At 60.8% G+C, this 57,671-nt stretch carries 52 protein-coding genes (2 of these 52 running past the window's edge); 32 read left to right on the top strand and 20 right to left on the bottom strand.

The features are described 5' to 3' along the window. Both FX982_RS00830 and FX982_RS24625 read left to right on the top strand, forming a co-directional pair. Positions 1-197, top strand: partial view of an NCS1 family nucleobase:cation symporter-1 gene (locus FX982_RS00830; protein WP_172609281.1) — the end only. It extends 1,255 nt beyond the left edge of the window; 197 of the gene's 1,452 nt are visible here — the last part of the coding sequence; its start codon lies beyond the left edge, outside the window; the stop codon is at positions 195-197. 182 nt (positions 198-379) lie between these two features. Beyond that, positions 380-505, top strand: coding sequence for a PA1414 family protein (locus tag FX982_RS24625; protein WP_122535674.1), 126 nt, complete (start codon positions 380-382; stop codon positions 503-505). Positions 506-633: 128 nt separating this feature from the next. On the opposite strand, the gene FX982_RS00825 is transcribed toward FX982_RS24625, so the two are convergent. Continuing rightward, positions 634-924, bottom strand: a complete 291-nt coding sequence (locus FX982_RS00825; protein ID WP_172609280.1) for a hypothetical protein — start codon at positions 922-924, stop codon at positions 634-636. Positions 925-1,301: 377 nt separating this feature from the next. Then, complete coding sequence (gene speB / locus FX982_RS00820) at positions 1,302-2,252, bottom strand: agmatinase (protein WP_172609279.1); 951 nt, start codon at positions 2,250-2,252, stop codon at positions 1,302-1,304. Between the two features lie 167 nt (positions 2,253-2,419). Between speB and FX982_RS00815 the strand changes: the two genes are divergently transcribed. Then, positions 2,420-3,313 carry a LysR family transcriptional regulator gene (locus FX982_RS00815; protein WP_172609278.1) on the top strand — a complete coding sequence of 298 codons (894 nt, stop codon included), beginning with the start codon at positions 2,420-2,422 and terminating at the stop codon, positions 3,311-3,313. A gap of 10 nt (positions 3,314-3,323) precedes the next feature. Next, the gene (locus tag FX982_RS00810; RefSeq protein ID WP_172609277.1) at positions 3,324-3,914 is read left to right on the top strand and encodes a tRNA-uridine aminocarboxypropyltransferase; all 591 of its coding nucleotides are present in this window, start codon (positions 3,324-3,326) and stop codon (positions 3,912-3,914) included. A gap of 12 nt (positions 3,915-3,926) precedes the next feature. Here FX982_RS00810 and FX982_RS00805 read toward each other — a convergent pair whose 3' ends face one another. The 3 genes from FX982_RS00805 to FX982_RS00795 form a co-directional block, all read right to left on the bottom strand. After that, complete coding sequence (locus FX982_RS00805; RefSeq protein ID WP_122535669.1) at positions 3,927-4,148, bottom strand: DUF6316 family protein; 222 nt, start codon at positions 4,146-4,148, stop codon at positions 3,927-3,929. 150 nt (positions 4,149-4,298) lie between these two features. Continuing rightward, the gene (locus FX982_RS00800) at positions 4,299-4,913 is read right to left on the bottom strand and encodes an NAD(P)H-dependent oxidoreductase (RefSeq protein WP_122535668.1); all 615 of its coding nucleotides are present in this window, start codon (positions 4,911-4,913) and stop codon (positions 4,299-4,301) included. Then, positions 4,906-6,300 (bottom strand): class II fumarate hydratase, encoded by a 1,395-nt coding sequence (locus tag FX982_RS00795; RefSeq protein ID WP_172609276.1) that lies wholly within the window; start codon positions 6,298-6,300, stop codon positions 4,906-4,908. Before FX982_RS00795 ends, FX982_RS00800 begins: the two co-directional genes overlap by 8 nt. A 262-nt stretch (positions 6,301-6,562) precedes the next feature. On the opposite strand from FX982_RS00795, the gene FX982_RS00790 reads away from it, so the two are divergent. Together FX982_RS00790 and FX982_RS00785 are read left to right on the top strand one after the other, a co-directional pair. Further along, complete coding sequence (locus tag FX982_RS00790) at positions 6,563-7,099, top strand: DUF2059 domain-containing protein (RefSeq protein WP_122535666.1); 537 nt, start codon at positions 6,563-6,565, stop codon at positions 7,097-7,099. A 12-nt stretch (positions 7,100-7,111) separates the two neighbouring features. Further along, a complete protein-coding gene (locus tag FX982_RS00785) occupies positions 7,112-7,408 on the top strand; it encodes a BolA family protein (protein WP_122535665.1) in 297 nt (98 codons plus the stop codon). A gap of 47 nt (positions 7,409-7,455) precedes the next feature. Here the strand turns inward: FX982_RS00785 and FX982_RS00780 are convergent, their stop codons facing one another. Further along, positions 7,456-8,019 (bottom strand): TetR/AcrR family transcriptional regulator, encoded by a 564-nt coding sequence (locus FX982_RS00780; RefSeq protein WP_172609275.1) that lies wholly within the window; start codon positions 8,017-8,019, stop codon positions 7,456-7,458. 105 nt (positions 8,020-8,124) lie between these two features. Further along, complete coding sequence (locus tag FX982_RS00775; protein WP_172609274.1) at positions 8,125-8,826, bottom strand: glutathione S-transferase family protein; 702 nt, start codon at positions 8,824-8,826, stop codon at positions 8,125-8,127. A 290-nt stretch (positions 8,827-9,116) separates the two neighbouring features. Here FX982_RS00775 and trhO point away from each other — a divergent pair, with 290 nt between their 5' ends. The 5 genes from trhO (at position 9,117) to FX982_RS00750 (ending at position 16,128) form a co-directional block, all read left to right on the top strand. Next, positions 9,117-10,088 (top strand): oxygen-dependent tRNA uridine(34) hydroxylase TrhO, encoded by a 972-nt coding sequence (trhO, locus tag FX982_RS00770; protein WP_172609273.1) that lies wholly within the window; start codon positions 9,117-9,119, stop codon positions 10,086-10,088. A gap of 3 nt (positions 10,089-10,091) precedes the next feature. Beyond that, positions 10,092-10,727, top strand: coding sequence for a DsbA family protein (locus FX982_RS00765; RefSeq protein WP_172609272.1), 636 nt, complete (start codon positions 10,092-10,094; stop codon positions 10,725-10,727). Continuing rightward, positions 10,714-12,561 (top strand): ABC transporter ATP-binding protein, encoded by a 1,848-nt coding sequence (locus tag FX982_RS00760; RefSeq protein WP_172609271.1) that lies wholly within the window; start codon positions 10,714-10,716, stop codon positions 12,559-12,561. The genes FX982_RS00765 and FX982_RS00760 overlap by 14 nt, the downstream gene beginning before the upstream one ends. A 268-nt stretch (positions 12,562-12,829) precedes the next feature. Then, entirely contained in the window at positions 12,830-15,295 is a 2,466-nt protein-coding gene (locus tag FX982_RS00755) for an EAL domain-containing protein (RefSeq protein WP_172609270.1), read from the top strand. A 35-nt stretch (positions 15,296-15,330) separates the two neighbouring features. Further along, a complete protein-coding gene (locus FX982_RS00750) occupies positions 15,331-16,128 on the top strand; it encodes a TenA family transcriptional regulator (protein WP_172609269.1) in 798 nt (265 codons plus the stop codon). Positions 16,129-16,132: 4 nt separating this feature from the next. Here FX982_RS00750 and FX982_RS00745 read toward each other — a convergent pair whose 3' ends face one another. The 5 genes from FX982_RS00745 to FX982_RS00725 all read right to left on the bottom strand — a co-directional run bounded on the left by FX982_RS00745 (position 16,133) and on the right by FX982_RS00725 (position 21,060). Beyond that, entirely contained in the window at positions 16,133-17,059 is a 927-nt protein-coding gene (locus FX982_RS00745) for a GGDEF domain-containing protein (protein ID WP_172609268.1), read from the bottom strand. A 291-nt stretch (positions 17,060-17,350) separates the two neighbouring features. Next, positions 17,351-18,097: a YciK family oxidoreductase gene (locus FX982_RS00740; protein ID WP_172609267.1), complete on the bottom strand. Its 747-nt coding sequence runs from the start codon at positions 18,095-18,097 to the stop codon at positions 17,351-17,353. 190 nt (positions 18,098-18,287) lie between these two features. After that, a complete protein-coding gene (gene mupP, locus FX982_RS00735; protein WP_172609266.1) occupies positions 18,288-18,959 on the bottom strand; it encodes an N-acetylmuramic acid 6-phosphate phosphatase MupP in 672 nt (223 codons plus the stop codon). A gap of 3 nt (positions 18,960-18,962) precedes the next feature. Beyond that, on the bottom strand, positions 18,963-19,661 hold the full coding sequence (ubiG, locus tag FX982_RS00730; RefSeq protein WP_122535654.1) for a bifunctional 2-polyprenyl-6-hydroxyphenol methylase/3-demethylubiquinol 3-O-methyltransferase UbiG: 699 nt from the start codon (positions 19,659-19,661) through the stop codon (positions 18,963-18,965). Positions 19,662-19,728: 67 nt separating this feature from the next. Further along, a complete protein-coding gene (locus tag FX982_RS00725) occupies positions 19,729-21,060 on the bottom strand; it encodes a TRZ/ATZ family hydrolase (protein ID WP_172609265.1) in 1,332 nt (443 codons plus the stop codon). A 163-nt stretch (positions 21,061-21,223) separates the two neighbouring features. On the opposite strand from FX982_RS00725, the gene mtnA reads away from it, so the two are divergent. From mtnA to fabF, 17 genes are all read left to right on the top strand, one after another. Next, positions 21,224-22,300: an S-methyl-5-thioribose-1-phosphate isomerase gene (gene mtnA, locus FX982_RS00720; RefSeq protein WP_172609264.1), complete on the top strand. Its 1,077-nt coding sequence runs from the start codon at positions 21,224-21,226 to the stop codon at positions 22,298-22,300. A gap of 305 nt (positions 22,301-22,605) precedes the next feature. Next, the gene (gene gyrA / locus FX982_RS00715) at positions 22,606-25,401 is read left to right on the top strand and encodes a DNA gyrase subunit A (protein WP_172609263.1); all 2,796 of its coding nucleotides are present in this window, start codon (positions 22,606-22,608) and stop codon (positions 25,399-25,401) included. 262 nt (positions 25,402-25,663) lie between these two features. Then, positions 25,664-26,749 carry a 3-phosphoserine/phosphohydroxythreonine transaminase gene (gene serC, locus FX982_RS00710; RefSeq protein WP_172609262.1) on the top strand — a complete coding sequence of 362 codons (1,086 nt, stop codon included), beginning with the start codon at positions 25,664-25,666 and terminating at the stop codon, positions 26,747-26,749. Continuing rightward, a complete protein-coding gene (gene pheA, locus FX982_RS00705; protein ID WP_122535649.1) occupies positions 26,749-27,843 on the top strand; it encodes a prephenate dehydratase in 1,095 nt (364 codons plus the stop codon). Before serC ends, pheA begins: the two co-directional genes overlap by 1 nt. A gap of 53 nt (positions 27,844-27,896) precedes the next feature. After that, positions 27,897-29,009 carry a histidinol-phosphate transaminase gene (gene hisC / locus FX982_RS00700; RefSeq protein ID WP_172609261.1) on the top strand — a complete coding sequence of 371 codons (1,113 nt, stop codon included), beginning with the start codon at positions 27,897-27,899 and terminating at the stop codon, positions 29,007-29,009. A 28-nt stretch (positions 29,010-29,037) separates the two neighbouring features. Beyond that, complete coding sequence (locus tag FX982_RS00695) at positions 29,038-31,245, top strand: bifunctional prephenate dehydrogenase/3-phosphoshikimate 1-carboxyvinyltransferase (protein WP_254074957.1); 2,208 nt, start codon at positions 29,038-29,040, stop codon at positions 31,243-31,245. After that, positions 31,242-31,931, top strand: coding sequence for a (d)CMP kinase (gene cmk, locus FX982_RS00690; RefSeq protein ID WP_065992981.1), 690 nt, complete (start codon positions 31,242-31,244; stop codon positions 31,929-31,931). Before FX982_RS00695 ends, cmk begins: the two co-directional genes overlap by 4 nt. Positions 31,932-32,052: 121 nt before the next feature. Beyond that, positions 32,053-33,744 (top strand): 30S ribosomal protein S1, encoded by a 1,692-nt coding sequence (gene rpsA, locus FX982_RS00685; protein ID WP_065992985.1) that lies wholly within the window; start codon positions 32,053-32,055, stop codon positions 33,742-33,744. 201 nt (positions 33,745-33,945) lie between these two features. Next, positions 33,946-34,245, top strand: coding sequence for an integration host factor subunit beta (gene ihfB / locus FX982_RS00680; RefSeq protein WP_037011901.1), 300 nt, complete (start codon positions 33,946-33,948; stop codon positions 34,243-34,245). Between the two features lie 17 nt (positions 34,246-34,262). Beyond that, a complete protein-coding gene (locus FX982_RS00675) occupies positions 34,263-34,502 on the top strand; it encodes a lipopolysaccharide assembly protein LapA domain-containing protein (RefSeq protein WP_122535647.1) in 240 nt (79 codons plus the stop codon). Positions 34,503-34,697: 195 nt separating this feature from the next. Beyond that, complete coding sequence (locus FX982_RS00670) at positions 34,698-36,071, top strand: phosphomannomutase (RefSeq protein ID WP_122535646.1); 1,374 nt, start codon at positions 34,698-34,700, stop codon at positions 36,069-36,071. Positions 36,072-36,194: 123 nt separating this feature from the next. Beyond that, the gene (locus FX982_RS00665) at positions 36,195-37,163 is read left to right on the top strand and encodes a UDP-glucose 4-epimerase family protein (protein ID WP_172609259.1); all 969 of its coding nucleotides are present in this window, start codon (positions 36,195-36,197) and stop codon (positions 37,161-37,163) included. Continuing rightward, positions 37,160-38,176: an MraY family glycosyltransferase gene (locus FX982_RS00660; RefSeq protein WP_172609258.1), complete on the top strand. Its 1,017-nt coding sequence runs from the start codon at positions 37,160-37,162 to the stop codon at positions 38,174-38,176. Before FX982_RS00665 ends, FX982_RS00660 begins: the two co-directional genes overlap by 4 nt. Before the next feature lie 110 nt (positions 38,177-38,286). Then, complete coding sequence (locus FX982_RS00655; protein ID WP_172609257.1) at positions 38,287-40,281, top strand: polysaccharide biosynthesis protein; 1,995 nt, start codon at positions 38,287-38,289, stop codon at positions 40,279-40,281. Between the two features lie 197 nt (positions 40,282-40,478). Continuing rightward, entirely contained in the window at positions 40,479-40,823 is a 345-nt protein-coding gene (locus tag FX982_RS00650; RefSeq protein WP_122535643.1) for a ComEA family DNA-binding protein, read from the top strand. 169 nt (positions 40,824-40,992) lie between these two features. Further along, positions 40,993-41,796, top strand: coding sequence for an SDR family NAD(P)-dependent oxidoreductase (locus FX982_RS00645; RefSeq protein ID WP_172609256.1), 804 nt, complete (start codon positions 40,993-40,995; stop codon positions 41,794-41,796). A 40-nt stretch (positions 41,797-41,836) separates the two neighbouring features. After that, positions 41,837-43,111, top strand: a complete 1,275-nt coding sequence (fabF, locus tag FX982_RS00640) for a beta-ketoacyl-ACP synthase II (protein WP_172609255.1) — start codon at positions 41,837-41,839, stop codon at positions 43,109-43,111. Positions 43,112-43,171: 60 nt separating this feature from the next. Here the strand turns inward: fabF and FX982_RS00635 are convergent, their stop codons facing one another. From FX982_RS00635 to dsbD, 4 genes are all read right to left on the bottom strand, one after another. After that, positions 43,172-43,735 carry a TetR/AcrR family transcriptional regulator gene (locus FX982_RS00635; RefSeq protein WP_172609254.1) on the bottom strand — a complete coding sequence of 188 codons (564 nt, stop codon included), beginning with the start codon at positions 43,733-43,735 and terminating at the stop codon, positions 43,172-43,174. Between the two features lie 151 nt (positions 43,736-43,886). Then, positions 43,887-44,654, bottom strand: a complete 768-nt coding sequence (dsbG, locus tag FX982_RS00630) for a thiol:disulfide interchange protein DsbG (RefSeq protein ID WP_172609253.1) — start codon at positions 44,652-44,654, stop codon at positions 43,887-43,889. Next, on the bottom strand, positions 44,651-45,499 hold the full coding sequence (locus tag FX982_RS00625) for a TlpA disulfide reductase family protein (protein ID WP_172609252.1): 849 nt from the start codon (positions 45,497-45,499) through the stop codon (positions 44,651-44,653). Before FX982_RS00625 ends, dsbG begins: the two co-directional genes overlap by 4 nt. Continuing rightward, positions 45,499-47,274: a protein-disulfide reductase DsbD gene (gene dsbD / locus FX982_RS00620; RefSeq protein ID WP_172609251.1), complete on the bottom strand. Its 1,776-nt coding sequence runs from the start codon at positions 47,272-47,274 to the stop codon at positions 45,499-45,501. The genes FX982_RS00625 and dsbD overlap by 1 nt, the downstream gene beginning before the upstream one ends. A gap of 153 nt (positions 47,275-47,427) precedes the next feature. On the opposite strand from dsbD, the gene FX982_RS00615 reads away from it, so the two are divergent. Beyond that, positions 47,428-48,111 (top strand): response regulator, encoded by a 684-nt coding sequence (locus FX982_RS00615; protein ID WP_065993005.1) that lies wholly within the window; start codon positions 47,428-47,430, stop codon positions 48,109-48,111. After that, entirely contained in the window at positions 48,108-49,442 is a 1,335-nt protein-coding gene (locus FX982_RS00610; RefSeq protein WP_172609250.1) for an ATP-binding protein, read from the top strand. Before FX982_RS00615 ends, FX982_RS00610 begins: the two co-directional genes overlap by 4 nt. 71 nt (positions 49,443-49,513) lie before the next feature. Here FX982_RS00610 and FX982_RS00605 read toward each other — a convergent pair whose 3' ends face one another. Then, positions 49,514-49,963, bottom strand: coding sequence for a DUF4440 domain-containing protein (locus tag FX982_RS00605; RefSeq protein ID WP_172609249.1), 450 nt, complete (start codon positions 49,961-49,963; stop codon positions 49,514-49,516). Positions 49,964-50,321: 358 nt separating this feature from the next. Here FX982_RS00605 and FX982_RS00600 point away from each other — a divergent pair, with 358 nt between their 5' ends. Both FX982_RS00600 and FX982_RS00595 read left to right on the top strand, forming a co-directional pair. Beyond that, positions 50,322-51,599 (top strand): serine/threonine transporter, encoded by a 1,278-nt coding sequence (locus FX982_RS00600; protein WP_172609248.1) that lies wholly within the window; start codon positions 50,322-50,324, stop codon positions 51,597-51,599. 436 nt (positions 51,600-52,035) lie between these two features. Continuing rightward, the gene (locus FX982_RS00595) at positions 52,036-52,818 is read left to right on the top strand and encodes a DeoR/GlpR family DNA-binding transcription regulator (RefSeq protein ID WP_172609247.1); all 783 of its coding nucleotides are present in this window, start codon (positions 52,036-52,038) and stop codon (positions 52,816-52,818) included. On the opposite strand, the gene FX982_RS00590 is transcribed toward FX982_RS00595, so the two are convergent. The 3 genes from FX982_RS00590 to FX982_RS00580 form a co-directional block, all read right to left on the bottom strand. After that, positions 52,796-54,307 (bottom strand): sensor domain-containing diguanylate cyclase, encoded by a 1,512-nt coding sequence (locus FX982_RS00590; protein ID WP_172609246.1) that lies wholly within the window; start codon positions 54,305-54,307, stop codon positions 52,796-52,798. The genes FX982_RS00595 and FX982_RS00590 overlap by 23 nt on opposite strands. 449 nt (positions 54,308-54,756) lie before the next feature. Next, positions 54,757-56,082 carry an MFS transporter gene (locus FX982_RS00585; protein WP_172609245.1) on the bottom strand — a complete coding sequence of 442 codons (1,326 nt, stop codon included), beginning with the start codon at positions 56,080-56,082 and terminating at the stop codon, positions 54,757-54,759. Positions 56,083-56,312: 230 nt separating this feature from the next. Then, positions 56,313-57,671, bottom strand: the 3' portion of a protein-coding gene (locus tag FX982_RS00580; RefSeq protein WP_172609244.1) for a UxaA family hydrolase. Its footprint extends 195 nt past the window's final position; only the last 1,359 of its 1,554 coding nucleotides appear in the window; its start codon lies off the right edge, out of view; the stop codon is at positions 56,313-56,315.

Genomic DNA, 57,671 nt, shown 5'->3' with positions numbered 1-57,671 from the left:
TGAACTACACGGCGTTCAAGGCGCTTATCCTGGCGACAGTGGCAGGCATCGCAATCACCTTCGTCCCGGCATTGCAGCCGATGGCCAACTTCGCATGGTTTACAGGATGTTTCCTGGGCGGTGGGCTGTTCTATCTGTTTGCCAGACGCCGGCAGGCCCATGAATGCGCGGCGTTGACCTCCGCGGTCGCTGGCTGACGGCCCTGCCGTCTGTCGCGTGAAGTCTTCGAATCGGCGATTTGCAGTGTCACTACGTCATGCAAGGCAAAAAATTCCTGCCGCGACACTCGGTAGCAGGCGTAAAGTGCGCCTTAGCACTATGATCTGCTTTAGGCAGGTCGGACATTGGCTGCCGAGTATTTCCCTGAAGGGGGCGTTATATGAACAGCAAGTTGCAAGAATGGCTTCACGATGTAGGCGTCGCGCTCGGGTTGATTGAAAAGCCAAAGCTGCAACCCATACCCGTGCGCAGCAATGATGATGAGCGTCGTCGTCCACGGCGCTAAGCGCTTTCTCAAGACGCGTCTGAAAGCGGCGCTATCGCCCGATAGCCCGCTCCCGATTTGTCTCCCGACCCTTCGATCAGCCCTCTGATTCTCCTCTGGATCTTTTCTGAGCCATTCACGTCTGCGGCTCAGTGATGAGTCCTGCGTTTGCTTTCGACGAGAATCTGGTCGACAAGACCCTGCAGCGTCAGTTGTCCATAAGGTGATTGCGGTGACATACCCGCAATATCGGCTTTGATCTGGTTGGGGAGGACGATGCCAAAGTCACTTTGCAGAATTGAAAAAAACTCCCTGAAGTCTTCCTCATCCAGTTCAAGCGCACTCAGCATCACATCGTCTTCTTCCTGAATCAGCGTCTTGTCGACCAGAATCTTCCCGATCGTGTCGATGACATGTTGTCTGACTTCACTCTGCTTCATGGCCGGCCTCTGCTTTGATCTAAGTGGTAATCACCCCAACATCAAAATACAGAGGGTTGTGGCAGGAATGCCTAATGAGCAACCACCCTGAAAAACCTGCGGTGCGTTGCGCAACGCCGGCGGTCTCGAATTAAGGCTAGCCTAAGTTTGCGGGAGAGGAATGACAGGTGTGTGGAGATTTTTTGTAACGGCGCGCAATGGAAGAACAGCGCGCCCGATGCAGCGCACACGTTGTGGGACCGGCTTCAGCCCGAAAAGGCCCAGGCGCCACACCGCAAGAGTGAGGGGTGCTCATACGGGCCTCTTCCCGGCTGAAGCCGGTCCCGCTAAAAAAGCAGCGCGCCCGGTCCCGCTATGCAAACCGTCCAGTCCCGCTGTCAGCGGTGCGCGACGCCTGGCAGCACGCACAGCATTTCATAGAGCAGGTTCGCCCCCAGCAGCGAGGTATTGCCGGTGGTGTCATACGGCGGCGAAACCTCGACAAGGTCACAGCCAATCAGGTCCATCCCCTGGCACCCACGAATGATCTCGATTGCCTGAATCGTCGTCAGCCCGCCGATTTCCGGTGTGCCAGTGCCCGGCGCCCAGGCCGGGTCGATGCCGTCGATGTCGAAACTCAGGTACACCGGACCGCCGCCTACCTTCTCGCGCACTTCGGCCATCAGCGGCGCCAGCGACTTGTGCCAGCATTCCTCGGCCTGAACCACTCGGAACCCTTGCTTGCGACTCCAGTTGAAGTCTTCAGCGGTATAGCCCTGGGCACGCAAACCGATCTGCACCACGCGATCGCAATCCAGCAGACCTTCCTCCACCGCCCGACGGAACGTGGTGCCATGGGCAATCTTTTCGCCAAACATATGATCGTTAACGTCCGCATGGGCGTCGATGTGCACCAGCCCGACCTTGCCATGTTTCTTCTTCATGGCGCGCAGGATCGGCAGGGTGATGGTGTGATCGCCGCCGAGGGTCAGTGGAATGATGTCGTGTTCGAGAAAGCCGTCGTAGGCTTCTTCGATGATGCGCACGGCATCCAGCAGGTTAAACGTGTTGATCGCCACGTCGCCGATGTCCGCCACGGACAGCGAATCAAACGGCGCGGCGCCGGTGGCCATGTTGTAGGGGCGAATCATCACCGATTCGGCACGGATTTCCCGCGGGCCGAATCGAGTGCCGGCGCGCAGCGACGTGCCGATGTCCAGGGGCACGCCGACGAAGGCCGCGTCCAGCCCGGCCGCCGTTTGCAGGTGCGGCAAGCGCATCATGGTGGCGATGCCCGCGAAGCGCGGCATTTCGTTGCCGCCCAGTGGTTGGTGAAAAATCTTGTCCACGGGAATGCCTCGTCAGTGGTAATCAAAAAGGGGCGGAAGCGGGCTTCCAGCATGGCCCCGATTCTGTTGACCGGGCCCACCGCAAACAATCGGCCAGGCAAAATACTTAGTTCAGATAATCCTGAAGTATCGGGTAAGCTGCGCGCAAAACTCTCCCTGGAACAACCATGCCCAGCGCGCTCCCCGACCTCAAATTGCTGCGCATCTTCGCCTGCGTGGTGCGCCATCAGGGCTTTGCCAGCGCCCAGCAAGAACTCAATCTGTCGACCTCGGCAATCAGCACCTACATGAGCCAGCTCGAAGCGGCGTTGGGCATCGTGCTGTGTCATCGCGGACGCGGCGGTTTCAGCCTGACCAGCAAGGGCGAGCTGTTTCATCAGGAAACCCTGCGGCTGTTGGGCGAGCTGGAAGGCTTCGAGCGCTACGCCGCTGCGCTCAAGGGCGAGCTGCGCGGCACGCTGAACCTGGGGGTGCTGGACTCGACGGTCAGCGACCGCGCGCTGCCCTTTGCGGAAGTCATCGGCGCCTACAGTGCAGAGCATCCGGCCGTGCATTTGCACCTCGCCGTGATGAGTCCGTATGAACTGCAGCTGGGCGTGCTGGACAACCGGCTGGACCTGGCAATCGGCTCGTTTTCCACCCGCATGAACGGCTTGCTCTATCAGCCGCTGTACCGCGAGCAGCACTGGCTGTACTGCAGCAATCGCCACACGCTGTATGCCGAACGGCGGATTCCGGAACCTGTCATCACTCAACAACGCATGGTCGGGCGCGGGTACTGGAGTCAGGCCGAACTGGCTCGCCACGGCTTCAAGCACAGCGCCGCGACCGTGGAGAGTATGGAAGCGCAGTTGATCCTGGTGCTGTCCGGCGCCTACATCGGTTACTTGCCCGAGCATTACGCGCAGTCGTGGGTGGACTCCGGGCACCTGCGCGTCTTACTGCCGGCCACTTTCGGCTATCAGGCGCCGTTTTCAATGATCCTGCGTCGTGGCCGCAGCCGTGAGCCGCTGATTCAGACCTTTCGCGATCTGCTGAAAGCGCAGCTCAATCCACTGTAGGAAACCGACGATGTCCCGTGCCCGTTGTGAACGCTGCCTGCGTCCGTCCGATCACTGCCTGTGTGCGTTGATTCCCGCGTTGGGCAGCCGGACGCGCGTGTTGATCCTGCAGCATCCCAGTGAAGTCAATCACGCGCTCAACACGGCGCGCCTTGCAGCCCTTGGCCTGACGAATGCGGAATTGCAGGTGGGAGAGGTGTTCGAGGATCTGGCGCTGTGGCTGAGCCGGCCCGGTTACCGGGCCTGTTTGCTGTTTCCAGGGGAAGAGGCTGTTGCGTTGAAGGCTTACAGTGCCGACGATGTGTCCGTGCTGCTCGTGGTGCCCGATGGCACTTGGCGCAAGGCGCGCAAGCTGCTGCACCTCAATCCTCTGCTGGCGGCGTTGCCGAGAGTGGTGCTGACCAACGCGCCAGCGTCACGCTATCGATTACGCAAAGCACCGGGGCCCGAGGCATTGTCGACACTGGAGGCCATCGTCCATGCGCTGCATACGCTGGAGCCGGAAGCCTCATTCAATGGCTTGTTGCGTCCGTTCGATGCGCTGATCGACGGACAGATCGCAGCGATGGGCGAAGAGACCTTTCGCCGCAATCATTCATGAAAACGGACTGAATCAGCCGTTGAGCGAGGAGGGCATGCCTGGCTGATACGCACTGACCGCCTGCATGCGACGGATATAGACTTCGGTTTCCCGAGCAGCGTCTTCCTTGCTCATGAATGGACCTTCGAGTGTGTTTTCCCGGGTGCTGAAGAAATACTGGCCATTGACGCGGGAAACGCGGTCGCTGCGAAAACGTACGGTGGGGGCTGGATCTTGTTCACGCTTGCTTAACATGGCCTTCTCCGGGCATTGGGTTGGTACGCGAGTGATCTGAATGGGCGACAGCCGCTACAGCGTAAGTCAGAGCATTTGAATAGTAGCGTTGTTAACGGTTCCATCAACTTGCGAGCCCACGCGCCACTCCTGACCGTGCGGGCATCACATTCAGCGCTTGCCCAGTGCTTCGGCGTCACGAATCCACTGCTGACGCTGCTCTTCGGTAGAGGTGCGTACCGGCGAGAACTCCGTCAGCCGCGTGGTCTTGATGCCGCAGAATTCGAGGATCGTCCTGACCATCTGCCGATGGGCCGGGGCCTTGAAAACCCAGCGGAAGTAGCGTGACGGCGTGTCCATCGTCACCAGCAATTCCGCCGTCCGGCCCTTCAGCAACTCATTGGAGGGGTGATGCCTGCCGTGGGCTTTGAAAGCAAAGCCGGGCATGAACACCCGGTCAAAGAATCCACCAAGCAGGCTCGGCAGCCCGCCCCACCAGACGGGATACACGAACACCAGATGCTGCGCCCAGTGCACCTCGCGCTGGGCTTCAAGCAGATCGTGTTCCAGCGTCTGTGCTGATTCATAACCACCCCGCAGCACCGGGTCGAAATCCATTTCATCAAGCTTGAGCACCCGCACGACATGACCTTTGCTCCGCGCGCCCTGAGCATAAGCCTCGCCCAGCGCGTGGCCGAGGCTGATGCTTTTCGGCGTGCCGATGATCATCAGAATGCGTTTGCCATAGCCTTCCAGTGGCGTGGCGCCGCTGATGGGTTCAGCCATTACTGCCAGCCTCGAGCATGTGTTCCGGGCGCACCCAGGCATCGAACTCGGCGTCGGTGAGGAAGCCCAGTTGCAGCGCCGCTTCGCGCAGGGTCAGCCCTTCGCTATAGGCTTTCTTGGCAATCTGCGCCGACTTGTCGTAGCCGATGTGCGGGTTCAGCGCGGTCACCAGCATCAGGCCGCGTTCCAGATGCTCGGCCATCTTGGCGGCATCCGGTTCCATGCCGGCAATGCAGTGTTCGTAGAAGTTGCGGCAGCCATCGCCCAGCAAGCGGATCGATTGCAGCAGGTTGTGGATGATCACCGGCTTGAACACGTTCAGTTGCAGGTGGCCCTGACTGGCAGCGAAGGTGATCGTGGTGTCGTTGCCCATGACCTGACACGCTAGCATCGACAGCGCCTCGCACTGGGTCGGGTTGACCTTGCCCGGCATGATCGAGCTGCCCGGTTCGTTGGCCGGCAGCTTGACTTCGGCCAGGCCGGCTCGAGGGCCGGAACCGAGCAGACGCAGGTCGTTGGCGATTTTCATCAGCGTCACGGCGAGGGTTTTCAACGCGCCGGACAGCGCGGTCAGCGGCTCATGCCCGGCCAGCGCGGCAAACTTGTTAGGCGCGGTGACGAAGGGCAGGCCAGACAGCGCAGCCAGTTCAGCGGCGACTGCTTCGGCGAATCCATGGGGCGAGTTCAAACCCGTACCAACGGCGGTGCCGCCCTGGGCCAGTTCACATACGGCCGGCAACGCAGCGCGAATGCTCTTTTCGGCGTAGTCGAGCTGGGCGACATAGGCCGACAGCTCCTGGCCGAAAGTGATCGGCGTAGCGTCCATCATGTGCGTGCGGCCGGTTTTCACCAGCTTCATGTGCCGCGAAGACTGCTCGGCGAGGCCGCTGGACAATTCAGCGATCGCCGGCAGCAGGTGTTCTTTCACTGCCTGCACAGCGGCGATGTGCATCGCGGTGGGGAAGCAGTCGTTGGAGCTCTGCGAGCGATTGACGTGATCGTTGGGGTGAACCGGGGACTTGCCGCCGCGAACGCCACCCGCCAGTTCGTTGGCACGGCCGGCGATGACTTCATTGACGTTCATGTTGCTTTGCGTGCCGCTGCCGGTCTGCCAGACCACCAGGGGAAACTGGTCGTCGAGCTGGCCTTGCAGCACTTCGTCGGCGGACTGCTCGATCAGGTTGGCAATGTCAGTGGGCAAGTCGCCGTTGCGGTTGTTGACTCGGGCGGCGGCTTTTTTGATCAGCGCCAGCGCGTGCAATACGGGCAGTGGCATGCGCTCCTGGCCAATGGCGAAGTTGATCAGAGAACGCTGCGTCTGCGCCCCCCAGTAAGCGTCTTCGGGGACTTCGATCGGACCTATGCTGTCGGTTTCGGTACGGCTCACTGGACTCTCTCCTTAAGATCGATTTGCGCAGTTTAGTAACCAGGCGAGCCGGTGGGGTTCCCCGTGGCTGCTGTGCGGTCGGAACAGGTACGGCCAGTGTGCGACAAAACGACCGGGGCGGTCGCCCTAAACCTGCATACGGGCGAGTGCGTCAGGTCCGCGGGATAACCGCTCGTAGGGTCGGGGGTTGAGGGAAATGCGCAAAGGGGCGCAGAATGGCCGCCCTTGGGGTTCTGCCTCGCCTGCTAGATAAGGAAACTCGATGACCCGTCTTCGTGCCATTTGTGCTGCGGTTGCTCTGGTATGTGCCAGCGGCCAGGTTCTTGCCGATACCGCCAGCCATGAAGCCAGTGCTGTAGCGTTCCTCAAACTGGCTCACGCCGATCAACTGGGTGCGCCGGTTTACATGCAAGTCCAGCAGATGTTCGCTCAGCGTTTCGCTGAAACCAAAGCGCCTGCGTCCAAGCAAGCCACCCTCGAAACCTACCAGGGCAAGGCCAACGCCGCGCTGGATCAGGTGATCAGCTGGCCAAAACTGCAGCCTGACATGGTCAAGCTGTACACCTCCAACTTCAGCGAAAGCGAGCTGAAAGACCTGGTTGCCTTCTACCAGTCTCCGCTGGGCCAGAAAGTCCAGGCCAAGATGCCGCAGATCAGCCAGCAGTCGTTCCAGCTGACCCAGAGCAAACTGGAAAGCGCGGTGCCTGTGGTCAACAAGCTGCTCGCCGACATGACCAAGGAACTGACCCCGGCCGGCGCCAAGCCTGCTGCACCGGCTGCTCCTGCCAAGAAGCCATAAGCGAAGCCTGACATGAGCATGCAACAGCGAATCGAATCCGCGTTGACGGTCTTTCAGCCCGAGTACCTTCAGGTGCTCAACGAAAGCCACATGCACAGTCGCGGCACGGACACTCACTACAAGGCGGTGGTGGTCAGCGAGCAGTTCGCTGGCCTCAACGCAGTCAAGCGCCATCAGAAGGTCTATGGCCTGCTCGGTGGCCTGATGGGTGAGTTCCACGCTCTGGCGCTGCACACCTACACCCCGGAAGAATGGGCGAAGCTCGGCTCGGCGCCGTCTTCCCCGACCTGTGCGGGTGGGCACGACTGACCCGCGCCGTCCGAAGCCGTTGTACAGGTTTCGGGCGCAAGCGGGCGTCATGCCGGCAGTGGGCCGTAGGCGCGATAGGCCTCGATTAACGTATCGAACAGTGTGATGTCCGACCTGCTTCGTGCGATGAGCTGCGCCCCCGCGACGGCCGAGAAAATGGCGCGCGCGCGAACGTCGCTGTCGGCTTCCTCGCAGTACTTCGCGGCGACCAGCAGTCGGCCAAGCCAGGCAATATTGACCTGAGCAAACGTCTGGATCTCCTCGGCCATGGCCGTGGGTAGATTATCGGTTTCCGCCCCCACAAAGCTCGCCAGACACAGCCGGTTGTCGGTCTCCAGCGAGCGACGAAAAATTTCGGGGAATCGGCGCAATGCCTCCGCCGGATCCGGCGTCTCCTCGGAAATAGTCTCGAGGGCAGCGGCACCGTCTTGCCAATACCGCTTGGCAACGGCAATACCCAGATCGGCCTTGCTCGGGAAGTGGTAGTAGATACTGGCTGGCTTAATGCCAACCTCTTGGGCGAGATCGCGAAAATTCAGTCCGTTGTAGCCTTGTGACTGGGCAATGTTTCGAGCAGCCAGAAGTATGGCTTCGCGGGCGTTGATGCTCATTGTCGTGCCTTTCATGGGTCGGACGAGTTGCTGTGGAACCGGCCATCTTAAAGCAAATGTCCAGGCAATCGTCCTCACACATCATGACGTGCGGATCCAGATGGATCAGGCGGAAGGTGAATCCAGTTCCGGTATGCCACTGCTGCGATCAGCGTAGGCGGCCTGGAAACTTGGGCGCTTCTGCCAGCGCTGCCAGTAGCTATCGAGATGCTCGAAACGCTCGTCCAGCGGGGTCGCGTTTACCGGGAACTTGGAAAAGGCAATCGCGGTGGCCAGCGTGACATCGGCAAACGTCGGTTCGGCACCGCCCAACAGCCATTCGCGACCATCAGCCAGGTGACGATTCACCAAGGCAGCGTGCATCAGTGCCTCCTTGCGGCAGTGTTCACCCCATGCCTCATTCTTCGTCAGTTCCAGTTTGAAACCGAGCCCGGTGTGCAAGACGTGAAAAGCCGTGACGATGCGATACAGGATATGCACCCAGATGCGGTTATCCCACATGTTGTCCAGGCCCTGCTCCAGCGGAGTTTCTCCCATGATCTTGCGGCCGGGATAGGACTGGTCGAGAAAACGGACGATGGCCGCTGTTTCGGAAATAAAGCTGCCATCTGCCAGCTGGAGTGTCGGGGTTTCGCCCCATGGGTTCATGTTGAGGTGACGCCAGCCGCGTTGTTCGCCACCGGGCGCCATGTCATAGACGGTTTCATCGAATTGATCGGCGATGCCTTTTTCGTGCATAAACAGCCGTAGCCGCTGCGGATTGGGGAACGCTGAAGGGGAGGTGAATAGCTGCAGTCTGGTCGTCATGGCGCTGTCCCGTGGTGGAAGATTTTTCACCTAACAGTTGTTAGGTAGGCAGACATTAGACTCCAGAATTGGATGAGTCAATAGGCTACCTAACATTCGTTAGGTTTGGTTTTGCCTTGCGTTACTGGCCGTTCAAGTCGGGTCAGCCGTCAGCTTCGGCCGCTCAACCTCCCTGACTGCTCGCCGTTGATTCTTGATAGAATCCGCGCCGCGTTGCCCGGTCGGCACGCGCTTATCTGAATCATTCACCCGGTAGGCCCTTTGCGAGGGTCACCACCTGGAGACGCCACATGACCCAAACCGCACCCATCGTCGTCGCGGCGCTGTACAAATTCGTCACCCTTTCCGATTACGTCGCACTGCGTGAGCCCCTGCTGCAGGCGATGGTCGACAACGGCATCAAGGGCACCTTGCTGATCGCGGAGGAAGGCATTAACGGCACCGTCTCCGGCAGCCGCGAGGGCATCGACGGCTTGATGGCCTGGCTGAAGAACGATCCGCGCATGGTCGACATCGACCATAAGGAATCCTACTGCGACGAGCAGCCGTTCTACCGCACCAAGGTCAAACTCAAGAAAGAGATCGTGACCCTCGGCGTGCCGGGCGTAGACCCGAACAAGGCCGTGGGCACCTACGTCGATCCCAAGGACTGGAACGCGCTGATTGCTGACCCTGAAGTGCTGCTCATCGACACGCGCAACGATTACGAAGTGTCGATCGGCACCTTCGAAGGCGCGATTGACCCCAAGACCACTTCATTTCGCGAGTTTCCGGACTACATCAAGGCCCACTTCGATCCGACCAAGCATAAGAAAGTCGCGATGTTCTGCACCGGCGGTATCCGCTGTGAGAAGGCCTCCAGCTATATGCTCGGCGAAGGCTTCGAAGAGGTCTATCACCTCAAGGGCGGCATTCTCAAATACCTGGAAGAAGTGCCCCAGGAAGAAACCCGCTGGCAGGGCGACTGCTTCGTGTTCGACAATCGCGTCACCGTGCGCCACGACCTGACCGAAGGCGACTACGATCAGTGTCACGCCTGCCGCACACCGATCAGCGCAGAAGACCGCGCCAGCGAGCACTATTCGCCGGGCGTCAGTTGCCCGCATTGCTGGGATTCACTGAGCGAAAAAACCCGCCGCAGCGCCATCGACCGGCAGAAGCAGATCGAACTGGCGAAGGCGCGCAATCAGCCGCACCCGATCGGGCGCAATTACCGTGCGCTCGACGGCCAGGCCACTGAAACTCAAAGCAACGAGGGCTGAGCCATGTCCACCCGCCTCCTGTATGTGATGGACCCGATGTGTTCCTGGTGCTGGGGTTTTTCTCCGGTGGCCGAAGCATTGGTCGAGCAGGCGGGAGCGGCGGGGGTGCCGTTGCATCTGGTGGTGGGCGGGTTGCGCACCGGCAGTGGCGCGGCGCTGGAACCGACGACCAAACGCTACATCCTCGAACACTGGCAAGCGGTGCACGAGGCCACGGGCCAGGCGTTCCGTTTCGACGGCGCCTTGCCCGACGGTTTCGTCTACGACACCGGGCCTGCCTGCCGAGCGATTGTTGCGGCGCGCAGTCTGGCGCCGGACGTGGCCTGGCGGCTGGTCAAGGAAATCCAGCAGGCCTTTTACCTGGACGGCCGCGACGTGACCCACGGCTCGGTGCTGGCCGAGCTGGCCGAAAAAGCCGGCTTGCCGCGCATCGAGTTTGCCGAAGCCTTCGACAGCGTCGAGCAGCACACCGCGACTGCGTCGGATTTTTCCTGGGTTCAGGACTTGGGCATCGCGGGTTTTCCGACATTGCTTGCCGAGCACAACGGCCAGTTGGCGCTGCTGACCAACGGTTATCAACCCCTTGATGTCCTTGAGCCCTTGCTGGGTCGCTGGCTGGAGCGTAATGCCAGTGCCTGATGTCGAGAATCCGGACCGTCGCAGCACCGCCCCATCGGTTGATGAGCATCCCGCCGTTGATCGCTTGAACTGGGCGCAGATCCGCCGCCTTGCCCTGCAGCACAGGAAATCGCTGTGGGTGGCCAATGGCGTCGCGGTTCTGGCCGTGCTCTGCTCGGTGCCGATACCGCTGCTATTGCCGTTGCTGGTCGATGAAGTGCTGCTGGGCAAAGGCAATTCGGCGCTGATCTTCATGAATCAGTTCCTGCCCGACAGCCTGCACAAGCCCGTCGGCTACATCGGTCTGATGCTGGTGGCGACACTCTGCCTGCGCCTGGGCGCGCTGGTGTTCAACGTGATTCAGTCGTGGCTGTTTGCCGGCCTGGCCAAGAACATTGTCTACCGCATCCGCACGCGCCTGATCGGGCGACTCAAGCGCATCTCGTTGAGCGAATACGAAAGCCTGGGCAGCGGCACGGTCACCGCGCACCTGGTGACGGATCTGGACACCGTCGACAAATTCGTCGGCGAAACGCTCAGCAAGTTTCTCGTGGCGATGCTTACCCTCACAGGCACTGCCGCGATCCTGATGTGGATGCACTGGCAACTGGCGCTGCTGATTCTGCTGTTCAACCCGCTGGTGGTGTTCGCCACGGTGAAACTCGGCAAGCGCGTTAAGCACCTCAAGAAGCTGGAAAACGACAGCACTTCGCGCTTCACCCAGGCGCTCACGGAAACCCTCGACGCGATCCAGGAGATCCGCGCCAGCAACCGTCAGGGGTATTTCCTCGGATTGCTCGGCCTGCGCGCCCGGGAAGTGCGCGATTACGCGGTGTCGTCTCAATGGAAGAGCGACGCGTCGGGGCGGGCCAGCGGGTTGCTGTTTCAGTTCGGCATCGACATTTTCCGCGCTGCCGCGATGCTGACGGTGCTGTTCTCCGACCTGTCCATCGGTCACATGCTCGCCGTGTTCAGCTACCTGTGGTTCATGATTGGTCCCGTCGAACAGCTGCTGAACCTGCAGTACGCCTACTATGCGGCGGGCGGCGCGCTGACCCGGATCAACGAGCTGCTGGCCCGTGCGGACGAACCTCAGTACCCGGGACAAATCAATCCGTTCGAGGGTCGGCAGACGGTGAGCATTGACGTGCGCGGGTTGAGCTTCGGCTACAACGACGAGCTAGTCCTCGATCAACTTGACTTGTCGATCAATCCGGGCGAGAAGGTCGCCATTGTCGGTGCCAGCGGCGGCGGCAAAAGCACGCTGGTCCAGTTGTTGCTCGGCCTGTACACCCCCCAATCCGGCGTCATTCGTTTTGGTGGCTCGCGCATGCAGGAGATTGGTCTGGACACCGTGCGCGAGAACGTCGCGGTGGTGCTGCAGCATCCGGCGCTGTTCAACGACACCGTCCGCGCCAACCTGCTGATGGGTCGCGAGCAGGACGACAGCGCCTGTTGGCAGGCGCTGGAAATCGCGCAGATGGATGCCACGATCCGCGCGCTGCCCCTCGGGCTGGACAGTGTGGTCGGGCGCTCGGGTGTTCGGTTGTCTGGTGGCCAGCGACAACGGCTGGCCATTGCGCGCATGGTCCTGGCTGACCCCAAGGTGGTGATTCTCGACGAGGCTACTTCTGCCCTGGACGCTGCCACCGAGTACAACCTGCATCAGGCGCTGAACCGTTTTTTAAGTGGCCGCACCACGCTGATCATTGCCCACCGACTGTCGGCAGTGAAACAGGCGGATCGGGTACTGGTGTTCGATGGCGGGCGCATTGCCGAGGACGGTGACCATCAGCAGCTGATTGCAGACGGCGGGTTGTACGCCAGGCTCTACGGACACCTGCAACAGGTGTGACTCAGCCTGTGGGTTTCCAGAGGTTCGTGGCGAAATGGCGTATCGCCACTGGAACACGTCAATTGTTGGGCTATGCTTCGCGTCGACGCCCGCCGGAAATGTGAGAAGCGTCATGTTTACGTCTCTCCACTCAATTGGCTGGTTACGTCCTGTAATGGATGTGAGAGATTGTCTGCTGCATCGTGGAAATTAGCGAAGTCCCTCAGGCTCCAGGAAGGTTGCCTGGCAGGGGGGCTGAGTATCTGGCAGTGCTGATCAAAGGGACACCATGAAGCAAAAGCGGATTCTCGAGAAGCCTCGCCTTCTGGGCATCGTATGGCCATTTATCGCCGTTGTGCTGTTACAGGCACTGCTCGGCTGCGTCAGCCTGTACATGATGTCGGCGGTGCGCAGCTACATTGGCGGGGAGAGCCTGTGGTCGAAGGGCCAGAAAGACGCCATTTACTACCTGAATCTCTACGCCAACAGCCGCGACGACATTAATTACCTGAAATACCAAAAAGCCATTGCCATTCCCCAGGGCGGCCATGACCTGCGCCTGGCCATGGATCAGCCGGTGCCCGACATCGCGCGCGCCAAGGCCGGGATTCTGCAAGGTGGCAACCACCCTGACGATGCCCAGAGCATCATCTGGCTTTATCTGAATTTTCAGCACTTCAGCTACCTGGAAAAGGCCATTGACCTGTGGAAGGTCGGTGACAACTACCTGGTCCAGCTCGATGAAGTCGCCCGGGAAATGCACGCGCGGATTCAGGAAGGCAACGTCACCAATAGCGAGGTCCTGGGGTGGCGGCAGCGCATCAGCGCCATCAACGAAGGCGTCACGCCCGCGGCCATGGCCTTCAGCGACGCGCTGGGCGAGGGCTCGCGGGTCATCCTGCGAATTCTGCTGGTGGTCAACCTCGCCACCGCGCTGTGCCTGATCATCCTGGCGCTGCTGCGCACCCATAAGTTGCTGGAGCAGCGCCATGCCTTCGCGGTCGCGCTGCAGATGGAAAAGGAGCGCGCGCAAATTACCCTCGAGTCCATCGGTGATGGTGTCATCACCACCGATGTCGACGGCTCCATCGTCTATATGAATCCCGCCGCCGAACTCATGACTCACTGGAAAAACGAGCAGGCGGCCGGCCTGCCGCTGGCCGCGTTGTTCAGCCTGCTCGACGAGAATGACCAGAAAGACACCTCGACCCTGATCGAGCGCATGCTCAGTGGCAATTTGGGCGGCGGCAGCGAAAGCTCACGACTGATTCAGCGCCTGGACGGCAGCACTGTGTCGGTCGCGCTGGTCGGCTCGCCGATTCGCGCCGAAGGCAAGGTCAGTGGCGCGGTGCTGGTGCTGCACGACATGACCCAGGAGCGGCAGTACATCGCCAACCTGTCCTGGCAAGCGACCCACGATGCCCTGACCGGGCTGGCGAACCGCCGCGAGTTCGAATACCGCCTGGAACTGGCCCTCAACAATCTGGTGGAGCAGCCCGCGCGGCATGCACTGTTATTTCTGGATCTTGACCAGTTCAAGCTGGTCAACGACACCAGCGGTCATGCGGCGGGTGATGAGTTGCTGCGGCACATTTGCACGCTGTTGCAGCAGGGCGTGCGGGAGGGTGACACCCTGGCGCGACTGGGCGGTGACGAGTTCGGCATCCTCCTCGAACATTGCGCGCCGGAGGACGCCGAACGGGTCGCCGAAAGTCTGCGGCAAACTGTGGAAAGCCTGCATTTTGTCTGGAAAGGCCGGCCGTTTGTGACCACGGTCAGCATTGGCCTGGTGCACATCGACGAGGTCCCGACCACCCTGGAAGCCTCGCTGCGCGCCGCCGACATGGCCTGCTACATGGCCAAGGAAAAAGGTCGCAACCGGGTTCAGGTCTACCACGACGACGACTCCGATCTGTCCACCCGCTTTGGTGAAATGGCGTGGATTCAGCGCCTGCACATGGCCCTCGAAGAGAATCGCTTCTGCCTGTATTCCCAGGAAATCGCAGCGCTGGGTCGCAACGCCGAGCAAAGCAACGGCCATATCGAGATTCTGCTGCGGCTGCGGGACGAGTCCGGGCGGATGATCCTGCCCGACAGCTTCATCCCCGCCGCAGAACGCTACGGCATGATGACCACACTGGATCGCTGGGTCGTGCAGCACGTCTTCATGATCATTGCCGACTGCCTCAAGGCCGGGCACCACAAGGGGCCGATGGCGGTGTGTGCGATCAACCTGTCCGGGACCAGCATTGGCGACGACGCATTTCTTGAATATTTGCGACAGCAGTTCCAGATCTACGCAATCCCTCCTGAACTTATCTGTTTTGAAATCACCGAAACCAGTGCGATCGCCAATTTGGGCAGCGCCATTCGGTTCATCAATGAACTTAAAAGTCTGGGATGCCGTTTCTCTCTGGATGACTTCTGTGCAGGCATGTCGTCATTCGCTTACCTGAAGCACTTGCCTGTGGACTTCCTGAAGATTGATGGCAGTTTCGTAAAAGACATGCTCGACGATCCGGTCAACCGGGCGATGGTGGAAGTGATCAACCATATCGGGCACGTAATGGGCAAACAGACGATCGCCGAGTTCGTCGAAAGCCCCCAGATAGAGCAGGCGTTATTGGAAATCGGTGTGGACTACGCTCAGGGGTACGTTATCGAGCGACCGCAATTATTCACCTGTGAATGTCTGCACGCACGGCCCGCGAGGCAGACCCCACTGTTGTTCAGCGCTCCCGGGACTTTTCGCTGAACGCACCCTACGCAACTTACATAAGGAGCTACACAGTGATCGATATGTTCATTAGAACCGGTCCGCTGATGGATGCCAGCAGTTACCCCGCTTGGGCACAGCAATTGATTGACGATTGCAGTGACGCCAAGGCCAAGGTGGTAGGGCATGAACTTTATCAACGCATGCGTGACGGGCGGCTCAGTTCTAAGACCATGCGCCAGTACCTCATTGGGGGCTGGCCGGTCGTCGAACAGTTCGCGGTCTATATGGCGCATAACCTGACCAAAACCCGATTCGCCCGACACCCGGGTGAAGACATGGCGCGACGATGGTTGATGCGCAATATTCGGGTCGAACTCAACCACGCCGATTACTGGGTCAACTGGAGCGCCGCCCACGGGGTGACGCTGGAAGACTTGCAGGCGCAGTTGGTGCCCTCGGAACTCCATGCGCTGAATCACTGGTGCTGGCACAGTTGTTCGTCGGATTCACTGGTAGTCGCCATCGCGGCGACCAACTACGCCATCGAAGGTGCCACCGGTGAATGGTCGGCGGTCGTCTGTTCCCAGGACACCTACGCGGACATGTTCCCGCCGGACACACGAAAGCGGGCGATGAAGTGGCTGAAGATGCATGCGCAGTACGACGATTCCCACCCTTGGGAAGCGCTGGAAATCATCTGCACCCTGGCCGGCAACAATCCCAGCGAGCAATTGCAGAGCGACCTGCGAATGGCGGTCTGCAAAAGCTACGAGTACATGTTTCTGTTCCTTGAGCGGTGCATGACGCTGGAACGATCCCAGGAAGGTAACGGCTCGGTCCGGGAACACCGGATACCTGCCCGCGCCTGATCGATCAGCCCGCCATCTCCAGGCGGTTGCGGCCCTTACGCTTGGCGGCGTACAGGGCCGTGTCAGCGCGGCGCAACATGCTGTCGGACGATTCGCCCGGCAGCAGCGTCGAGCAACCGAGGCTGACGGTCAGATCCAGAGGCCGTCCTGTCACCGGATAACTGAGTTGCAGTGCCGCACTGCGCAGGCGTTCGCCCACCAGCGCGGCTGACTCACGACTGGTGTTGGTCAGCACGATGAGAAATTCCTCACCGCCAAATCTGAACACCTGATCGATATTGCGCAGGCGATCCTTGACCGCGTTGGTCACGGCCCGCAGCACTTCGTCGCCGGTGGCATGGCCATGGGTGTCGTTGATGCCCTTGAAGTGGTCGATGTCCAGCATCAGCACCGATAGCGGTTGCTGCTGGCGGCGTGCGATTTCGAACTCTCGAATGAGTGACTGTTCCATGGCAATCCGGTTACCGGCGCCGGTCAGCGGGTCACGCAGCGCACTCAGGCTGGCATGGCGGTACAGCAGGGCATTGCGCAGGGGATAGAGCAAGCTCGACAGCAACGATTCGAGTTGCTCCAGCTCGTGCTCGGCGAAACGATGATCACGCTGGAACGAAAGCTCGCCAAGTTGTTTGCCTTCGTGGGTCATGCTGTACGTGGCGTTATGCCGGGCGCGTTCGCCGAGCTCCAGACGCAGATCAGTGGGCAGGTGTTTGAAGTTAAGGGCATTCAGCGGGATGAGCTGCTGAATGCTCTGGAAGAGCATCGACAGGATCTTGTCCGCTTCAAGGCTGGTCTGCAGTTGCAGGTCGAGCTGACGCCGGAGCTGCTCGTAATCGAGGGCAGGCCGGACGAGGCTGTGCTGCGGCGCGAAACCATGGCGTTGCAGCCGGGCGCTGTCGAAATCTATGGCATTGGTGGTGGTTGGAAAACTCATGGTTCCGCTCCTTCGCCTCTACGGGCTTGAAATGGAGAGAGCGAAACTCGTGCCAATTCGACTGCCTGCGAGAAAAGCATTGTCAATCAATAAGTTGCGGCGGATTGTGACAGGTTTGGTACCTTTCGGCGCCTTGGATTTGACTTACGTATCGATTCCGAACGCATTGGGCGATACAAGACGACAGGAAACTGCCGAGTGGAGGGCACCCGGCGCCACTAGATATTCAGATGAGGGAGCGCAGCGTCAGTGCGCTCGCTCCCATGAGCTGCGACGAACGCACAGCCGGGTTCAGCGGGTCTGCGCATCCAGTGCCTGCCCGTTGATGCCCTTGCTATCCGGGCCCATCAGGTACAGGTACACCGGCATGATCTCTTCCGGCGTCGGGTTGTTGGTCGGGTCCTCGGCCGGGTACGCCTGGGCGCGCATGTCAGTGCGGGTTGCGCCCGGATTGATGCTATTGGCGCGTAGCGACCCCAGCCCGTCGATTTCATCGGCCAGCGTCTGCATCAGCCCCTCGGTGGCGAACTTGGACACACCATAGGCGCCCCAATACGCGCGGCCTTTGCGCCCGACGCTGCTGGAGGTGAACGCAATGGATGCGTCACCCGAGAGCTTGAGCAGAGGCAGCAACGCAGTGGTCAGCATGAAGGTGGCGTTGACGTTGACGTGCATGACTTGCATGAACTGCTCACCAGTGAGCTGTTCGATCGGCGTGCGCGGGCCGATGATCGAGGCATTGTGCAATACACCGTCTAGCCGACCGAACTCGTCTTCGATCATCGCGGCGAGTTCATCGTATTGATGGGGCAGGGCAGTCTCGAGGTCGAACGGAATGACAACGGGCTGCGGATGTCCGGCGGCCTCGATCTCGTCATACAGCGCGCTCAGGTTCGATTCGGTCCTGCCCAGCAGCAAGACCGTTGCACCGTGGGCGGCGTAGGTTCTCGCGGCGGCGGCACCGATGCCACGGCCGGCGCCGGTGACCAGGATTACCCGGTCCTTGAGCAGATCGGGGCGGGCGGAATAATTAAACATGAGGGCTCCTTCATCACACATACTCAAGCGGTAAAACGCAGTGTGTGGCTGGCGGCATTACTGTGGGAGCGAGCTTGCTCGCGAATGTATTCTGGATCCACTAAAGATGCGACGGACGTACCGTCGTCTTCGCGAGCAAGATGGAGCGCGACCTCGATCGTCCCGCAAGGGATTTGCATTCGGCCTCAAATCAGCAGCTGCACAACGCATCGTCCAGCACCCGGCGCAGCTCCAGCGGGTGATTCACCACCACGTCCGCGCCCCAATGATCGGGGTTGTCGTGGGGATGGATATAGCCATAGCGAACGGCGGCGGTCTTGGTCCCGGCGTCGCGGCCGGATTCGATGTCACGCAGGTCATCGCCCACGAACAACACGCTGGCCGGGTCCAGATCGAGCATCTTGCAGGCCAGCAACAGCGGCTCCGGGTCGGGCTTGCTCTTGGTCACATGGTCCGGGCAGATCAGCAGCGCAGAGCGCTCCGACAAACCCAGCTGCTCCATGATCGGCTGGGCGAAGCGCACCGGTTTGTTGGTCACCACGCCCCAGATCAGGTTGGCTTTTTCGATGTCCGCCAGCAACTCGGCCATGCCGTCGAACAGCTTGCTGTGCACTGCGCAATCAGTCTGGTAGCGCGCCAGAAATTCCAGTCGCAGCGCCTCGAATTCCGGCGCGTCAGGGGACATGGCGAACGCCGCCGAGACCATGGCCCTGGCACCGCCGGAGATTTCATCGCGAATCAGTTTGTCGTCCACACGCGGAAAGCCGCGTTCGGCCAGCATCGCCTGGCAGATCGCAATGAAATCCGGCGCGGTGTCGAGCAGCGTGCCGTCCATGTCGAAGAGAACTGCCCTCAGGCGCATGGCTCAGACCCCTCGCAACGTCTGGATCATGTAATTGACGTCGACATCGGACGCCAGCTTGTAGTGCTTGGTCAGCGGGTTGTAGGTCAGGCCGGTGATGTCCTTGACCTGCAGGCCGGCATCGCGGCTCCACGCGCCCAGCTCGGACGGGCGGATGAATTTCTTGAAGTCATGGGTGCCGCGCGGCAGCAGGTTCATGATGTATTCGGCGCCGATGATGGCGAACAGGTAAGCCTTCGGGTTGCGGTTGATGGTGGAGAAAAACACCTGACCGCCCGGCTTGACCATCTGGTAGCAGGCGCGAATCACTGACGAAGGGTCCGGCACATGCTCGAGCATTTCCAGGCAGGTCACGACATCGAACTGCTCGGGCATCTCTTCGGCCAACGCTTCGGCGGTGATCTGCCGGTATTCAACGCTCACGCCGGATTCCAGCTGATGCAGTTGCGCCACGGCCAGCGGCGCTTCGCCCATGTCGATGCCGGTCACGGTGGCGCCGCGCAAGGCCATGGCCTCGCTCAGAATGCCGCCGCCGCAGCCGACATCCAGCACCTTCTTGCCGGCCAGATTCACGCGCTCATCAATCCAGTTCACCCGTAGCGGATTGATGTCGTGCAGCGGCTTGAATTCGCTGTTGCGGTCCCACCAGCGATGGGCGAGGGCCTCGAATTTGGCGATTTCGGCGTGGTCGACGTTGCTCATGTGCGTTCCTCAAAAACTTGAATTCGGTGTCCTGCCACGGTATCTGACCGTGGCGGCGCTCATTGGGTCAGGCTTTGTCTGCCGCGATGCGACTGCCCCAGGCTTTGGCGGTTCGGGTCAGCGCTTCTTCGTCCATGCGGGTCAGGCGCTTGTCCTGCAGCAACTGCTTGCCGGCAACCCAGACGTGGGTCACGCAGTCGCGTCCCGTTGCGTAAATAAGTTGTGACACCGGGTCGTAGACCGGCTGTTGTGAGAGCCCCGAGAGGTCGAACGCGACCATGTCGGCGGCCTTGCCTATTTGCAGCGAGCCGGTGTGATCATCAATGCCCAGGGCGCGGGCGCCGTTCAGCGTGGCCATACGCAGCGCACGGTGGGCGTCCAGAGCAGTGGCCGAGCCGGCCACCGCCTTCGCCAGCAGCGCGGCGGTGCGGGTTTCGCCGAGCAGGTCCAGGTCGTTGTTGCTGGCCGCGCCGTCGGTGCCGATGGCGACGTTGACCCCGGCCTGCCATAGGCGCTCCACCGGGCAGAAGCCGCTGGCCAGTTTCAGGTTCGATTCGGGGCAGTGAATGACGCTGGAGTTGCTTTCGACCAGCATCGCCAGGTCGTCATCGCTGATCTGGGTCATGTGCACCGCCTGGAAACGCGGGCCCAGCAGGCCCAGACGCTGCAGCCGCGCGATGGGGCGTTCCTGGCGCTGCTGAACGGCCTCGTGTACTTCAAAAGCGGTTTCGTGAACGTGCATCTGGATCATTGCGTCCAGCTCATCGGCGATGACCCGGATCTTCTCCAGGTTCTCGTCGCTGACGGTATAAGGCGCGTGGGGGCCCATGGCGATCTTGATGCGATCGTGGTGGGCGAGGTCGTTGAACAGCTCGATACCGATGTGCAGCGATTCATCGCTGTTGCGCGCGCCGGGTATCGGGAAGTCCAGCACCGGCACGGTGATCTGTGCGCGAATGCCACTGTTGTGCACCCGCTCGCAGGCGACCTTCGGAAAGAAATACATGTCGGAGAAGCAGGTGATGCCACCTTTCAACTGCTCGGCAATGGCCAGATCGGTGCCGTCGCGGACGAAATCCTCATCGACCCATTTCGCCTCGGCTGGCCAGATATGGTCCTGCAGCCAGGTCATCAACGGCAGATCGTCGGCCAGACCGCGGAACAGCGTCATCGCCGCATGGCCGTGGGCGTTGATCAGCCCGGGACTGAGCAGCATGCCCGGCAACTCGCGCACTTCGATGGCCGGCTGGCGCAGGGCCTCGGCGCGGGGGCCGATGTAAACGATCAGGCCATCGCGGATGCCGATTCCGTGCTGCTTCAACACAACGCCGGCGGGTTCGACCGGTACCAGCCAGTCCGGCAGCAACAACAGGTCGAGCGGGGCAGCGGAATGGGGCATGGGGCGGGCATCCAATGGCTTATTACGGGGACGGCGAAGTATACCCGAGCGTCTTCGCAGGCGGCTCGCTATAATCGGCGGCTTTTTAAGGTGCTGGCGATTTGCTTCTTTGCACCGTCGCTGTGGCGGCAGCTTTTCAAAAATTCATCAAGTGGGGTGTGCAATGCGCGATCGATTACTGGCTGCGGAGAAGGTAAAGGCCATCGATTGGCGGGACGGCACGTTGCATCTGCTGGATCAGCGGGTCCTGCCCTTCGAAGAAACCTGGCATCCCTACACTACAGCTGAAGGCGTGGCCGAAGCCATTCGCACGATGGTGGTGCGCGGCGCGCCAGCCATCGGTATCAGTGCGGCCTACGGCATCGTATTGGCGGTTAGTGATCGTCTGGCCGAAGGCGGCGACTGGCAAATGGCCCTGGAAGAAGACTTCGACCTGCTGGCCAACTCCCGGCCCACGGCGGTCAACCTGTTCTGGGCGCTGAATCGCATGCGCGAGCGCCTGTATCGCCTGAAGGATCACGAAGATCCGCTGAAGGTCATGGAAGCCGAAGCCGTGGCTATTCATTTGAGCGACCGCGAAGCGAACCTGACCATGGCGCAACTGGGTGCCGAGCTGATCCGCAAGCATCAGGGCAACCTGCAGACCGTGCTGACCCACTGCAACACTGGCGCACTGGCCACCGGCGGCTTTGGTACCGCACTCGGCGTCATTCGCGCAGCACATCTTGAAGGCATGATCGAGCGCGTTTACGCCGATGAAACCCGGCCCTGGCTGCAGGGCTCCCGCCTCACGGCGTGGGAGCTGGTCAACGAAGGCATTCCGGTCACCCTCAACGCCGACTCTGCGGCCGCGCACCTGATGAAAACCAAGGGCATCACCTGGGTCATCGTGGGTGCCGACCGCATTACCGCCAACGGCGACGTCGCCAACAAGATCGGCACTTACCAGTTGGCGGTCGCGGCAATGCATCATGGCGTGCGCTTCATGGTGGTAGCGCCGAGCTCGACCATCGACATGAACCTGGCCAGCGGCGACGACATTCCCATCGAAGAGCGCGACGGCCGCGAATTGCTCGAAGTCGGCGGCACGCGCGTGGGTGCCGACGTTGACGCATTTAATCCGGTGTTCGACGTGACGCCCGCTGATCTCATCGACGCCATCGTCACCGAGAAGGGCATCGTCGAACGTCCCGACACGGCGAAAATGGCGCTGTTGATGTGCCGCAAACGCCTGCATTAATCACGCCGTGACCGGTAATACCGTTCGTCCCCATACGCCGTATCACGCTCTGTGAGCGCGTCTCAGGCGTCTGCTGGTGAAATGGCTTGTTCGCGGCACCTGCAAACACTTCGTGCCTGACGGCGATTGTGGTACCATCCGGCGCTTTCCAAAGGGCCGCATGGCGACCCTGATAACTGCGCCTATTCATGGCATAACTCGCTGATTTGTCGTAAGTCGTTGCCTGACAATCGTCGGCAGCGGCAAGCCTTGTTCATCCCGTACGGCTGAGCGAGGTTTCACCAGAAAAAGGAATCAGGCTTCTCATGGGCGAACTGGCCAAAGAAATCCTCCCGGTCAATATCGAAGACGAGCTGAAGCAGTCCTACCTCGACTACGCGATGAGCGTCATCGTCGGACGAGCTCTGCCCGATGCGCGCGACGGCTTGAAGCCCGTGCACCGGCGGGTACTGTTCGCGATGAGCGAACTGGGTAACGACTGGAACAAGCCGTACAAGAAATCCGCCCGTGTGGTCGGTGACGTTATCGGTAAGTACCACCCGCATGGCGACACCGCGGTCTACGACACCATCGTTCGTATGGCCCAACCCTTTTCCCTGCGCTACCTGCTGGTAGACGGCCAGGGCAACTTCGGTTCCGTGGACGGCGACAACGCCGCCGCCATGCGATACACCGAAGTTCGCATGACCAAGCTGGCCCACGAGCTGCTGGCCGACCTGCACAAGGAAACCGTGGACTGGGTGCCGAACTACGACGGCACCGAACAGATCCCCGCGGTCATGCCGACTCGTATTCCCAACCTGCTGGTCAACGGCTCAAGCGGCATCGCCGTCGGCATGGCGACCAACATTCCGCCGCACAACCTCGGTGAAGTCATCGACGGCTGTCTGGCGCTCATCGACAACGGCGACCTCACCGTCGACGAGTTGATGCAGTACATCCCCGGCCCCGACTTCCCGACCGCCGCGATCATCAACGGTCGTGCCGGCATCGTCGAAGCCTACAAAACCGGCCGTGGCCGCATATACATGCGCGCCCGCTCCATTGTCGAAGACATCGACAAGGTCGGTGGTCGCCAGCAGATCGTCATCACCGAACTGCCGTACCAGCTGAACAAGGCGCGTCTGATCGAGAAGATCGCCGAGCTGGTCAAAGAGAAGAAGCTTGAAGGCATCACCGAACTGCGCGACGAGTCCGACAAGGACGGCATGCGCGTGGTCATCGAGCTGCGTCGCGGCGAAGTGCCTGAGGTCATCCTTAACAATCTTTACGCCCAGACCCAACTGCAAAGCGTCTTCGGTATCAACATTGTTGCGCTGATCGACGGCCGCCCACGCATCCTGAACCTCAAGGACCTGCTGGAAGCCTTTATTCGTCACCGTCGCGAAGTGGTTACCCGCCGCACCGTGTTCGAACTGCGCAAGGCCCGCGAGCGGGGTCACATCCTCGAAGGTCAGGCCGTTGCCCTGTCGAACATCGACCCGGTCATCGCGTTGATCAAAGCCTCGCCGACACCGGCCGAAGCGAAAGAAGGCCTGATCAGCACACCTTGGGAATCCAGCGCCGTGGTCGAGATGGTCGAGCGTGCAGGCGCCGAATCCTCCCGCCCGGAAAACCTCGATCCTCAGTACGGCATGCGTGACGGCAAGTATTTCCTGTCGCCGGAACAGGCTCAGGCCATCCTCGAACTGCGTCTGCACCGCCTGACCGGTCTGGAGCACGAAAAGCTGCTGACCGAGTACCAGGAAATCCTGACTCAGATCGGCGAGCTGCTGCGCATCCTCAACAGCGCCACGCGCCTGATGGAAGTCATCCGCGAAGAGCTCGAGCTGATCCGCGCCGAATACGGCGATGTGCGTCGCACCGAGATCCTCGATGCGCGCCTGGACCTGACCCTCGGCGACATGATCCCCGAAGAAGAGCGCGTCGTGACCATCTCCCACGGTGGCTACGCCAAGACTCAACCGCTGGCCGTCTACCAGGCCCAGCGTCGCGGCGGCAAAGGCAAGTCGGCCACCGGCGTCAAGGATGAGGACTACATCGCTCACCTGCTGGTCGCCAACAGCCACACCACGCTGCTGATGTTCTCCAGCAAAGGCAAGGTGTACTGGCTCAAGACCTACGAGATCCCGGAAGCGTCCCGCGCTGCCCGTGGCCGTCCGCTGGTCAACCTGTTGCCGCTGAGCGAAGGCGAATACATCACCACCATGCTGCCGGTCGACCTCGAAGCCATGCGCAAGCGGGCTGACGAAGAAGAAGCCGAAGGCGTGGACACCGACGCCGAAGACCTCGAAAACAGCAACGAGACCGAAGAAGAGCGCAAGGCGCGCATCAAGGCCGCCGACAAGAAGAAAGCGCCGTTCATCTTCATGTCGACCGCCAACGGTACGGTCAAGAAGACCCCGCTGGTGGCGTTCAGTCGTCAACGCAGCGTTGGCCTGATTGCGCTGGAGCTGGACGAAGGCGACATCCTGATTTCCGCGGCCGTCACCGATGGCGAGCAGGAAATCATGCTGTTCTCCGACGGCGGCAAGGTCACCCGCTTCAAGGAATCCGAAGTGCGCGCCATGGGCCGTACCGCTCGCGGTGTGCGCGGCATGCGTCTGCCGGAAGGGCAGAAGCTGATTTCCATGCTGATTCCGGAGCAGGGCAGCCAGATCCTCACCGCTTCCGAGCGTGGTTACGGCAAGCGCACTGCGATTACCGAGTTCCCCGAGTACAAGCGTGGCGGTCAGGGCGTCATCGCCATGGTCAGCAATGAGCGTAACGGCCGTCTGGTCGGCGCCGTTCAGGTCCAGGAAGGCGAGGAGATCATGCTGATTTCCGACCAGGGCACGCTGGTGCGTACCCGTGTTGGCGAAGTCTCGAGTCTGGGCCGTAACACTCAGGGCGTGACCCTGATCAAACTGGCCAAGGACGAGAAACTGGTCGGTCTGGAGCGCGTGCAGGAGCCATCGGAAGTCGAAGGTGAAGAGCTGGAAGGCGAAGCGTTCGACGCAGATGAGGTTGATGGCGACGTTATCGGCGCCGCTGAAACCGACGAGTCCGCTGACGATGTGCAAGCGGATCCCGCGGCTGACGAAGACGAGCCGCAGGCGTAGCGCTAATAAAAAGGGGCCGGTGATCCGGCCCTTTCCTCAGAATGATGAGGCAGATGTTGTCAGGGAGACCGTTTTCGCAACCGTTGTAAACTCCGATTGCTCCTGCAGTCGATTTTTAGTGCCCTACTGGAGAACGTCTGTAGGAGCAATCGAAGGTCACGACGGTCGCGATTCGGTTCTTCCGACACAATGCAGTCCCTGTTCAGCACCTCCCCGCACTTCACCCGTTCCAAATTAATTCAGTGACACGACGAGAGTGGATATGAGCAAGCGAGCCTTTAACTTCTGCGCAGGTCCTGCCGCGCTCCCTGAAGCTGTTCTGCTGCGCGCCCAGGCCGAACTCCTGGACTGGCATGGCAAAGGCCTGTCCGTCATGGAAATGAGCCATCGCAGCGACGAGTTCGTCTCCATCGCCACCAAGGCGGAGCAGGACTTTCGCGACCTGCTGTCCATCCCCTCAAACTACAAAGTGCTGTTTCTTCAAGGCGGCGGCAGTCAGCAATTCGCTCAGGTTCCGTTGAACCTGCTGCCGGAAAGCGGCACGGCCGACTACATCGACACCGGCATCTGGTCCCAGAAAGCCATTGAAGAAGCATCCCGCTACGGCAATATCAATGTCGCCGCCAGCGCCAAACCCGCCGATTACTTCGCTATCCCCGGTCAGAGCGAGTGGAAGCTGTCGAAAGACGCAGCCTACGTTCACTACGTGCCCAACGAGACCATCGGTGGTCTGCAATTTAACTGGATTCCGGAAACCGGTGACGTGCCGCTGGTTGCTGACATGTCTTCGGATATTCTCTCGCGCCGTCTCGACGTGTCGCGTTTCGGCATGATCTTCGCTGGCGCCCAGAAGAACATCGGCCCGAGCGGCATTGTCGTGGCGATCATCCGCGAGGACCTGCTGGGTCGCGCGCGCTCGCTGTGTCCAACGATGCTCAACTACAAAGTCGCCGCCGACAACGGATCCATGTACAACACGCCGCCAACACTGGCGTGGTACCTGTCCGGTCTGGTCTTCGAATGGCTGAAAGAGCAGGGCGGGGTCGAAGCCATGGCCGTGCGCAATGAGCTCAAGCAGCGCACGCTGTACGACTTCATCGACGCCAGCGGCTTGTACAGCAACCCGATCAACCCCTCCGATCGCTCGTGGATGAATGTGCCGTTCCGTCTGGCCGATGATCGCCTGGACAAGCCGTTCCTCGCGGGTGCCGAAGCGCGCAATCTGCTGAACCTCAAGGGCCACCGTTCGGTGGGCGGCATGCGCGCCTCCATCTACAACGCCATCGACATCAATGCGGTCAATGCCCTGACCGCCTACATGGCAGAGTTCGAGAAGGAACACGGCTAATGTCTGAACAAGAGCTCAAGGCACTGCGGGTCCGCATCGACAGCCTGGACGAAAAGGTTCTGGAGCTGATCAGCGAGCGCGCCCGCTGTGCCCAGGAAGTCGCGCGCGTCAAGATGGCCGGTCTCCCGGCTGGCGAAGTACCGGTGTTTTATCGCCCTGAACGTGAAGCAGCGGTGCTCAAGCGCGTCATGGAGCGTAATCGTGGCCCGTTGAGCAACGAAGAGATGGCGCGGCTGTTCCGCGAAATCATGTCCTCGTGTCTTGCGCTTGAGCAGCCGCTCAAGGTCGCGTATCTCGGCCCGGAAGGCACTTTTACCCAGGCGGCGGCGCTGAAGCATTTTGGCCACGCTGTGATCAGCAAGCCGATGGCTGCGATCGACGAAGTGTTCCGCGAAGTCGTCGCCGGTGCGGTGAACTTCGGCGTCGTCCCGGTGGAGAACTCCACCGAAGGTGCGGTCAACCACACCCTGGACAGCTTTCTTGAACACGACATGGTCATCTGTGGCGAAGTCGAGCTGCGTATTCACCACCATCTGCTGGTGGGCGAGAGCACCAAGACCGACAGCATCAGCCGCATCTATTCCCACGCGCAGTCCCTGGCGCAATGCCGCAAATGGCTGGACGCGCACTACCCGAACGTCGAGCGCGTCGCTGTCGCCAGCAATGCCGAGGCGGCCAAGCGGGTCAAAGGCGAGTGGAACTCGGCGGCGATCGCCGGTGATATGGCGGCGGGCCTTTACGGCCTGACGCGGATTGCCGAGAAGATCGAAGACCGTCCGGACAACTCCACGCGTTTCCTCATGATCGGCAATCAGGAAGTGCCGCCGACGGGCGACGACAAGACGTCGATCATTGTGTCGATGAGCAACAAGCCCGGTGCGCTGCATGAACTGTTGGTGCCTTTCCACGAAAACGGCATCGACCTGACGCGGATCGAGACGCGGCCCTCGCGAAGCGGTAAATGGACCTACGTGTTCTTCATCGATTTCGTCGGCCACTACCGCGACCCGCTGATCAAGGCCGTTCTCGAGCAAATCAGCCAGGAAGCCGTGGCGCTCAAGGTGTTGGGTTCCTATCCGAAGGCAGTACTTTGATCCTGCGTCCGGACTTGTAGCCCACAGGTTTCACTGAAAAGGTAATGCGATACATGAGCGGCGACTTCCTCGCGCTGGCACAGCCCGGCGTGCAAAAACTATCGCCTTACGTTCCCGGCAAACCGGTGGACGAACTGGCCCGTGAACTGGGTATCGATCCGGCGCGCATCATCAAGCTGGCGAGCAACGAAAACCCGATGGGCGCGAGCCCCAGGGCGTTGCGGGCGATCAACGACGCACTGGCGGAGTTGACCCGTTACCCCGACGGCAACGGTTTCGAGCTCAAGCAGCGCTTGTCGCAAGCCTGTGGAGTGCAGCCTCAGCAAGTGACGCTCGGCAACGGCTCCAATGACATTCTGGAAATCGTCGCCCGTGCCTATCTGGCGCCGGGGCTCAATGCGGTGTTCAGTGAACACGCCTTCGCGATCTATCCAATCGTCACCCAGGCCGTGGGCGCAACCGCTCACATCGCCAGGGCAAAGAATTGGGGACACGACCTGCCGACCATGCTCGCCGCCATCGACAGCAACACCCGGGTCGTCTTCATCGCCAATCCGAACAACCCCACCGGGACCTGGTTTGGGCCAAGCGCATTGGCGGATTTCCTCGCTCAGGTGCCCAGGGACGTGCTGGTGGTGCTGGACGAGGCTTACATTGAATACGCCGAAGGTGCCGAACTGCCTGACGGACTCGACTTCCTGAGTGCCTATCCGAACCTGCTGGTCTCGCGGACGTTCTCCAAGGCCTATGGCCTGGCGTCGTTGCGCGTCGGTTATGCGTTGTCCTCGCCGGTCGTGGCGGACGTGCTGAACCGCGTGCGTCAGCCATTCAACGTCAACAGCCTTGCACTGGCAGCTGCCTGCGCCGCGCTGGACGATGTTGACTATGTTGCGCAAAGCCGTCAGCTGAATGAAGCCGGCATGCAGCAGCTGGAAGAAGGGCTTGGCCGGATGGGCCTGGACTGGATTCCCTCAAAGGCCAACTTCATCGCCGTGGACTTGGGGCGCGAAGCCGCTTCGGTTTATGAAGGATTGCTGCGCGAAGGCGTCATCGTTCGTCCGGTCGGCGGTTACGGCATGCCCGATCATCTGCGGGTGAGCATTGGTCTGCCAGCAGAAAACAGCCGCTTTCTCGAGGCGTTGAGCAAGGTTTTGGCGCGTGGTTGATGTCATGTCCTTGCAACCCGCTGAGCCTGTGATCGGCCGACTGGTGGTGGTCGGTCTCGGCTTGATCGGAGGGTCATTCGCCAAAGGCTTGAAGGAGAGTGGCTTGTGTCGCGAAGTGGTGGGCGTCGATCTCGATCCGCAATCGCGCACACTGGCCGTCGAACTGGGCGTGGTTGATCGCTGTGAAGACAGTCTCGCTGCCGCTTGCACAGGGGCGGACGTCATTCAGTTGGCCGTGCCGATCCTCGCCATGGAAAAGCTCCTCGGGATACTGGCAGGCCTGGACCTGGGCAATGCCGTGCTGACCGATGTCGGCAGCGCCAAAGGCAATGTGGTCCGTGCTGCCCGCGAGGCGTTTGGTGTGATGCCCGCGCGCTTCGTACCCGGCCACCCGATTGCCGGCTCCGAGCAGAGCGGGGTGGAAGCCTCCAACGCCGAGCTATTCAAGCGGCACAAAGTCATCCTTACACCGCTGGCTGAAACCGACTCTTCTGCGCTGGCGCTGGTCGATCGTCTCTGGTCGGCTCTGGGCGCTGACGTGGAGCACATGCAGGTCGAGCGTCACGATGAGGTGCTGGCGGCGACGAGTCATTTGCCTCACCTCCTGGCCTTCGGTCTGGTGGATTCCCTGGCCAAGCGCAACGAAAACCTCGACATCTTCCGTTATGCAGCGGGCGGCTTTCGCGACTTTACGCGCATCGCTGGCAGCGATCCTGTGATGTGGCATGACATCTTCCTGGCGAATCGCGAGGCGGTGCTGCGCACCCTCGACACCTTCCGCAGTGACCTGGATGCGTTGCGCGACGCAGTCGATGCAGGCGATGGACATCAACTGCTCGGCGTGTTCACCCGGGCTCGCGTCGCCCGGGAGCATTTCGGCAAGATCCTCGCCCGCCGTGCCTACGTTGAAAAAACCTCAGACGCCGACCTCAGCTTTATTGCCCAGCCGGGCGGCGTGGTCAGGGGGCGGGTTCGCGTGCCGGGGGACAAGTCGATTTCCCACCGGGCGATCATGCTCGGGTCACTGGCCCAAGGCACTAGCGTCGTCGAGGGCTTGCTTGAGAGCGAAGACGCGCTGGCGACCTTGCAGGCCTTCCGCGACATGGGCGTGGTCATCGAGGGGCCGCACCACGGTCGCCTGACCATTCATGGCGTTGGGCTTGACGGGCTTCAACCCGCTCCGGGGCCGCTTTACCTCGGTAACTCGGGCACGTCGATGCGCCTGCTGTGTGGCCTGTTGGCCGCGCAGCGATTCGACAGCGTGCTGACCGGCGATGCGTCGCTGTCCCGGCGCTCGATGACCAGTGTCGTCGAGCCATTGCGCCAGATGGGCGCGGTGATCGAAACCGCAGAGGACGGCCGACCGCCGCTGACCGTTCGCGGCGGGCAGTGGCTTCAGGCCATCCGCTACGACATGCCGTTGCCCGGCGCTCAGGTGAAATCCGCGCTGTTGCTCGCCGGTCTTTACGCAAATGGCACAACGATGGTGCATGAGTCGGCGCCGACCCGGGACCACACCGAGCGTATGCTGCAAGGGTTCGGCCATTCGGTTGCTGTCCATGACGGGACTGCGGCGCTGCAGTCAGGGGTAGAGCTCAAGGCAGCACGCATCGAAGTGCCCGCTGATATTTCTTCGGCGGCGTTTTTCCTGGTGGCAGCCTCCATCGCCGAAGACTCCGACCTGATTCTGGAAGGCGTGGGCGTCAACCCGACGCGCTCGGGCGTTATCGATATCCTGCGCCTGATGGGTGCGGACATCACGCTGCTTAATCTGCGCGACGCCGGCGGTGAGCCTGTGGCGGATCTGCGCGTGCGCCATGCCCGCCTCAAAGGGATCGATATACCCCGGGCACTGGTGCTCCTGGCTACCGACGAGCTTCCGGCACTTCTGATTGCCGCCGCGTGCGCCGAAGGGCAAATGGTGTTTAACGGTGCCCAGGCCCTGCGTGTCAGGGAATCCGGCCGACTTCAAGCCATGGCCGACGGTCTGGCGACGCTCGGTATAAACGTTGAATCGACTGCAGATGGCATCATTATTGATGGTGGAACCGTCGGCGGTGGTGAAATCAATGCGCAAGGTGATCACCGCATCGCCATGGCATTCAGTATCGCGTCGCTGCGCGCGGCCAGCCCGATCCACATCCGGGACTGCGCCAATGTGGCGACTTCATTTCCCAGTTTCCTGACGCTGTGTGCTCAGGTGGGTATTCGTGTAACGCAAGAGGGGCAATCGTGAAAGTTCAAGCTCCGGTCATTACGATCGACGGACCCAGCGGTTCCGGGAAGGGCACAGTGGCGGGCAAGCTGGCCAAACGTCTGGGCTGGTCCCTGCTGGATTCCGGCGCGCTGTATCGGCTGCTGGCCTTCGCCGCGGTCAACCATGGCGTCGACCTGACCAATGAAGAAGCATTGAAGCTGCTGGCTGCGCATCTGGATGTGCAGTTCATGGCAGCGACCGACGACCACGGTCAGCGCATTATCCTGGAAGGTGAGGACGTGACGTCGGCCATCCGCAATGAGCACGTGGGCAGTGGCGCGTCGCAGGTGGCCTCGTTGCCGGCGGTTCGCGAAGCATTGTTACAGCGCCAGCGGGCGTTTCAGGAGTTTCCGGGGCTGATTGCCGACGGCCGCGACATGGGCACGGTGGTATTTCCCGGCGCGCCATTGAAGATTTTTCTGACGGCCAGCGTCGACGAGCGTGCCCGCCGACGATATTTGCAGTTGAAGGCCAAGGGTGACGATGTTAGTCTGCCGAGTCTGCTAGATGAGATCCGTGTCCGCGACGAGCGCGACACCCAGCGAGCGGTAGCCCCGCTCAAGCCGGCGCATGACGCCATTCAGCTGGATTCCACCGAATTGTCCATCGAGCAGGTGCTTGAACGCATCCTGAGTGAAGTCGCACTCCGCGATCTCGCCGGATGACCAGAAAGCCATGTGGGAGACCAGTCATAGTCCCGCAGGCTTTCTTTCATATGAACGAAACCCACGTTGTCTGGAGCGTGGCAGATGGGCGTATTCTTCGCCCTTATCAACAGGAATTAAAATGAGCGAAAGCTTTGCTGAACTTTTCGAAGAAAGCCTAAAGACTCTTAACCTTCAGGCCGGTTCGATCATCACCGCGATCATCGTCGATATCGATTACCAGGCTGGTTGGGTCACCGTTCACGCTGGTCTGAAGTCTGAAGGCCTCATCCCGCTGGAGCAGTTCCACAACGACGCTGGCGAGCTGACCATCAAGATTGGCGATGAAGTGCACGTTGCGCTGGACGCGGTCGAAGACGGCTTTGGCGAAACCAAGCTGTCCCGCGAAAAAGCCAAGCGTGCCGAGTGCTGGATCGTTCTGGAAGCGGCTTTCGCAGCTGAGGAAGTGGTCAAGGGCGTTATCAACGGTAAGGTTAAAGGCGGCTTCACAGTCGACGTTAACGGCATCCGTGCGTTCCTGCCAGGTTCTCTGGTTGACGTCCGTCCAGTGCGCGACACCACGCACCTGGAAGGCAAAGAGCTGGAATTCAAGGTCATCAAGCTGGACCAGAAGCGCAACAACGTTGTCGTTTCCCGTCGCAGTGTCCTGGAAGCCGAAAACAGCGCCGAGCGCGAAGCTCTGCTGGAATCGCTGCAGGAAGGCCAGCAGGTCAAGGGTATCGTCAAGAACCTCACCGATTACGGCGCATTCGTCGATCTGGGTGGCGTCGATGGCCTGCTGCACATCACCGACATGGCGTGGAAGCGTATCAAGCATCCATCGGAAATCGTCAACGTTGGCGATGAGATTGATGTAAAGGTCCTGAAGTACGATCGCGAGCGCAATCGTGTTTCCTTGGGTCTGAAGCAACTGGGTGAAGATCCATGGGTTGCTATCAAGGCTCGTTACCCGGAAGGCACTCGCGTCACCGCGCGTGTTACCAACCTGACCGACTACGGCTGCTTCGCAGAGCTGGAAGAAGGTGTGGAAGGCCTGGTACACGTTTCCGAAATGGACTGGACCAACAAGAACATCCACCCGTCTAAAGTCGTTCAGGTTGGCGACGAAGTGGAAGTCATGGTCCTGGACATCGACGAAGAGCGTCGTCGTATCTCCCTCGGCATCAAGCAGTGCAAATCTAACCCGTGGGAAGATTTCTCTGGCCAGTTCAACAAGGGCGACAAGATCTCCGGCACCATCAAGTCGATCACCGATTTCGGTATCTTCATTGGTCTGGACGGCGGCATCGACGGTCTGGTTCACCTGTCCGACATCTCCTGGAACGAAGTGGGCGAAGAAGCCGTACGTCGTTTCAAGAAGGGCGACGAGCTTGACACCGTGATCCTGTCGGTTGATCCAGAGCGTGAGCGCATCTCGCTGGGCATCAAGCAGCTGGAAAGCGATCCGTTCTCCGAGTACGTCACTGTCAATGACAAAGGCGCTATCGTCCGCGGTATCGTTAAAGAAGTTGACGCCAAAGGCGCCATCATCACTCTGGCCGACGACATCGAAGCGACCCTCAAAGCCTCCGAAATCAGCCGTGACCGCGTTGAAGACGCGCGTAACGTTCTGAAAGAAGGCGAAGAGATCGAAGCCAAGATCATCAGCGTTGACCGCAAGAGCCGCGTGATCAGCTTGTCCATCAAGTCGAAAGACGTTGAAGACGAGAAAGAAGCGATTCAGAGCCTGCGTAGCAAGCCTGAAACTGCTGAAAGCACTGGTCCTACCACTCTGGGTGACCTGCTGCGTGCTCAAATGGAAAAACAGAACTGAGTTCTGTCTGACCATTGAAAAAGGGCGACTTCGGTCGCCCTTTTTTGTGGGCGGGTGTTTTACGGCAGATTCGGCCATTGGCCGGTTGACGATCTAGAAGCTCGTCTCATTTAAGTCTGGACACACTCTGTTCAAATCCTTCAGGTCATGCTAAAACCTTCAAAGCGCTTTACCTAGCTGCTTGAAAAAGAAGGGAAAAATATGACGAAGTCGGAGTTGATCGAACGAATTGTCACCCATCAAGGACTGCTCTCATCCAAAGATGTGGAGTTGGCCATCAAGACCATGCTTGAGCAGATGTCGCAGTGCCTTGCGACGGGCGACCGTATTGAAATACGCGGCTTTGGCAGCTTCTCGCTGCATTACCGCGCGCCCCGCGTAGGCCGTAATCCAAAGACAGGTCAGTCTGTCAGCCTCGACGGCAAGTTTGTCCCTCACTTCAAGCCAGGCAAAGAGCTCCGCGACCGGGTGAACGAAGAAGAGGAGCATGAGCTCCAATAGCTCTTTGAGGGGTTCTCATGCGAAATGTAAAGCGTCTAATCTTTTTAGTTATCGCCCTGTTGATCGCAGCGGCGATTGTTGTATTTGTGCTGGAAAACCAGCAAGCCGTTGCACTGGTGTTCTTTGGCTGGAATGCGCCCGAGCTGCCTGTCGCCGTGCCGGTGATCTTTGCACTGCTGGTGGGCATGCTGATTGGCCCCCTGTTGGTCTCAATCGCGCGTCTGCGCAGGAAGCCCAAAGCGTCACGTCTGCCCTGATAGAATCCCGCGCGCCAGACACCTCAACGCTTGCGTTCAAGATAATTACAAGCGCACTTATAACTAATCTCCTTTTTTAATGCCTAACCCACGCCTCAAGCTTTCAGGCGCGAGGGTTGCGTGCAGTTCGTTATTCGAGCTGCTTCTACTGAACAGAGGAACCTTCGGGTTTTTTCGTCGCATAGGTTTTTACACATGAGTTCCGACTATCCCGCTCTGCAGACTCGCTGCTTCAAGGCCTACGACATCCGTGGCCAAGTGCCCAATGACCTCGATGATGACATCGCGTACCGCATCGGTCGGTCCATGGTTGTTGAACTGGGTGCCAAAAATATCGTTGTAGGCCGAGACATGCGTCTTGAAAGCCCGGCTCTCGCTCAGGCATTGATCAAAGGCATTCAGGAAGCCGGCGCCGATGTCATCGACATCGGCCTGTGCGGTACCGAAGAAGTCTATTTCGCCACCAGCCACTACGATGCAGACGGCGGCGTGATGGTCACTGCCAGTCATAACCCGAAGGGTTATAACGGCATGAAGCTGGTCCAGAAATCGTCCCGTCCCATCAGCGGCGACACCGGGCTCGATGCCATTCGCCAGCGCGTGGATGCGGGCGACTTCGGTCAAGTGGCGGCTCAGCACGGCAGCGTCCAGTCCAAGCCGGACAAAACCGCCTACATCGAACACCTGCTGACCTACGTCAAAGGTGCCGACCTTCGTCCATTGAAGATCCTGGCCGACCCGGGCAATGGCGCTGTGGGTCCTGCACTGGACGCGATCCGCTCCCAGCTGCCTTTCGAGTGGGTGATCATCAACGCTGAACCGGATGGCAATTTCCCCAACGGCGTGCCGAACCCGCTGCTTCCGGAAAACCGCAGCATCACGCGGGACGCGCTGCTCAAGCACGGCTGTGACCTGGGCCTGGCGTGGGACGGTGACTTTGACCGTTGTTTCTTCTTTGACGAGCAAGGCCGTTTCGTTGAGGGTTACTACCTGGTGGGCCTGCTGGCCGAAATGCTGCTCAAGCAACACCCTGGCTCGAAAATCATTCATGACCCACGCCTGACCTGGAACACCATCGATCAGGTCAAGCAGGCGGGCGGTACGCCGGTGCTGTGCAAGACCGGTCACGCTTTCATCAAGGAGCGCATGCGCCTGGAAGACGCCGTGTATGGCGGCGAAATGAGTGCTCACCACTACTTCCGCGATTTTGCCTACTGCGACAGCGGCATGATCCCGTGGCTGTTGGTCGCCGCGCTGATGTCTGTGTCCGGCAAGAAGTTCTCGCAACTGGTTGATGAGCGCATGGCTGCCTATCCGTGCAGCGGCGAAATCAACTACAAGGTCGAAGACGTCAAATCCATCATCGCCAAGATCCTGGAACACTACACGCCGTCTTGCTCGAACATCGACAGAACCGACGGCATCAGCCTTGAGTTCGCCGAATGGCGCTTCAACCTGCGCGGTTCGAATACTGAGCCTTTGCTGCGTCTGAACGTCGAGAGCCGTCGTGATCCAGCCCTGGTAGAAGCCAAGGTCAAAGAGATCGAAGCGCTGATCAACGGCAAGTGATGCACCTGGCCCACGGCCCTGCTGACTGAATGGCAGGGCCGCGAGTCAATCGTCTACAATGGCGCCGCTGCCACGCAGCGGCCGTCATGATGGACGGCGAATCTTTATGTGCATGGATCGGATATGACCAGAAAAATCCTGGTAACAGGGAGTTCGGGATTTTTAGGAACAGCGCTGGTTGACCACCTTGCACACCTGTCTGACGCGCACATTGTCGCGGTCAGCAGACAAGCGACGACCCACTCTTCTCCAACCGTGACGACGGCCACTGTTGCCGGGCTGAATGCCGACACCTCATGGCAGACAGTCCTACACGACGTCGATACGGTCGTTCATGCGGCAGCGCGTGTGCATGTCATGCGCGACACGGCCGCTGACCCGCTTTCGCTGTACCGGGAGGTCAACACCCTCGGCACGCTGCATCTGGCGGAGCAGGCCGCTGCAGCCGGTGTCCGGCGCTTCATCTTCATCAGTACGATCAAGGTCAACGGCGAATCAACGGCACGGGGCGAATGCTTTCGTGCGGACGACGCTCCCAATCCGAGCGATCCCTACGCCATTTCCAAGCACGAAGCGGAACAGGGCCTTCTGACCCTCGCAAAGACCTCTACGATGGACGTGGTGATCATCCGTCCGGTGCTGGTGTACGGGCCAGGGGTCAAAGCCAATTTCCTACAACTGATGCGCACGTTGCGCAGAGGCGTGCCGTTACCACTCGGTTCAGTGAACAACGCACGCAGCCTGGTTTCGCTGGATAACCTGATCGACCTTATCCAGGTTTGCATCGATCATCCTGCTGCTGCGAATCAGGTCTTTCTGGTCAGTGATGGCCGGGACCTGTCGACCACTGAACTGGCCAGCCGCCTCAGCGCGCACCTGCGTGCATCCTGTTGGCTCATTCCGGTCCCCGAATCCCTTATCATGCTCGGCGCCACCCTGTTGGGTCGCAAATCGGCGGCCGAGCGGGTGCTGGGATCGCTGCGGGTGGACATCAGCAAAAACCGCGAGCGGTTGCAGTGGCAGCCCCCGGTGTCGGTAGAGGACGGCTTGAAGAAGACCGTCGAGCATTTTCTGGTTACGGATCGAGCATGAATTATTGGTGGGTCGCGGTTGCTGTTGTGGTCTTTTCGTTTGCGCTAACGCATGTATTGCGACGGTATGCGCTGCACAAGAGTCTGATTGATATTCCCAACGGCAGAAGCTCCCATACGATTCCGACGCCGCGCGGCGGTGGTGTGGCGATTGTCATCAGTTACCTGATGGTGCTGGTCTGGATGGTCTCTACAGGACTGTTGGGGCGCGACCTGTTTCTGGCCATGTTTGGCGCGGGCGCATTGATCGCCGCACTGGGGTTTCTCGACGATCATGGTCATATCGCAGCGCGATGGCGTCTGCTGGGGCATTTTTTTGCTGCGGCGTGGGCGTTGTTCTGGCTGGGTGGTCTTCCTGCGATCAGCGTGTTCGGCATGACGCTGGCGCCGGGCTTGATCGTTAACGTGCTGGCGGCGTTCTATCTGGTGTGGCTGCTCAATCTGTACAACTTCATGGATGGCATCGATGGCATTGCCAGCGTTGAGGCGATCTGTGTCTGCGTGGGCGCGGCGATCATCTACGCGCTGAGCGGTTTCGCCTCGCTGGTGTGGCTGCCGGTCCTGCTGGGGTGCGCAGTGACGGGCTTTCTGCTCTGGAATTTTCCCCCGGCAAAGATCTTCATGGGCGACGCCGGCAGCGGATTCCTCGGCATCATGCTGGGCTGTCTATCATTGCAGGGCACGTGGATTTCCTCGCAGTTCTTGTGGGTATGGCTTATTCTCCTCGGGGTTTTCATCGTAGACGCTACAGTAACCCTCATCCGTCGGCTCGTTCGGGGCGACAAGGTCTATGAGGCTCACAGAAGTCACGCTTATCAATTCGCCTCGCGACGTTTTGGCAAGCACCTTCCGGTGACGTCCGCAGTCGGTGTAATCAATCTGTGCTGGCTGTTGCCGGTCGCTGTGTGTGTCACCCGTTTCAATCTGGACGGCGCACTCGGCGTGATCATTGCTTACGCTCCACTGCTCGCTCTGGCGGTCCTGTTCAAAGCAGGGGCGCTTGAAAAGAGCTGAGCGTGGACATTGGCGCTGAAGCTGTTGATCCGAATCCCCCGGCGGGACAGGAATCAATGGTCGGCGCAGGGGTCGACTGAAAGGAGTTTGAACGCGTGCTTGAGGGGAAAATGGAGAAAATTCGTACTTCGCTGCTGGCGCTGCCTCGCCGGCACAAGCGGATCATGCAGGTCGCCGCAGACGTCTGTCTGATCTGGTTTGCCTTGTGGATGGCGTTTGTCGTCCGCCTGGGCATCGACGAACTCATCAACCCCCTGGAAATCCACACCTGGCTGTTCGCCTGTGCGCCCGTTGTTGCTATCCCGCTGTTCATTCGTTTCGGCATGTACCGCGCAGTCATGCGCTATTTCGGCAATGACGCGCTGATCGCGATCATCAAGGCTGTCAGCCTCTCGGCGCTGATTCTCGGGTTTATCGTCTACCTCTACAGCAACCACCAGCATGTCGTACCGCGATCGGTGATGTTCAATTACTGGTGGCTGAGCATGGTCATGATTGGCGGACTGCGCCTGGCCATGCGTCAGTATTTCCTGGGGGACTGGTTCTCCGCCGTTCGCCATGTTCCTTTTGCCACCCGGGACGATGGGCTGCCCAAAGTGGCCGTTTATGGTGCCGGTGCGGCGGGTAACCAGTTGGTTGCCGCATTGCGCATGGGCCGGTCAATGCGTCCGGTGGCATTCATCGATGACGATGATTCGATCTCCAACAGGGTCATTTCCGGGCTGCAAGTTTACAAGCCCAAGCACATCCAGCAGATGATCAACGTCACGGGCGCGCAGGAAATCCTGCTGGCGGTCCCGTCCTCGGCACGGGCGCGGAGACGGGAAATTCTGGGGTTTCTCGAGGGCTTCCCGCTGCACGTGCGCAGCGTGCCGAATTTCTCTGATCTGGCCGCGGGACGGGTGAAGGTCGACGATCTTCAGGAAGTCGACATCGCCGACCTGCTCGGCCGCGACGCAGTGCCTGCCCAGGAAGAATTGCTCGAACACTGCATCAAGAATCAGTGCGTGCTTGTGACCGGGGCGGGGGGCTCGATCGGTTCGGAGCTGTGTCGGCAAATCCTGCTCCTGAAGCCGACCACGCTGTTGCTGCTCGATCATAGCGAATTCAACCTGTACACGATCCTCACCGAGCTGGAGCGGCGCGTCGCTCGCGAGTCGCTCAAGGTCAAATTGCTGCCCATTCTGGGTTCGATCCGCAATCACGCCAAGCTGCTGGACGTGATGAAAACCTGGCAGGTCAATACCGTCTACCACGCGGCGGCCTACAAGCATGTGCCGATGGTCGAGCACAACATTGCCGAGGGCGTGCTTAACAATGTGGTCGGTACGCTGAATGCTGCCCAGGCGGCGCTGCAGGCGGGCGTGGCCAACTTCGTGCTGATTTCAACCGACAAGGCCGTGCGCCCGACCAACGTGATGGGCAGCACCAAGCGACTGGCCGAGCTGACGCTGCAGGCGTTGAGCCGCGAAACCGCGCCGGTCATGTTCGGCGATCGCTCCAATGTGCATCAGGTCAACAAGACGCGATTCATCATGGTGCGCTTCGGCAACGTGCTGGGTTCCTCCGGCTCGGTGATTCCGCTGTTTCATCAGCAGATCAAATCCGGCGGGCCGCTGACGGTCACGCACCCGAAGATCACCCGCTACTTCATGACTATCCCGGAAGCCGCGCAACTGGTGATTCAGGCAGGTTCCATGGGGCAGGGCGGCGACGTGTTCGTGCTCGACATGGGCGAGCCGGTGCGCATCATCGAGCTGGCGGAGAAGATGGTGCATCTGTCGGGCCTGAGCATTCGCTCGGAACACAACCCGCAAGGCGACATTGCCATCGAATTCACCGGGCTGCGGCCTGGCGAGAAGCTCTACGAGGAGCTGTTGATCGGCAACAACGTTGCGGCGACTCGCCACCCGATGATCATGAGCGCCCAGGAAGATTTCCTTTCGTGGGACGTTTTCAAGCAAAGCCTCTCGCATCTGCTCAAGGCGCTCGACGATGACGATTACACTCGCGTTCGGCAGATCCTCGGTGACACCGTCAGCGGCTACGCCCCGGAAGGCGATATCGTCGACTGGATTCATCAGCAGCGTCGTCGGGAACCGTAAGCGCACGCGCCGCGGAAACCTTTTCTTACTCAGCCAAACCGGGCCTGAATCGGGCGGGAGCCCCACATATACCGGGCCTGCGCGCCGGGACATATCCGGTCACCGATCCCTGCATTGACGCACTGCCGCCATCGGCTAGGTTTGGAAAGCAGCTCAGGAATGCTGCTTCCACTTACGATGCCCATGGAGCATGACTCATGCGTACTTCTTATCTGTCCTCCTTGATCTTCGCGCTGCTGGCGGGTACATCCCTCGCCGTGAATGCCGCGACTTCCGCCGCCCCTGCCACCACGCCGGCAGACGTCGCCAAGCCTGCGATTTCCGCTCCGCTGGGTGTGCAGGGCTCAAAGGTCAATCTCAACGCCGCCAGTGCGGAGACCCTGCAGAAAGAGCTATCAGGCATCGGCGCCGCCAAGGCCAATGCCATCATCGCGTACCGTGAAGAGCACGGCGGCTTTACGGCCGTCGACGAGTTGATCGAAGTGAAAGGCATTGGCAAGGCGCTGCTGGACAAGAACCGCGACAAGCTGTCGATTGACTGAAACCCCATGAGCCTGAGGCCGATCACTGATCGGCCTTTTTCATGCCTGCAATAACCCAAAGCCCGCCGTTCGCGGACCGATCAGAAAAATGACGATCGACATATTATTTTTTAAATTACGGGCGTAATATCCATCCGCAGCTACGCTCACTTACCCGTGGAGAACGTTCATGACGAGTCAAAATCAAGGCAAAGCTGTCATCACCGGCGCATCGTCGGGCATTGGTTTCACCTACGCGGACCGCCTGGCACAGCGCGGATTTGATCTGATCCTGGTGGCCCGTGACCAGGCGCGCCTGGAAGCGCTGGCGACGGATCTGCGCGCGAAACATTCGATCAATGTCGAGGTGGTGAAAGCCGACTTGACCCAGCCCGCCGACGTCAGTGCCCTCGAGCAACGGCTGCGCACGGACGCATCGATCACGCTGCTGGTGAACAACGCCGGGGTTGCACTGAGCACCCCCCTCGCCGAATCGGATATGGGCGAAGTGGACCGTCTGATCCAACTCAATATCGTTGCGCTGACCCATCTGGCCTCAGCCGCAGCGGCCGGTTTTGCGACGCGCGGTACCGGGGCGATCATCAACATCGCGTCCGTGGTGCCATTGTTGCCGGAACGCTTCAACGCGGTGTACGCCGCCAGCAAGGCTTACGTGTTGAGCCTCACCCAGTCGCTCGCCGCCGAGATGAGCGAAAAGGGCGTGCAGGTTCAGGCGGTGCTGCCTGGCGCGACCCGGACTGAAATCTGGGAGCGCGCGGGCATGGACATCAATGCCTTCCCGGCGGAGATGGTCATGGACGTCAACGAAATGGTCGACGCCGCCTTGGCCGGGTTTGATCAGAAGGAGCTGGTGACCATTCCATCGCTGCCCGATGCCGCGCACTGGCAGGCTTTCACCCAGGCACGCCTGGCGCTAGGCCCGAGTCTGTCGCTGCAGCACGCGGCGCAACGTTACAAAACGGCGGGCGCTTAACGGTGCCGGCCACTGCCAAAAACGAGGAAAAGGTGAACCCATGAGTGAGCGTCGCATCGTAGTGACGGGTATGGGGCTGGTAACGCCATTGGGCTCCGGCGTCGAAGCGGTATGGAAGCGGTTGCTCGAAGGCCGCTCCGGCATCGTGCAGTTGCCTGAGCAGACGGTGGCTGATCTGGCGGGGAAAGTCGGCGGCCCGGTGCCGACGCTGGAGCAAGACCCTGAAGCCGGATTTGATGCTGACGCTGCCGCGCCGCCCAAGGAGCAGAAGAAGATGGACCGCTTCATCCTCTTTGCCCTGGGCGCTGCGCAACAGGCAGTCAAGCAGGCGGGTTGGGCGCCGTCCACCGAGGAAGAACGCGAACGCACCGCGACCATCATCGGCGCCGGCGTGGGCGGTTTCGGTGCCATCGCCGAGGCCGTGCGCATCACGGATACCCGCGGGCCGCGGCGTCTGTCGCCGTTCACCATTCCGTCGTTTCTGGTCAATCTGGCAGCCGGGCATGTGTCGATCCAGCACGGTTTCAAAGGCCCGCTGGGCGCTCCGGTCACCGCATGTGCAGCGGGCGTCCAGGCGATCGGCGATGCCGCGCGGCTGATCCGCAACGGTGAAGCGGACGTGGCCATCTGCGGTGGCGCCGAAGCCTGCATCGATCGCGTTGCCCTGGGTGGCTTCGCGGCGGCGCGGGCGCTCTCCAATGGCTTCAACGACACGCCGGAGCGCGCGTCGCGGCCGTTCGACCGGGACCGCGACGGCTTCGTCATGGGTGAGGGCGCGGGGATCATCGTCATCGAAACCCTGGAGCATGCACTCGCCCGCGGCGCCACGCCCATTGTCGAACTGGTCGGTTACGGCACCAGCGCTGACGCCTATCACCTGACGGCCGGGCCAGAAGATGGCAGCGGCGCGCGCCGGGCGATGCAGGCAGCGATCCGTCAGGCCGGCATCCAACCTGCCGACGTCCAGCACGTCAACGCCCACGCCACGTCCACCCCGGTGGGGGACAAGGGTGAAATGGCGGCGATCAAAACGGTGTTTGGTGACCAGAATGGTGTTGCGGTGACGTCGACCAAATCAGCCACCGGGCACCTGCTCGGCGCAGCAGGCGGGATCGAGGCCATATTCACGGCATTGGCGATCCGCGATCAGATCGCGCCGATGACGCTGAATCTGGAGAACCCTGACGAGGCGGCAACAGGCATCGACATCGTCCACGGCAAGGCACGTCCGATGAACATCGAGTACGCACTGTCGAACGGTTTTGGCTTCGGGGGCGTGAACGCCAGCGTGTTGTTTCGTCGCTGGCATCCCTGAGAGGCCTCAGTGAAATAAACGAGATGCTTCCCTGCCGCGAAGAGGGCAGGGAAGTGAGGGTCAGCCTTCGATCAGTTGCTTGAGCTGATCGCGGGTGGTCTCCAGAATTCGCTCGGCCAGTGCCGGATCTTTCGCGCTGCGCGCCAGCACCATCGCCCCCACCAGCCCGGACATAAGCATCACGCTCTTGTCGCTGCTCTGCCCGTCGGCCGGCATTCCGGCTTCGAGGGTGGCGAGCATGCGGTTGATCAACTCGTCGGTGATCTCGCTCGGTTGCCCGCGCTGGCCCAGCTCGGACGCCATGGTCGGCAGCGGGCAGCCCTTTTCCGGATGATCGCGATGGGCGGTCGACAGGTACAGGTCGATGAACGCCTGGGTCGAGCTGTCTTCTGCCAGTTTCTCGGCCCGTGAAGCATGCAATTGGTCGACGGCACATCGCAGGGATTTTTCGACCAGGTCGTCCTTGGATTTGAAGTGGGCGTAGAAACCGCCATGGGTCAGGCCCAATGCCTTCATCAAGGGCTGCAAACCGGTCGCGCCAATGCCGTCACGGCGAAAGCGCGCGGCGGCTTCCTGAAGGATGCGCTGGTGGGTCTGGGCTTTGTGATCTTCGGCGTAACGCATGGAGCGCGCCTCCTGACTGTGGCTCTTGAGATGGTGGTCGACATTTTTACACGTCTGACAGGCCCGTGCAGTAGCCAGGTTGGATCGCGTGTCGCCACTGGTCAGAGCGCCTCATTTATAGCCCGCTGATTAAGGCGGCGTCACAGCGCCTTTATTTCGGCCCCATCATTTTCGCCAGCGCCTCCGGCCGGGGCGCGCCCTGTTGCTGCTGGAGGTGTCCGGCCTCGTCCTTGTAGAAAATCGACGGAGTGGCTGAAAGGCCCATGTCTTCCATCAGTTTCATATTGGCGTCGAGTTTTGCCTGAAGGTCTTTGGGGATGTTTTGCATAGCCTTGAGCGTGCTGGCTTTGCCCGCCTGCTCGTGGTTCTGCAGGGCGACTTCCGGGTTCGCGTCGGCCAGCAGGCTCGCGGCTTTGGCAGCGCTGTCCTCGCGGATCACGCCGACCATGATGTGGCGCAACTGTACTTTCCCCGATTTGACCCATGGCCGCGCCTGCTCCCAGAACAGGTTGCAGTACGGACAGTTGGCGTCGCTGAACAGGTAGATGATTTTGGGCGCAGTTGTGGCACCGTCGGCGATCCAGGTGCTGTTTTCCATGCGGCTCCACATCGCCTCGGCCATTGGCCCATAGACCAGTTTCTGCAGGGGCGCGGTGCTCAGGTCTTCGCCCTTTTCGTTGAACAGATTGCCGGCGAGCACATGCTTGCCGTCAGGGGTCAGGTACAGCGCCATGCCCTGATTCTGGTACTCGGCGGCGTAACCCTTCAGCCCGGCCGGCGCGTCGAAGCTGCCTTTGATAGTCGCGCCTTTGGCCTCCAGTGCCTTGATCGGAGCGGGCAAGTCTTCGGCGTGAACCAGCGAGGCTGGCAGGCTGAGCGAAACGGCGACGGCGATGAACGCAGGGTGAATGAAGTTCATGGGGTGATCCTTTGCTGTGAAGACGGGGTGGAAGAGGAGGTAGGCTGGCCGAAACCGTCCAGGTAATGTTTCAGGCTGGCGCTGGACAGTTCGCCCAGATGCCCGTCCTGTTGTCGGCCGTTCTCGCCGTAAAACAGCGTCGTGGGCAGGGCGGCTGATCCGGCATGTCGGCCCAGATCACCCCTGTCATCGAACAACACGTTGTCCAGCTGCAGACCTTGGCTGCCGAGAAAGGCCGCCACGTCACGTGGGCTTTCTCCCTGATTGACGAACAGAAACAGGACGTCGGGATTGGCCTGTTGCGCGGCTTGCAGGACTGGCATTTCCCTCCGGCAGGGCGGGCACCACGTCGCCCACAGGTTGATCACCAGCTTGCGCCCGTCGTAGTCGCGCAAGTGAACGCGCTCGCCCTTGTCATTGCGAAACGCCAGATCCGGCAGCGGGGCATCCTGACGAACGCTTTCGACCGCCAGACTGCTCAGCCACCAGAACAGCAATCCGCTAGCGACGCCCCACCCCAGTGGCCTGCGCTGCAACGGTCGCCGCCACACCATCGTGACGGCGCTGGCCACAACGGCGATCACGCCGGGCCAGGTACTGAAGCCGCCGTCGCGGATATCGACGATGCGCAGCGGGTCACTCTCATACTGCGGCCAGTAGCGCGCGACGAACGCCATACGAGCCACCAGAAGCCCGAACATGAACAGGCCGAACACGGCGCGTTCCGGGTTGATCCTCTGCTTGCGGCCACTGATCCAGCCGACCAACGTCGCCAGCGCGAGGGCAACGAGCAGCAGCAGATGGTTGAGCGACAGGGCTAACGGCCCGACGGAAAAACTCAGCATCAGCCACGCCCCCGGGTCGTTTCCCAGTGCTGCAAAAAGCCCTCAAGGTCGACTTCGCCGGTGATTCGCCGATCGCGCCTTTCGCTGCCGTCCGGTGCGATCCACACCAGCGTCGGCGGGCCCAGCACGTTGAAACGACCGAGCAGCGCGCGGCTTGCGTCGTTGTCCGCAGTGACATCGAGGCGCAGCAGGCGCACGCCGTTCAATGCCTGCAGGGTTTCAGCCTTGGCGAACACGTTCTTCTCCATGATCTTGCAGGACACGCACCAGTCGGCGTAGTAGTCGACCAGCACCCACTGCCCGGCGGCTACGGCGGCGGCGAGTTCCCGGTCCAGGGCCTGCGGGTCCTTGATAGTGGTGAATGCATCATGGGCTTCAATCGCGGTAGACGAACTCGACCCGCTGTAGACCTTGAGCGGCTGCCAGGGATCGTCGCCGCCCGCCGCCGCGCCGGTCACCATCATCACGCCCCACAGCCCCACGACCAGGCCGATGGGTGCGCAGAGGAGTGAGGCGCGTGGCAGCAACCGGGTCTGCAGGATAGCGCTATAAGCAACCACGATCAGCAGCGCGCCGAACAGCGCCATCCACAGTACGTCGGCGAGCAGCGGCCGGATCATGATCAGCGCCGTGCCCAGTAGTAGAAACCCGAAGAGGCCTTTGACCAGGTTCATCCAGGCCCCCGGTTTAGGCAGAAAACGTGTGCCGACCGTGACCAGCAGCAACAACGGCAGGCCCATGCCCAGCCCCATGACGAACAACACCAGGGCGCCGTGCAGCGCATTGCCGCTCTGGGCGATATACAGCAGCGCGCCCGCCAGGGGGGCGGTCATGCAGGGGCCGATCATCAGTCCCGACAGCGCGCCGAGAAGAGATGCGCCCAACAGACTGCCACCGTGGCGCTGACGCCCGGCCTTCTCCAGACGGTCGCGCAGGAAACCCGGCAACTGCAGCTCGAAGAAGCCAAACATCGGCAGCGCAAGCAGCACAAACAGCACCGCGAAACTGCCCAGCAGCCACGGCTGTTGCAGGGTCGATTGCAGGTTGCTGCCCAACAGCGCGGCGACCACGCCCAGCCCGGCATAGATCAACGCCATGCTCAGCACGTAGACGCCGGCCAGCGCAAAACCTCGTGCCGGTCTCGCGCCGCTGCCGACTACCACGCCGGCCAGGATCGGCAGCATCGGCAGTGAACACGGGGTGAACGCCAGCAGCAGACCCAGCCCGAAAAACGCCAGCAGGCTCAGGGCCAGAGAACGTTGCGCGAGGCCACTGGCCAGCGCTTGATCTTCAGCCTGATCGCCGACTTGAGCGTTGGCGGGTTGCCCGTTGCCGCTGCCCACACTGACGGGCTGGCTTTGCGGGGGATAACACAAGCCGGCATCGGCGCAGCCCTGCCAGCTCACTTTGATCTGACCACTGGCCGAGGCCGGAATCGTGAGTTCAAGGGCTTGCCGATAGACCTGCTGCTGGCCGAAATACTCATCGTGATGATCTTCACCGGTCGGCAGGACGGGCTGCTGTTCCTTGTTGAGTCCTTCGAACCTGAGCCGTTGCTGGTACAGGTAATAGCCGTCCGCAATTTGCCAGTACAGGCGGGCTTCCCCGGACGCCAGGCGTTCCGAGGTGAAGATAAACGCTTGATTGGCCGGCAGAAAATCCGGCTTCTCGCTGAAGAGTGAGGGGCCGTTCCTGGACGGGAAAGTGTCGCCGCCGGGCAGGGCCTGCGCCAGCAGCGGGAAAAGGATCAACATCACCAACCACAGATTACGCATGCATTCTTTCCATCCTTAGTGAGTGGGGCGAAGCCTGCGCAGTGGCGATTAACAGTCGATTAAGCCGATGGGGCGCGTCGTGTCTGCGGCGGCTCGTGCATAATCCGCCGTTAATCCCTCTGCGCTTCAATCGCCTTTTTTTCGGGGCCGACCATGCACGTACTGCTTTGTGAAGACGACGACCTGATTGCCAGCGGCATCGTCGCAGGCCTCGATGCCCAGGGCCTGACGGTGGACCGCGTGGCCACGGCATCATCGGCGCGGGCGATGCTGTCGGCCGCACATTTCGACGTGATGATTCTCGACCTCGGCCTGCCCGATGAAGATGGCCTGAAGCTGTTGCGCCAGATTCGCCAGCAGGGTGTGGAAATCCCGGTGCTGATTCTTACCGCTCGCGACACCGTCACCGACCGTGTCGACGGCTTGCAGGCCGGCGCGGACGACTACCTGCTCAAGCCCTTCGACTTGCGTGAACTCAGCGCGCGTCTGCATACCCTGGTGCGCCGCATGGCCGGGCGCAGCGTCAATGTGATCGAACATGGGGTGCTCAGCTACGACCCGAGCAGCCGGGAAACCCGCCTTGCCGGTCAACCGGTTGATCTGTCCCGCCGTGAACAGGCCCTGCTGCAAGCGTTGCTCAACAACAGCGGTCGCGTGCTTTCGGGCGAACAGCTAAAGGACTGCGTGTACGGCTTCGGCGACGAAGTGGAGAGCAACGCCCTCAATGTTCATATCCATCACCTGCGGCGCAAGCTGGGCGGCCGTATCATCGAAACCGTCCGCGGGCTCGGTTATCGCCTCGGCCCGGCCGGCCATGATTCGGAGCCCACGCCATGATGAGCCTGCGCACACGGCTGAGCCTTATCCTGGGCTCGGCGTTCATTCTGATCTGGGTGCTGGCGGCGGCGTGGATGCTGCGCGACTTGCGCACGCAGATGATGCAATCCCTCGATCAACGCCTTGAGGCCTCGGCGCGGATGGTGGCGGGGCTGCTCGAACAGATGCAAATGCCCACCGGCAGCGACACTCGCTCGCTGCGGGCCGATGATCCGGCGTTGCCCAACGGGATGGCCTGTCAGTTGAGTTCCCTGCGCGGGCAAGTGCTGGCGCGCACCGACAGCTCGCCGAGCGAACCGCTGAAGGCCGATGCCAGCGGCTTCCATGACCAAATGATCAACGGCGACCACTGGCGCGTGTACACGATGATGCATGACAACGTGCGGGTGAGCACTGCCGACCGGCAGATCGAACGCGACGTGCTTGGGCACTCGGTGCTGCTGGCGGCATCGGTGCCGGTGCTGGTCGCGCTGTTCGGCAGCCTGGCGCTGGTCTGGTTCGGCATCGGCCGGGGGCTGGCGCCGCTCAATCGCATGCGCGATGCGTTGAATCGGCACAGCGCCGATTCGGTCGAGCCACTGGACGTGCCCAACCTGCCCAGCGAACTTCAACCGCTGCTGAAAAGTCAGAACCAGCTGTTTCAGCGCATCGCCCAGACCCTTGAGCGCGAACGTCGGCTGACCGGCGATGCCGCCCATGAACTGCGCAGCCCGCTCACGGCCATCAAGACCCATCTGCAAGTGGCGCGGATGACCGACGGCCAGAAGCGCGACACGGCGCTGGCCCATGCGGAGGAGGGCGCTGACCGCATGCACCGCACCCTCGAACAGCTGCTGTTGTTGGCGCGGGTCGAGGGCAGCCTGTCGTTCGATGATGGCGTGCAGTGCGATGCCGAGCAGGTCGCGCGGCTGGCGATTCACGACGCCAGTCACGGCGATGAACAGCGCATCGAACTGATCCTTCCGTCGCAGTTGTCCAGCGCTGCACTACAAATGCCGGCGGCGCTGGCGGTGGCCGCACTGCGCAATCTGCTGGACAACGCCCTGCGCCACAGCCAGGCCGCGGCGCAAGTGGAACTGAGCGTTGAAACCTTCGACGGCCAGGCGCATTTCCGCGTTCGCGATCATGGCCCTGGCATTCCCGAGCCGGACCTGGACAAACTCACCCAACGCTTCTGGCGCAACGGCAAAAGCCCTGGCGCGGGCCTGGGGCTGGCGATAGTTCAGGCTATCGTGCAGCGCTGCGCGTGTTCGCTTCGCTTTGACAGCCGTCATGACGGTTTGCGGGTGGAGCTGAGCATGCCGTTGCGGCGCGATGTCGCAGGCGAGTGACGTGTGGGAAGGGTCTGAAAGTGGAGTCGGCCTGCCGTTGCACATCAGGCCGACTGTTGGCTGAATGTCCGCTACTCCGGCATGGCCGAAGAGTGATGGGAGGTAATCAGCCACTCGTTATCAACAAGTGCGTAAGTGAAGGTGTAACGTGCCTGGACTTCTGAGTTATCGCTGAAACGAAACGTGTACAGGCCGGTATCGATTGCACTGTTGCAACTTGTAATAACAGTGCTGCTGTCGAGGGTGCCGAACGGCTTCTTTCTAAGAAACGTGTTGAAGTAATCGAGTTTGCCGGCAAGGTCTGTTCTGGGCTGGTTGGAGAGGGTCGGAAGCAGCACGGCGTCGGACGTGTAGTTCGCGGCGACCTTGCGAGAATCGCCGGTTTGCAGCGTGTTGTTCCAGCGTTCGAACAGGATTTTCGCTTGCTGCTGATCAAGTGTTGCGCAGTGTGCGGGGGCGTTGTTTGCACTCGCGTAAGTGCTGGCAGTGAGCAGTGTGATGACGGCGAAAGTCTTGAGCATGCGTTACCTTCCATGGGGTGTTCAATGTGGGTCGAGAGCCTAAGGGAGGACGACTCAAAGTTGTACTGCCATGGATTTACAATACGTTTCTTTAATTAAATCAGCCGTCTTCGATGTGGGAATTGTCCGATTCATTAAGTAAGAAACGTAGCTGATTTACCCAGGAAGTTAAGCCGGTTTGAAACTTCGATGATCCCGGCCCGAGGGCTTTTGGTCCGACAAGCCTTTGATTCTGCTCTCCAATCCCGGACAATCGCGCCCCTTTCCCTGTAGAGAACCGGTCAGGGGCGCCGACTGCCATGTTTTTTCGACGCGCTTTTGACCATGTAGCTATCACCGGCAACGGAGAATCGACCGGATGAATGATCAGGCCAACAGCGTCGAACACACTGTCGACGCCGCACCCGCGAACGTGACGACCTGGAACCGCAACGACACCACCTGGATGCTCGGGCTGTTCGGCACCGCCATCGGCGCGGGTACGTTGTTTCTGCCGATCAACGCGGGTATCGGCGGGTTCTGGCCGCTGGTGATTCTGGCCGTGCTGGCCTTCCCGATGACCTTCTATGCGCACCGCGGGCTGACCCGCTTTGTGCTTTCGGGCCGCAATGGGGCGGACATCACCGAGGTGGTGGAGCAGCATTTCGGCAAGAAAGCCGGTGCCTTGATCACCCTGCTGTATTTCTTCGCCGTGTTTCCGATCCTGCTGATCTACAGCGTGGCGCTGACCAACACCGTGGGCAGCTTCATGGAGCACCAACTGCATGTGCCGCCGCCGCCCCGCGCGCTGCTGGCGTTCGTGCTGATCCTCGGCCTGCTGGCGGTGGTGCGTTGCGGTGAGCAGATCATCGTCAAAGCCATGAGCCTGATGGTGTACCCGTTCATCGTGGCGCTGCTGTTCCTCGCCGTGTTTCTGATTCCGCACTGGAACGGCGGCATTCTCACCACGGCAAGCAGCTTTCCGGCACCTTCGGCACTGCTGCACACGCTGTGGCTGGCGATTCCGGTGATGGTCTTCTCGTTCAACCATTCGCCCATCATTTCGGCATTTGCCGTCGACCAGAAGCGTCAATATGGCGAGCAGGCCGAACCGCGCAGCTCGCAGATCCTGGCCCGCGCCCATCTGCTGATGGTGGTCATGGTGCTGTTCTTTGTCTTCAGCTGCGTGCTGACCCTGGCGCCGGAGCAACTGGCGGAAGCCAAGGCGCAGAACCTGTCGATCCTGTCCTATCTGGCCAACCATTTCAGCAACCCGACCATCGCGTTTGCCGCGCCGCTGATTGCTTTCGTCGCGATCACCAAGTCGTTTCTGGGCCACTACATCGGCGCCAGCGAAGGCCTAAAGGGTCTGGTGTTGAAAACCGGCCGCCGTCCTTCACCGCGTACGCTCGATCGCCTGACCGCAGGCTTCATGCTGGTGGTCTGCTGGCTGGTGGCAACGCTCAACCCAAGCATTCTCGGGATGATCGAAACCCTCGGCGGCCCGGTCATTGCCGCGCTGCTGTTCCTCATGCCGATGTACGCCGTGCGCAAAGTGCCAGCCATGCGCCGGTATGCGGGCAAACTGTCGAACGTGTTTGTGGTGGTGATCGGACTGATCTCTATCTCGGCGCTGGTTTATTCGTTGTTGCAGTGACGCTCCAAGGGCGGCGGAGGGCAGATCGTCCGTCGTCCTGAAGCTGCGCGCTGCGGGATAGCCAGCACCGCTCGTGTGAGCATGAACAAGATGGCGCAACCCATGGCTCAAGAAGACGGGATTTCATCACTGAAAATTCGGGGAATGTACCGACCTCTTCGCGAGCAAGCTCGCTCCCACAGTTGGGCACCGACAACGCAGACTTCTGAGTTGAGTGAGAGACCGTTGGCCTCCGGCCTGGGTCCGGATAATCGCAAAGTCGGTCAGCAAACGCCGATCATGTGGGAGTGAGCTTGCTCACGAAGACGGTGGTCTGGCCGCAGTGGATCCACTGCCCAGCCCGGTCTTCTCAAATCGCCGCCACATTGACTTTGCCAATTGCGTCGCCCCATGATCCTGCTCGTTCCTGATCGATTCAGCCCTTTATCGAGGCCTCATGTCTGCCAACCCAGAAGCATTCCCCGGCGAGCGTCAGCGTCTGATCACCGAGCGTCTGGCCGTGCAGGGTCGGGTGATCGCCGCAGAGCTGGCGACCGAATTCAATGTGTCCGAGCATTCCATTCGTCGCGATCTGGGCGTTCTGGCGTCCGCCGGCCTGTGCAAACGCGTGTACGGTGGGGCGATTTCGCTGGCGTCGGACGGCCCGCTGGCGGCGCGTGTCGAGCACGAGCCGGGGCGCAAGCGGCAGTTGGGCGTCGCGGCGGCGGGATTGATCAGCGCCGGGCAACACGTGTTTATCGACGGCGGCTCGACCAACCTTGCGATCGCCAAAGCCCTTGATCCGCACATGGCGCTGACCGTCACCACCAATGCGCCGCTGATCGCCGTCGAGCTGATGAAGCTGCCGGCAGTGGAAGTGATTCTGCTGGGCGGGCGCTTGAGTCCCGTCGCGGGCAGCACCTACGGCTTCACCACGATTCAGCAACTCGCCCACTTCAATTTCGATCTGTGCTTTCTCGGCGCCTGTGCCCTGGATGCGCTGAAAGGCGTGACCGCGTTCGACATGGACGTCGCCGAGTTCAAGCGCGCCGTGGTGGCGCGCAGCGGTCAGGTGGCGGTGGCCGTGATCAACGAGAAGCTTTCCAGCATCGCGCACTATCAGGTCGCGCAGTGCGAGGAAGTCGGCGCGCTGGTGGTCGAACACGACGCGCCCGCCGACCGGCTGGAGCTGTTTCGCGGCAAGGTCGCGCAGATCGTCACGGCGCAGGCAGCGCACTGAGCAGCGTCGACTCCTGCCAGGCGACGGTACGATTGCGGCCCTGGTGCTTGGCGGCATACAGCGCCGCGTCCGCGCGTTTGACGAAGTCTTCCATGCTCTGGCATTCCTGCGCCCGACAACCGTAAACCCCGAGGCTGATGCTGACGATGCCGATCGGATTGCCCTGATGTTCCAGGGCTCGCGTGAGCACAGCCAACCGAATCTTCTCCGCCAGACTCACGGCGCCCTGCATATCGCTGTAGGGCAGGAACACGGCCATTTCTTCCCCGCCGTAGCGCACCGCGAGGTCGCCAGTGCGGTTGAGGTTGCTGCGAATGCACTCGGCCACGGCGACAATGCATTTGTCGCCGGCGACGTGGCCATAGTTGTCGTTGTAGCTCTTGAAAAAATCGATGTCGATCATGATCAGGCTCAGCGGATGCAGGTTCGGTTCACCGTTGCGAAACTCCAGACTGAGAATCTCCTGAAAGTGTCGTCGATTGGCCAGGCCGGTCAGGCTGTCCTGTAGCGCAAGCTTTTCCAGCGAGTGGCTGGCAATGCGCAGTTGTGATTCGGCATTGAGCCCGAAGCGGATCTGCTGGAACAGCAAGACGCCAAACAGCAGGTTGGCGACCACCACGCAGATGATGATCGCCAGCGAGCGCCACGCATATTGCCGCCACTCGTCGAGCACTTCGCGCTGGGACAGACCGGCGAGCACCACCATCGGATAGCCGTCCAGCTTCTTGTAGCCGTACAGGCGTTGTTCGTGGTCGAGCATCGACACGACGTTCGCCGTGCCTTCGTAGTGTTCCCTGACATAAAGCCGGAATAATTCGCCGTCGCCGATAGAGGTGCCGCGCACGTTTTGAATGAGCGGACGTCGTGCCAGCACGGTCCCGTCGGCCATGGCCAGGGTGATGACGCCGTGCTTGCCGATGTCGAAGCGCTCAAAGAACTGTTCGAAGTAGTTCAGTTCAACGGTGGCCAGCACCACACCGGCGAAGTTGCCCATCTCATCGTCCACCCTTCGCGACACAGGGATGATCCAGTCGCCGGTGGTGCGGCTCTGGATGGCGGGGCCGATGTGGGGAAGGCTGCTGGCGATGGACCGGTGAAACCGAAAATACTCACGATCGGCATTGTTGGCGTTGGCCGGCATGTGGTTGAGGGAGGTTGCCGCCCAGTTGCCATCCTTGTCATAGATGAACAGACCCTGGATTTGCTGGACGCTGGCGGCGGTGGCGCGCAGATAATCGTGCATGCGCGAACCACTGGCTGCGCCGAAGCCGTCGAAGGAAAGCCGTTCGACCACCGATGACACGGCGATGTGCGCCTGATCGAATGCGTCATCAACGTGTTGCGCCATGGAGCGAGAAAGGTTGGCGACGGTGGTATTGGCGATTTCCAGCTCGTGAATGCGCGTCTGGCGCAGCTGCCAGACGGTGATGCTGGTGATGGAGATGCACACCAGCAAGGTAAACAGTCCCGCCAGCCACAACACCGGCATGCGTTTGAGTCTTCGGTTTCTGACGCCGAACTCCGATCCTTCTCCCTGTCTCAAACCTCACCCTCGCTGACTGCCACGATTTCAGACCCGCCACTGTGACGAACAATCCACTCGTTCGGACACGCAGCATCGCAACAGCGACCCGTCTGACTCACAGCGTAGGACAAGTGCGGGATTTTGAAGGGAAATTTTATGGCGTATAAATCATCTGCGGGAGATGTGCTGCGGTGTGGGCGTGACGTGGTTATGGGCCGCGTGCGAGTTTGGCTGATGTCGACATGTGGGAGCGAGCTTGCTCGCGAAGGGGCCAGTACATCCGCTAAATGTTCAGCGGGTGGAATGCCGCCTTCGCGAGCAAGCTCGCTCCCACAGGTGTTGCGTTCGGCGGGTTACTGCAGCATTCCTGGGACCGAGTGCGAGGTCCCAGGAATCCGCTGAAGGGGCACCCATCAAACCCGACGCCCTTGCACCTCATCCAGATTCGCCTGCCAGTCCTTCTGCGCCGTGGTGGTGTGTTCGGGTATCGGCGCCTTGAGCAGCACGAAGTAGGCGAACGCCGAGAGCAACGCGACGATGGCGCTGACCGCAAAGGCCGTGGCGAAGGTGCCGGAATATTGCACGCTGAACCCGGTGACGATCGGCGCAATGGAGCCTGCAATGTAGCCGCCGAAATTCTGGATCGAACCCAGTGACGCCACGCGTTTGGTGTCGACCACGGTATTGACCACCATCCACGCCGTGGCGCTGGACAGGTTGATGCCGAACAACGCCAGGCAGAGCAGGGCGACGCAGCCGCTCAGGCCGGTGACGAACGTCAGTGGCAGGGTGAACACCGCAGCGAATACCAGCCCGCCGATCACTGTGTATTTGCGGCTGTTAAGCACGCCGACGCCGCGCTTGACCAGCCGATCGCAAATCCGTCCGGCGGCGATGGTGCCAATCGCGCCGAACACATAAGCAAATGACACCACCCAGGCGGTTTGGTAGGGGTCCAGGCCGTGTTCGCGCTGGAAGTAGCCGGGCAGCCAGGTCAGGTGCAGCCAGAGCATATAGATCACGCCCATGAAACCGAGGAAGGTGCCCCAGGTGCTGCGGTGCTTGAACAGGTCCAGCCAGCCGGCGAAGAACGATGCCTTCGGCGCGGCGTCGGCTTGAACCACCTGAACGGTGGGTTCACGACCCTCGGCCGCCAGTTCCTTCAGGTATTGCGCGCGGCTTTTGTAAAACATCAGCCAGCACAGCGACAGCACGATGCCGAGCACGCCGGTGATGATGAACATCCCGCGCCAGCTGAAGTTGACCATGAACAGCGTCAACAACGGCGGCGCCAGGCACGGCCCGATGCAGGTCGCCGACCAGACGATCCCCGTCGGCGTGCCGCGTTCGTGCTCCTCGAACCACTCGTTAAGGGTCTTGGCGGCCGATGGAAACATCGGTGCCTCGCCAATCCCCAGCAACACGCGCAGGGCGAAGAAGCCGCTGAAGCTGTTGACGAAGCCAGACGCCGTCTGCGCGATGGACCACACCATCAGCGCGCCGCCCAACGCGATCTTGCTGCCCAGCTTGTCGATGATCATGCCCATCGGCAACTGCGCGAAGGCATAGGCCAGCGAGAACGCCGACAACAGAATGCCCATCTCCGAAGGACTGATCAGCATGTCCTTCTGGATCGTCGTGTTGGCGATGGACAGCGCGCTGCGGTCCAGATAATTGACGATCCCGAACAGCATCAGAAAAACGATGGTGATCGTCTGGTAGGTCTTGAGGGATTTCATTGCGCACCTTTTTTATTGTTGTGGGGCTTAACGGCTTCGTTCGTGTAGGACCGGCTTCAGCCGGGAAGAGGCCGGTTTGGGCACCATCCATGTTGCGGTGTAACGCTGGAAAAGCTTCCCGGCTAAAGCCGGTCCCACTGAAAGCAAGACAGTTCCCGGCTAAAGCCGGTCCCACTGAAAGCCAGACAGCTTCCCGGCTGAAGCCGGTCCTACCAAGGCAGCCTGTCCTGTCAGGTCACCGCACCGATGTGCCAAGGCACAAACTCGTTTTGCCCATAACCATGCTGCTCGCTTTTGCTGCGGGCGCCGGAGGCGATGTCGAGCATCATCTGGAACACGTACGCGCCGCGTTCTTCAATCGTCGTCGTGCCGTCGGCGATGCCGCCGCAATTGACGTCCATGTCCTCCTGTTGAAATTCGAACACGCGGTTATTCGTGGCGAGCTTGATCGACGGCGTTGGTGCGCAGCCGTACGCAGAACCCCGCCCGGTGGTGAACGCGATCAAATTGGCACCTCCCGCCACTTGCCCCGTGGCAGAGACCGGGTCATAGCCGGGGGTGTCCATGAACACCAGGCCCTGGGCGCGGACGGCTTCGGCGTATTCATACACGCCCATCAGGTTGGTCGAGCCGGCCTTGGCCACGGCGCCCAGGGATTTCTCCAGAATGGTCGTCAGCCCGCCGGCCTTGTTGCCGGCGGACGGGTTGTTGTTCAGTTCGGCGTTCATACGCTGGCAGTAGTCTTCCCACCAATGAATGCGCTGAACGAGTTTTTCGCCGATGGCCTGACTGGCCGCGCGCCGCGTCAGCAAATGCTCGGCACCATAGATTTCCGGGGTTTCCGACAGAATCGCCGTACCGCCCGCCGCCACCAGCCGGTCCACCGCATTGCCCAGTTCCGGGTTGGCGGTGATGCCGGAGTAGCCGTCGGAGCCGCCGCATTGCAGGCCGACGATCAAGTGCCGTGCGCTGACGCTTTCCCGGGTGACCTGATTGGCCTGGGGCAGCAGTGATTGCACCTGCGCGATGCCGCTGGCGATGGTCTTCGACGTACCGCCGGTGCCCTGAATGGTGAAGGCGCGCAGTTGGTCGCTGGCTTTCAGACCCTGGCTGTCGAGCATGTCCTGAATCTGGTTGGTCTCGCAGCCCAGACCCACCACCAGCACCGCCGCAAAGTTCGGGTGCACGGCGTAGCCCGCGAGTGTGCGACGCAGCAGGTCGATGGCCTCGCCTTTGGAGTCAATGGCGCAGCCGGAACCGTGGGTCAGCGCGACCACGCCGTCGATGTTGGGGTAGTCCGCAAGGGCTTCGGGGAAAATGTCGCGACGGAAGCGGTCGGCGATGGCCCGGGCCACGGTAGCCGAGCAGTTCACCGAGGTCAGAATGCCAATGTAGTTGCGCGTCGCCACACGGCCGTCGGCGCGCACGATGCCCTGAAAGAACGCCTCGGTTTTCGGCGTCTCGTGGGCGTCGACGCCAAAGGCGTAGTCACGGGAGAAGTCGCCCATCTCGACGTTGTGCACATGCACGTGCTGCCCGGCCTCGATGGGCTGTGAAGCGAAGCCGATGATCTGGCCGTAACGCCGCAG

The organism is Pseudomonas graminis (genome assembly GCF_013201545.1).
Classification (GTDB): Bacteria; Pseudomonadota; Gammaproteobacteria; order Pseudomonadales; family Pseudomonadaceae; genus Aquipseudomonas.
This window is presented reverse-complemented; position numbering and strand designations above follow the sequence as displayed.

Bases quoted from the DNA above. Each gene is read 5' to 3' on its own strand.
- dsbG (WP_172609253.1), bottom strand. From the start codon at position 44,654: ATGAACTTCATTCACCCTGCGTTCATCGCCGTCGCCGTTTCGCTCAGC.
- FX982_RS00675 (WP_122535647.1), top strand. From the start codon at position 34,263: ATGCGAAATGTAAAGCGTCTAATCTTTTTAGTTATCGCCCTGTTGATC.
- FX982_RS00610 (WP_172609250.1), top strand. From the start codon at position 48,108: ATGATGAGCCTGCGCACACGGCTGAGCCTTATCCTGGGCTCGGCGTTC.
- FX982_RS00785 (WP_122535665.1), top strand. From the start codon at position 7,112: ATGAGCATGCAACAGCGAATCGAATCCGCGTTGACGGTCTTTCAGCCC.
- trhO (WP_172609273.1), top strand. From the start codon at position 9,117: ATGACCCAAACCGCACCCATCGTCGTCGCGGCGCTGTACAAATTCGTC.
- ubiG (WP_122535654.1), bottom strand. From the start codon at position 19,661: ATGAGCAACGTCGACCACGCCGAAATCGCCAAATTCGAGGCCCTCGCC.
- FX982_RS00625 (WP_172609252.1), bottom strand. From the start codon at position 45,499: ATGCTGAGTTTTTCCGTCGGGCCGTTAGCCCTGTCGCTCAACCATCTG.
- FX982_RS00595 (WP_172609247.1), top strand. From the start codon at position 52,036: ATGTCTGCCAACCCAGAAGCATTCCCCGGCGAGCGTCAGCGTCTGATC.
- FX982_RS00650 (WP_122535643.1), top strand. From the start codon at position 40,479: ATGCGTACTTCTTATCTGTCCTCCTTGATCTTCGCGCTGCTGGCGGGT.
- FX982_RS00725 (WP_172609265.1), bottom strand. From the start codon at position 21,060: ATGCCCCATTCCGCTGCCCCGCTCGACCTGTTGTTGCTGCCGGACTGG.
- FX982_RS00605 (WP_172609249.1), bottom strand. From the start codon at position 49,963: ATGCTCAAGACTTTCGCCGTCATCACACTGCTCACTGCCAGCACTTAC.
- FX982_RS00765 (WP_172609272.1), top strand. From the start codon at position 10,092: ATGTCCACCCGCCTCCTGTATGTGATGGACCCGATGTGTTCCTGGTGC.
- FX982_RS00825 (WP_172609280.1), bottom strand. From the start codon at position 924: ATGAAGCAGAGTGAAGTCAGACAACATGTCATCGACACGATCGGGAAG.
- rpsA (WP_065992985.1), top strand. From the start codon at position 32,053: ATGAGCGAAAGCTTTGCTGAACTTTTCGAAGAAAGCCTAAAGACTCTT.
- FX982_RS00815 (WP_172609278.1), top strand. From the start codon at position 2,420: ATGCCCAGCGCGCTCCCCGACCTCAAATTGCTGCGCATCTTCGCCTGC.
- FX982_RS00600 (WP_172609248.1), top strand. From the start codon at position 50,322: ATGAATGATCAGGCCAACAGCGTCGAACACACTGTCGACGCCGCACCC.
- mtnA (WP_172609264.1), top strand. From the start codon at position 21,224: ATGCGCGATCGATTACTGGCTGCGGAGAAGGTAAAGGCCATCGATTGG.
- FX982_RS00585 (WP_172609245.1), bottom strand. From the start codon at position 56,082: ATGAAATCCCTCAAGACCTACCAGACGATCACCATCGTTTTTCTGATG.
- FX982_RS00665 (WP_172609259.1), top strand. From the start codon at position 36,195: ATGACCAGAAAAATCCTGGTAACAGGGAGTTCGGGATTTTTAGGAACA.
- FX982_RS00760 (WP_172609271.1), top strand. From the start codon at position 10,714: ATGCCAGTGCCTGATGTCGAGAATCCGGACCGTCGCAGCACCGCCCCA.
- FX982_RS00615 (WP_065993005.1), top strand. From the start codon at position 47,428: ATGCACGTACTGCTTTGTGAAGACGACGACCTGATTGCCAGCGGCATC.
- dsbD (WP_172609251.1), bottom strand. From the start codon at position 47,274: ATGCGTAATCTGTGGTTGGTGATGTTGATCCTTTTCCCGCTGCTGGCG.
- fabF (WP_172609255.1), top strand. From the start codon at position 41,837: ATGAGTGAGCGTCGCATCGTAGTGACGGGTATGGGGCTGGTAACGCCA.
- FX982_RS24625 (WP_122535674.1), top strand. From the start codon at position 380: ATGAACAGCAAGTTGCAAGAATGGCTTCACGATGTAGGCGTCGCGCTC.
- FX982_RS00790 (WP_122535666.1), top strand. From the start codon at position 6,563: ATGACCCGTCTTCGTGCCATTTGTGCTGCGGTTGCTCTGGTATGTGCC.
- FX982_RS00810 (WP_172609277.1), top strand. From the start codon at position 3,324: ATGTCCCGTGCCCGTTGTGAACGCTGCCTGCGTCCGTCCGATCACTGC.
- FX982_RS00805 (WP_122535669.1), bottom strand. From the start codon at position 4,148: ATGTTAAGCAAGCGTGAACAAGATCCAGCCCCCACCGTACGTTTTCGC.
- FX982_RS00655 (WP_172609257.1), top strand. From the start codon at position 38,287: ATGGAGAAAATTCGTACTTCGCTGCTGGCGCTGCCTCGCCGGCACAAG.
- hisC (WP_172609261.1), top strand. From the start codon at position 27,897: ATGAGCGGCGACTTCCTCGCGCTGGCACAGCCCGGCGTGCAAAAACTA.
- FX982_RS00645 (WP_172609256.1), top strand. From the start codon at position 40,993: ATGACGAGTCAAAATCAAGGCAAAGCTGTCATCACCGGCGCATCGTCG.
- FX982_RS00670 (WP_122535646.1), top strand. From the start codon at position 34,698: ATGAGTTCCGACTATCCCGCTCTGCAGACTCGCTGCTTCAAGGCCTAC.
- FX982_RS00800 (WP_122535668.1), bottom strand. From the start codon at position 4,913: ATGGCTGAACCCATCAGCGGCGCCACGCCACTGGAAGGCTATGGCAAA.
- FX982_RS00635 (WP_172609254.1), bottom strand. From the start codon at position 43,735: ATGCGTTACGCCGAAGATCACAAAGCCCAGACCCACCAGCGCATCCTT.
- FX982_RS00775 (WP_172609274.1), bottom strand. From the start codon at position 8,826: ATGACGACCAGACTGCAGCTATTCACCTCCCCTTCAGCGTTCCCCAAT.
- FX982_RS00780 (WP_172609275.1), bottom strand. From the start codon at position 8,019: ATGAGCATCAACGCCCGCGAAGCCATACTTCTGGCTGCTCGAAACATT.
- gyrA (WP_172609263.1), top strand. From the start codon at position 22,606: ATGGGCGAACTGGCCAAAGAAATCCTCCCGGTCAATATCGAAGACGAG.
- FX982_RS00740 (WP_172609267.1), bottom strand. From the start codon at position 18,097: ATGTTTAATTATTCCGCCCGCCCCGATCTGCTCAAGGACCGGGTAATC.
- serC (WP_172609262.1), top strand. From the start codon at position 25,664: ATGAGCAAGCGAGCCTTTAACTTCTGCGCAGGTCCTGCCGCGCTCCCT.
- mupP (WP_172609266.1), bottom strand. From the start codon at position 18,959: ATGCGCCTGAGGGCAGTTCTCTTCGACATGGACGGCACGCTGCTCGAC.
- pheA (WP_122535649.1), top strand. From the start codon at position 26,749: ATGTCTGAACAAGAGCTCAAGGCACTGCGGGTCCGCATCGACAGCCTG.
- FX982_RS00745 (WP_172609268.1), bottom strand. From the start codon at position 17,059: ATGAGTTTTCCAACCACCACCAATGCCATAGATTTCGACAGCGCCCGG.
- FX982_RS00590 (WP_172609246.1), bottom strand. From the start codon at position 54,307: ATGCCGGTGTTGTGGCTGGCGGGACTGTTTACCTTGCTGGTGTGCATC.
- FX982_RS00755 (WP_172609270.1), top strand. From the start codon at position 12,830: ATGAAGCAAAAGCGGATTCTCGAGAAGCCTCGCCTTCTGGGCATCGTA.
- ihfB (WP_037011901.1), top strand. From the start codon at position 33,946: ATGACGAAGTCGGAGTTGATCGAACGAATTGTCACCCATCAAGGACTG.
- FX982_RS00660 (WP_172609258.1), top strand. From the start codon at position 37,160: ATGAATTATTGGTGGGTCGCGGTTGCTGTTGTGGTCTTTTCGTTTGCG.